48 protein-coding genes (1 of these 48 running past the window's edge) are annotated in these 57,671 nt (G+C 49.1%); 21 read left to right on the top strand and 27 right to left on the bottom strand.

Annotation, left to right across the window (positions count from 1 at the left end):
* The 5 genes from CX664_RS04900 to CX664_RS04880 all read right to left on the bottom strand — a co-directional run.
* A protein-coding gene (locus tag CX664_RS04900; RefSeq protein WP_145999828.1) for a hypothetical protein crosses the window boundary here: on the bottom strand, nt 1-778 show its 5' portion. Its footprint begins 86 nt before the window's first position; the window shows 778 of its 864 coding nt (coding positions 1-778); its start codon is at nt 776-778; its stop codon lies off the left edge, out of view.
* A gap of 173 nt (nt 779-951) precedes the next feature.
* Entirely contained in the window at nt 952-1,488 is a 537-nt protein-coding gene (locus CX664_RS25565) for a hypothetical protein (protein WP_145999827.1), read from the bottom strand.
* Nucleotides 1,489-1,728: 240 nt separating this feature from the next.
* Nucleotides 1,729-2,649: a bZIP transcription factor gene (locus tag CX664_RS25560; protein WP_145999826.1), complete on the bottom strand. Its 921-nt coding sequence runs from the start codon at nt 2,647-2,649 to the stop codon at nt 1,729-1,731.
* A gap of 100 nt (nt 2,650-2,749) precedes the next feature.
* Nucleotides 2,750-3,427, bottom strand: a complete 678-nt coding sequence (locus CX664_RS04885) for a hypothetical protein (RefSeq protein ID WP_101745657.1) — start codon at nt 3,425-3,427, stop codon at nt 2,750-2,752.
* Between the two features lie 159 nt (nt 3,428-3,586).
* Nucleotides 3,587-5,605 carry an NADPH-dependent 2,4-dienoyl-CoA reductase gene (locus tag CX664_RS04880; protein WP_101745656.1) on the bottom strand — a complete coding sequence of 673 codons (2,019 nt, stop codon included), beginning with the start codon at nt 5,603-5,605 and terminating at the stop codon, nt 3,587-3,589.
* Between the two features lie 140 nt (nt 5,606-5,745).
* Here CX664_RS04880 and CX664_RS04875 point away from each other — a divergent pair, with 140 nt between their 5' ends.
* Nucleotides 5,746-6,351 carry a TetR/AcrR family transcriptional regulator gene (locus CX664_RS04875; RefSeq protein WP_101745655.1) on the top strand — a complete coding sequence of 202 codons (606 nt, stop codon included), beginning with the start codon at nt 5,746-5,748 and terminating at the stop codon, nt 6,349-6,351.
* A gap of 117 nt (nt 6,352-6,468) precedes the next feature.
* Here CX664_RS04875 and CX664_RS04870 read toward each other — a convergent pair whose 3' ends face one another.
* A complete protein-coding gene (locus tag CX664_RS04870) occupies nt 6,469-7,086 on the bottom strand; it encodes a GNAT family N-acetyltransferase (RefSeq protein WP_101745654.1) in 618 nt (205 codons plus the stop codon).
* Between the two features lie 343 nt (nt 7,087-7,429).
* On the opposite strand from CX664_RS04870, the gene CX664_RS04860 reads away from it, so the two are divergent.
* Both CX664_RS04860 and CX664_RS04855 read left to right on the top strand, forming a co-directional pair.
* On the top strand, nt 7,430-8,398 hold the full coding sequence (locus CX664_RS04860; protein ID WP_101745652.1) for a hypothetical protein: 969 nt from the start codon (nt 7,430-7,432) through the stop codon (nt 8,396-8,398).
* A 798-nt stretch (nt 8,399-9,196) separates the two neighbouring features.
* Nucleotides 9,197-9,826 carry a hypothetical protein gene (locus CX664_RS04855; protein WP_145999825.1) on the top strand — a complete coding sequence of 210 codons (630 nt, stop codon included), beginning with the start codon at nt 9,197-9,199 and terminating at the stop codon, nt 9,824-9,826.
* 92 nt (nt 9,827-9,918) lie between these two features.
* Here the strand turns inward: CX664_RS04855 and CX664_RS04850 are convergent, their stop codons facing one another.
* Entirely contained in the window at nt 9,919-10,812 is an 894-nt protein-coding gene (locus CX664_RS04850; protein ID WP_101745650.1) for a D-hexose-6-phosphate mutarotase, read from the bottom strand.
* Nucleotides 10,813-10,954: 142 nt separating this feature from the next.
* Nucleotides 10,955-14,092 carry a hypothetical protein gene (locus tag CX664_RS04845; protein ID WP_145999824.1) on the bottom strand — a complete coding sequence of 1,046 codons (3,138 nt, stop codon included), beginning with the start codon at nt 14,090-14,092 and terminating at the stop codon, nt 10,955-10,957.
* Between the two features lie 460 nt (nt 14,093-14,552).
* Here CX664_RS04845 and CX664_RS04840 point away from each other — a divergent pair, with 460 nt between their 5' ends.
* Complete coding sequence (locus CX664_RS04840; RefSeq protein WP_101745648.1) at nt 14,553-16,061, top strand: NTP/NDP exchange transporter; 1,509 nt, start codon at nt 14,553-14,555, stop codon at nt 16,059-16,061.
* 6 nt (nt 16,062-16,067) lie between these two features.
* Here the strand turns inward: CX664_RS04840 and CX664_RS04835 are convergent, their stop codons facing one another.
* Nucleotides 16,068-17,243: an HD domain-containing protein gene (locus tag CX664_RS04835; RefSeq protein ID WP_101745647.1), complete on the bottom strand. Its 1,176-nt coding sequence runs from the start codon at nt 17,241-17,243 to the stop codon at nt 16,068-16,070.
* A gap of 49 nt (nt 17,244-17,292) precedes the next feature.
* The gene (locus tag CX664_RS26205; protein ID WP_180966375.1) at nt 17,293-17,442 is read right to left on the bottom strand and encodes a hypothetical protein; all 150 of its coding nucleotides are present in this window, start codon (nt 17,440-17,442) and stop codon (nt 17,293-17,295) included.
* 449 nt (nt 17,443-17,891) lie between these two features.
* Between CX664_RS26205 and argR the strand changes: the two genes are divergently transcribed.
* Nucleotides 17,892-18,350 (top strand): transcriptional regulator ArgR, encoded by a 459-nt coding sequence (argR, locus tag CX664_RS04830; protein ID WP_101745646.1) that lies wholly within the window; start codon nt 17,892-17,894, stop codon nt 18,348-18,350.
* A 215-nt stretch (nt 18,351-18,565) separates the two neighbouring features.
* Here the strand turns inward: argR and CX664_RS04825 are convergent, their stop codons facing one another.
* Nucleotides 18,566-19,453, bottom strand: coding sequence for a hypothetical protein (locus tag CX664_RS04825; RefSeq protein WP_145999823.1), 888 nt, complete (start codon nt 19,451-19,453; stop codon nt 18,566-18,568).
* Nucleotides 19,454-20,223: 770 nt separating this feature from the next.
* Here CX664_RS04825 and CX664_RS04820 point away from each other — a divergent pair.
* From CX664_RS04820 to CX664_RS04805, 4 genes are all read left to right on the top strand, one after another.
* The gene (locus CX664_RS04820) at nt 20,224-21,342 is read left to right on the top strand and encodes an ABC transporter permease (RefSeq protein ID WP_101745644.1); all 1,119 of its coding nucleotides are present in this window, start codon (nt 20,224-20,226) and stop codon (nt 21,340-21,342) included.
* A 2-nt stretch (nt 21,343-21,344) separates the two neighbouring features.
* A complete protein-coding gene (locus tag CX664_RS04815) occupies nt 21,345-22,124 on the top strand; it encodes an ABC transporter ATP-binding protein (protein ID WP_101745643.1) in 780 nt (259 codons plus the stop codon).
* Nucleotides 22,125-22,474: 350 nt separating this feature from the next.
* Nucleotides 22,475-23,425, top strand: a complete 951-nt coding sequence (locus CX664_RS04810; RefSeq protein WP_101745642.1) for an MlaD family protein — start codon at nt 22,475-22,477, stop codon at nt 23,423-23,425.
* Entirely contained in the window at nt 23,422-24,057 is a 636-nt protein-coding gene (locus CX664_RS04805) for a PqiC family protein (protein ID WP_101745641.1), read from the top strand. Before CX664_RS04810 ends, CX664_RS04805 begins: the two co-directional genes overlap by 4 nt.
* Before the next feature lie 116 nt (nt 24,058-24,173).
* On the opposite strand, the gene CX664_RS26200 is transcribed toward CX664_RS04805, so the two are convergent.
* Entirely contained in the window at nt 24,174-24,812 is a 639-nt protein-coding gene (locus tag CX664_RS26200; protein WP_101745640.1) for an OTU domain-containing protein, read from the bottom strand.
* Between the two features lie 34 nt (nt 24,813-24,846).
* Between CX664_RS26200 and CX664_RS26195 the strand changes: the two genes are divergently transcribed.
* Nucleotides 24,847-25,083 (top strand): hypothetical protein, encoded by a 237-nt coding sequence (locus tag CX664_RS26195; RefSeq protein ID WP_163372442.1) that lies wholly within the window; start codon nt 24,847-24,849, stop codon nt 25,081-25,083.
* Nucleotides 25,084-25,254: 171 nt separating this feature from the next.
* On the opposite strand, the gene udp is transcribed toward CX664_RS26195, so the two are convergent.
* Complete coding sequence (gene udp, locus CX664_RS04790) at nt 25,255-26,022, bottom strand: uridine phosphorylase (RefSeq protein ID WP_101745638.1); 768 nt, start codon at nt 26,020-26,022, stop codon at nt 25,255-25,257.
* Nucleotides 26,023-26,242: 220 nt separating this feature from the next.
* Between udp and CX664_RS04785 the strand changes: the two genes are divergently transcribed.
* On the top strand, nt 26,243-27,586 hold the full coding sequence (locus tag CX664_RS04785; RefSeq protein WP_101745637.1) for a sodium-dependent transporter: 1,344 nt from the start codon (nt 26,243-26,245) through the stop codon (nt 27,584-27,586).
* Here the strand turns inward: CX664_RS04785 and CX664_RS26190 are convergent, their stop codons facing one another.
* The 3 genes from CX664_RS26190 to CX664_RS27730 form a co-directional block, all read right to left on the bottom strand.
* On the bottom strand, nt 27,587-27,760 hold the full coding sequence (locus CX664_RS26190) for a hypothetical protein (protein WP_163372439.1): 174 nt from the start codon (nt 27,758-27,760) through the stop codon (nt 27,587-27,589).
* Between the two features lie 72 nt (nt 27,761-27,832).
* Nucleotides 27,833-28,579, bottom strand: a complete 747-nt coding sequence (gene fkpA, locus CX664_RS04780; protein ID WP_101745636.1) for an FKBP-type peptidyl-prolyl cis-trans isomerase — start codon at nt 28,577-28,579, stop codon at nt 27,833-27,835.
* Between the two features lie 545 nt (nt 28,580-29,124).
* Nucleotides 29,125-29,247, bottom strand: a complete 123-nt coding sequence (locus CX664_RS27730) for a hypothetical protein (protein ID WP_276328471.1) — start codon at nt 29,245-29,247, stop codon at nt 29,125-29,127.
* 37 nt (nt 29,248-29,284) lie between these two features.
* On the opposite strand from CX664_RS27730, the gene CX664_RS04775 reads away from it, so the two are divergent.
* Nucleotides 29,285-30,079, top strand: a complete 795-nt coding sequence (locus CX664_RS04775; RefSeq protein ID WP_180966374.1) for a lytic transglycosylase domain-containing protein — start codon at nt 29,285-29,287, stop codon at nt 30,077-30,079.
* 118 nt (nt 30,080-30,197) lie between these two features.
* Entirely contained in the window at nt 30,198-30,854 is a 657-nt protein-coding gene (locus tag CX664_RS04770; protein WP_101745634.1) for a hypothetical protein, read from the top strand.
* A gap of 147 nt (nt 30,855-31,001) precedes the next feature.
* Here the strand turns inward: CX664_RS04770 and CX664_RS04765 are convergent, their stop codons facing one another.
* From CX664_RS04765 to CX664_RS04730, 8 genes are all read right to left on the bottom strand, one after another.
* Nucleotides 31,002-31,802, bottom strand: a complete 801-nt coding sequence (locus CX664_RS04765) for a hypothetical protein (RefSeq protein WP_101745633.1) — start codon at nt 31,800-31,802, stop codon at nt 31,002-31,004.
* Between the two features lie 449 nt (nt 31,803-32,251).
* A complete protein-coding gene (locus CX664_RS04760; RefSeq protein ID WP_145999821.1) occupies nt 32,252-35,239 on the bottom strand; it encodes a hypothetical protein in 2,988 nt (995 codons plus the stop codon).
* Nucleotides 35,240-35,858: 619 nt separating this feature from the next.
* Nucleotides 35,859-37,640: a BatD family protein gene (locus CX664_RS04755; protein ID WP_101745631.1), complete on the bottom strand. Its 1,782-nt coding sequence runs from the start codon at nt 37,638-37,640 to the stop codon at nt 35,859-35,861.
* Complete coding sequence (locus tag CX664_RS04750; protein ID WP_101745630.1) at nt 37,634-39,571, bottom strand: VWA domain-containing protein; 1,938 nt, start codon at nt 39,569-39,571, stop codon at nt 37,634-37,636. Before CX664_RS04750 ends, CX664_RS04755 begins: the two co-directional genes overlap by 7 nt.
* The gene (locus CX664_RS04745) at nt 39,564-40,601 is read right to left on the bottom strand and encodes a vWA domain-containing protein (RefSeq protein WP_101745629.1); all 1,038 of its coding nucleotides are present in this window, start codon (nt 40,599-40,601) and stop codon (nt 39,564-39,566) included. The genes CX664_RS04750 and CX664_RS04745 overlap by 8 nt, the downstream gene beginning before the upstream one ends.
* Nucleotides 40,594-41,091, bottom strand: a complete 498-nt coding sequence (locus CX664_RS04740; RefSeq protein ID WP_101745628.1) for a DUF4381 domain-containing protein — start codon at nt 41,089-41,091, stop codon at nt 40,594-40,596. Before CX664_RS04740 ends, CX664_RS04745 begins: the two co-directional genes overlap by 8 nt.
* A 58-nt stretch (nt 41,092-41,149) precedes the next feature.
* Complete coding sequence (locus tag CX664_RS04735) at nt 41,150-42,088, bottom strand: DUF58 domain-containing protein (protein WP_101745627.1); 939 nt, start codon at nt 42,086-42,088, stop codon at nt 41,150-41,152.
* 43 nt (nt 42,089-42,131) lie between these two features.
* Nucleotides 42,132-43,103 carry an AAA family ATPase gene (locus CX664_RS04730; RefSeq protein ID WP_101745626.1) on the bottom strand — a complete coding sequence of 324 codons (972 nt, stop codon included), beginning with the start codon at nt 43,101-43,103 and terminating at the stop codon, nt 42,132-42,134.
* 245 nt (nt 43,104-43,348) lie between these two features.
* Between CX664_RS04730 and CX664_RS04725 the strand changes: the two genes are divergently transcribed.
* Entirely contained in the window at nt 43,349-48,196 is a 4,848-nt protein-coding gene (locus CX664_RS04725; RefSeq protein WP_101745625.1) for an NAD-glutamate dehydrogenase, read from the top strand.
* A 21-nt stretch (nt 48,197-48,217) separates the two neighbouring features.
* Here CX664_RS04725 and CX664_RS04720 read toward each other — a convergent pair whose 3' ends face one another.
* The 3 genes from CX664_RS04720 to CX664_RS04710 form a co-directional block, all read right to left on the bottom strand.
* Complete coding sequence (locus CX664_RS04720; RefSeq protein WP_101745624.1) at nt 48,218-49,825, bottom strand: cytochrome P450 family protein; 1,608 nt, start codon at nt 49,823-49,825, stop codon at nt 48,218-48,220.
* A gap of 344 nt (nt 49,826-50,169) precedes the next feature.
* Nucleotides 50,170-50,475 (bottom strand): hypothetical protein, encoded by a 306-nt coding sequence (locus CX664_RS04715; RefSeq protein ID WP_101745623.1) that lies wholly within the window; start codon nt 50,473-50,475, stop codon nt 50,170-50,172.
* 34 nt (nt 50,476-50,509) lie between these two features.
* A complete protein-coding gene (locus CX664_RS04710; RefSeq protein WP_101745622.1) occupies nt 50,510-51,043 on the bottom strand; it encodes a DUF2062 domain-containing protein in 534 nt (177 codons plus the stop codon).
* A 317-nt stretch (nt 51,044-51,360) separates the two neighbouring features.
* Between CX664_RS04710 and CX664_RS04705 the strand changes: the two genes are divergently transcribed.
* The 7 genes from CX664_RS04705 to CX664_RS04675 all read left to right on the top strand — a co-directional run bounded on the left by CX664_RS04705 (nt 51,361) and on the right by CX664_RS04675 (nt 57,527).
* A complete protein-coding gene (locus CX664_RS04705) occupies nt 51,361-53,655 on the top strand; it encodes a DNA internalization-related competence protein ComEC/Rec2 (protein ID WP_145999819.1) in 2,295 nt (764 codons plus the stop codon).
* A gap of 134 nt (nt 53,656-53,789) precedes the next feature.
* Nucleotides 53,790-54,473 carry a MotA/TolQ/ExbB proton channel family protein gene (locus tag CX664_RS04700; protein ID WP_101745620.1) on the top strand — a complete coding sequence of 228 codons (684 nt, stop codon included), beginning with the start codon at nt 53,790-53,792 and terminating at the stop codon, nt 54,471-54,473.
* Nucleotides 54,470-54,898 carry an ExbD/TolR family protein gene (locus CX664_RS04695; protein ID WP_101745619.1) on the top strand — a complete coding sequence of 143 codons (429 nt, stop codon included), beginning with the start codon at nt 54,470-54,472 and terminating at the stop codon, nt 54,896-54,898. The genes CX664_RS04700 and CX664_RS04695 overlap by 4 nt, the downstream gene beginning before the upstream one ends.
* Nucleotides 54,895-55,953, top strand: a complete 1,059-nt coding sequence (gene lpxK, locus CX664_RS04690) for a tetraacyldisaccharide 4'-kinase (RefSeq protein ID WP_101745618.1) — start codon at nt 54,895-54,897, stop codon at nt 55,951-55,953. The genes CX664_RS04695 and lpxK overlap by 4 nt, the downstream gene beginning before the upstream one ends.
* 16 nt (nt 55,954-55,969) lie before the next feature.
* Nucleotides 55,970-56,161: a Trm112 family protein gene (locus CX664_RS04685; RefSeq protein WP_066015636.1), complete on the top strand. Its 192-nt coding sequence runs from the start codon at nt 55,970-55,972 to the stop codon at nt 56,159-56,161.
* The gene (gene kdsB / locus CX664_RS04680) at nt 56,161-57,051 is read left to right on the top strand and encodes a 3-deoxy-manno-octulosonate cytidylyltransferase (RefSeq protein ID WP_101745617.1); all 891 of its coding nucleotides are present in this window, start codon (nt 56,161-56,163) and stop codon (nt 57,049-57,051) included. The genes CX664_RS04685 and kdsB overlap by 1 nt, the downstream gene beginning before the upstream one ends.
* 5 nt (nt 57,052-57,056) lie before the next feature.
* Nucleotides 57,057-57,527: a low molecular weight protein-tyrosine-phosphatase gene (locus CX664_RS04675; protein ID WP_101745616.1), complete on the top strand. Its 471-nt coding sequence runs from the start codon at nt 57,057-57,059 to the stop codon at nt 57,525-57,527.
* Nucleotides 57,528-57,671 lie beyond the last annotated feature (144 nt).

The raw sequence follows: 57,671 nt of genomic DNA, 5'->3' as shown, positions 1-57,671 counted from the left end.
CTCTGGTCTCCTTGCCTTTACGGGATGCTTCGTATTTAGCTCTGGCTCTGGTCTCCTTGCCTTTAGGAGATGCTGCGTACTTGGCTCTGGCCTCCTTGGCTTGAGCGGATCTGTTGTATTGGGCTTTGTATTCCTTTCGCTTAGGGGATGCTTCTAATCTGGCACTGGCCTGCCTGAATTTTTCGGATGCCCTGTATTTAGCTGCAGCCCTGGCTTTGGCCTCCTTGCGTCTATCGGATGCTTCACATTTAGCTCTGGCATCAGACACCTGAAGAGTACTTTCGACCGTGGGAGCACTGGATGAGTTCGTAGCCAGTTGAGGTTGAATAATCATAACTGGTTCTGTTGTATTAAAAATTTCTGCAGGTTGATGAAGATTGTTATACAAACCCTGTGGGTTTTGTGAAGCTGCTTGCTCTAAACCTAAAATAGACTGGATCGAAAAAGGTTGATTGCTAAACTTATATGAGGTACCAGGATGATTGTCATGGCGTTTATTTCTAACGGTTACGTCAGGTTGTCGATCTTTTTTAGTATGGCTGTTAACGATGACTATTGATCTTTTTTCAAACCGTGGATCGTTAAATGGATTGTGAAAAGGCACCATTGCCTGCTGATGGTTGTCTCCAGTGGTTTCATGGCAACGGATAGTACGCAGAACATTGTAAGCTTCTCTAACATCACGGGAATAGATTTGGACTGATGAGCATGGTCCAGGAAAGTTATGAAAGCTACCTGAAACTATACTTGACTGAACGAAATGAGCAGGAATATCCATTAAGTCATTGAATTATTGAATGATAGTTTAAGACCCAAATCACCGGTAAAAGTTCCTCTCTTTAAGCAGGATTATTCTGTTTGCGTTTTTTTTGGCGAACCCTGTCGCACCCGGCAGAAGCAGGATTATTGCCAGGTGTTTTTTTTTGCTCGTTGTGCTCGGCGCAGGTGATCTTATTGTGGTAAAGGTTGAGTGGGTTGTCTGCAGCAGCTGGTTGTATATTTTTGTGGGTTTGAGAGTCCAACAGGAAGATCAGTTAACTGATATTCTGGATTCGAAAGGCTTGCTGGTGTTGACTCCCCGGTCTCAGTCTTGCTTCCTGATGAACAGATCTGCTGAGTCAATGGGGCATTTAATATGGACGATATCGCATCATTATCAGAATGCGAGAGTAGATATTCATCAAGATCTGGCTGTTGTGTCCCGAAAATATCGGATCCGAAAGAGTCTTCTGGATTAGTCGGTGTTAGAGCTGAAATACTATATTTATGCAATAAGTTAAGAGGGTACGCATTACTTTGTTGGTTTTCTGACTGATTATCGTAATTGTAAACAGAAAAAAAGGGGGCCACTGCCTGTATAGACATACCTAAATGTGTTGGCTGTTGTTCGCTATCAAACTGATACGTTTGTTCTGTGGAATTCAATAAGCAGGAGTAGGAATCAGAAAAAACAAAGTTGAATGGAGTGCAGTTATTAGAGTGATTCATTGAATTATTGAGTTATTTAATTATTGAACTTTAACCCTTGGCCTTCTCTCTTTATAAAAGTTCCTTTCTTAAAAGAATTTATCCGATCTTATATCAACTTCGAATAGATATTTGGCGTAGTTATTAACCATGGTAATGTAAAATTCAGCACTTTACAGTTGTGAAAAATGTTGGCCGTCGGGTCGTTGGCAATTAAATCTATGAGGTCATCAGTTCAGCGGATGAAATCAGCCGATTTTTTTAGTCCGGTTTTTGACATTCAGAGGGGTAAGTGGGGTTGGCTTTAGTCGCAGATTCCAATTTTTTTATGTATTCAGATTTGAAAAATCTTGATTTTGTTGAAGAGTATAAATTTCTAGCCTTCTTTTTTAGAAATTTAAATCTATCTAAATCATTTCTATCAATTGAGTTGGTTTTTCTTCTTTTAGTATCAATAATTAAATTAGATAATTTATCAATGCCGTATTTTTTTACTATTTTGTTATTTTTCTGCTTGCGCTCAAGATAGTCTCTAATTGTATCAAGTTCTTTGATATTGTTAACGTTTTTTCTACAAATTGACTTGATTGATGCAATTTGTCGTAAATTCAGCTTTGATTCCATTTCTTGTATATGATTTTCTATATTGTCTCGGCTTCTTTTGGCGGATATTCTATTTAATTTCTTTCTATTATTTATTCTCCAGACTTCATATATGGTCATGTCTGAAATTTTATTTTTGGAAGCCTCTGTATGAGTTAATTGGTTAAGGGGAGTTTGTGGTTTTGCAAATATTAAATTATGAGATAATTGGCTATGATTCAATGATTTTGAATCTTTATTTATCAATCCATCATTGATAGGGTTGTCATCAGAATTAAATAAAAATTGATTGATAGTGCTCTGTGATAATTCAGGGAATAAATCATCGATATCAGGTGAAATATGAGAAATGGAAAATTCAGCTAATGAGTGTTGAGGGGTTAATGTAACCTGGTATGTTGTATCCTTAGTAAGATATAAAGGAATAGTTTTATCAAATACCTGTTTCACGGAATAACAAGATATGCTTGGATCATGAATTGAAGGTGCAGCCGTGCTCAGAGTTAAATCTTCCCGCCATGTCGAATCGCAAGCGCTCGAACAAAAAGAAACATCATTTATGACTGGTGAACTGTGCATTGAGGAATTATAGCATTTAAATATATTTCAAGACCGCTATTTTTTATAGAAGTTCCCAGCCTTTCGCAATCCAGTCATCAGTTAGTTAACTGAAACTAACTTATGATCTTGCATTTTTTATAGACTGGGAAATCCTTTTTTCCCTGGATAAGGCGTACCTGGCCAGTTTTCTGGCCTTGGCCGCCTGGCCCTTTTCGGATGCTTCGTATTTGGCCTGGCTCGCCTTGCGACTATCGGATGCATTGTATCTGGCTATGGTCGCCAGGCCCTTTTCGGATGCATTGTATTTGGCCTTGCTTGCCTTCCCCTGATCGGATGCATTGTATATGGCCCTGACCGCCTTGCCTTTTTTGGATGCGGTGTATTTGGCCTGGCTCACCTTGCAATTATCAGATGCAAGGTACCTGGCTCTATTTGCCTGGCCTTTTTTGGATGCGGCGTATCTGGCCTGGGCCGCCCTATGCTTAGCTTTTGCGATGCATTTGTCTTTGCTTTCCTTGCCTTGAACGGGTGCGGCGTGTTTGGTTTTGCTCGTTTTGTCCAATCCAGAAGTGCAGGTCCCTTCATTGGGAAGGGGCAGAGCTTCACCAAACTCGGAAGATTCCGTTGATTCTGGTCTGACATAAACAGGAAAAGGATATTTCAGTGTCTGGACAGGCATACCTTGATAGGTGGGGTGCAGTTTATTTTTGTCATGCTGGTACGTTTGTTGAACCGAATTCAAATTGAGTCCGGAAAACGCAATATGGAAGGGCGGTAATTTATTATAGTGATCCATTGAATTATCAAATTGAAGAATTACAGCTTAAGACCACTCTTTATTATAGAAGTTCCTCCCCACTACAACCCATTCAATATTTATGCAATTCGGGCCAGGTTTACTTGAGGCCGGAATGATAAAGGGGGGCGAGCCCCCTTTACTGGTTAAGTGGCAGTATCAAATGTCAGCGGCCAGTCGGCAGCCCTGGTTGATTGCCCGCTTGGCATCCAGCTCAGCAGCCACATCCGCTCCGCCAATCAGGTGCACGGTCTTGCCGCTGATGCTATCAGCGAGTTCGCGCATGGGCTCCTGGCCTGCGCAGACAACCACGCTATCCACATCCAGCACCTGAGGCTCCCCGGCAATGGACAGGTGCAGACCCTGATCATCCACCTTATGGTACTCACAGGCTGGTACCATGCGCACCCCCCGGTTAGCCAGTGATGAGCGGTGAATCCAGCCGGTGGTTTTGCCGAGGTTTTTACCGGGCTTGCTCTTTTTCCTCTGCAGCAGAAAGACTTCTCTGGAGGATTTTGGGTGCTCACTTTCGGTCAGCAGGCCACCGCGATTTTCCAGGGTCATATCCACGCCCCACTCTTTCATAAAGGCGGGAATATCAAGGCTGCTGGATGGGCCATCCTGGGTAATCAGTTCGCATAAATCAAAACCGATACCGCCAGCGCCGATAACGGCTACCTTGTTGCCCACAGGTGCTCCCTTGAACACATCCAGATAACTCAATACCTTGGCGTGATCTATACCTTCCAGCTCCAGACTTCTGGGGGTGATACCCGTGGCGACGATGACTTCGTCAAAGTCACTGTTTTCCAGCTCTTCTGCCGTCACTCTGTGGTTGAGCTTCAGCTCGACGCCGGTCAACTCGATCTGTCGTTTGAAGTAGCGCAGGGTCTCTTCAAACTCTTCCTTGCCGGGTACGGTTTTCGCGATATTGAACTGTCCACCAATTTTGTCTGCCGCATCAAACAGTGTGACGTTGTGACCACGATAGGCGGCTGTGGCGGCAAATGCCATTCCGGCAGGACCTGCGCCCACCACGGCCAGCTTCTTGGGTTTACTGGTTGGCAGATAGTTCAGCTCGGTTTCATGGCATGCTCTGGGGTTTACCAGACAGCTGACGGGTTTCATATAAAAGACATGATCAAGACAGGCCTGGTTACAGCCAATGCAGGTATTGATTTCATCGGTTCTGGCTTCCGCCGCCTTGTTCACCCATTCGGCATCTGCCAGCATAGGGCGGGCCATGGACACCATGTCGGCATCACCACGGGCCAGAACTTCTTCTGCGGTTTCCGGCATGTTGATCCGGTTGGAGGTGATGACCGGAATATTGATTTCGTTACGAATTTTTGCCGTTACCCAGGTAAAGGCCGCTCTTGGCACCATTGTCGCGATGGTGGGGACACGGGCCTCGTGCCAGCCAATGCCGGTATTAAGAATGGTGGCACCCGCCTGCTCAATCTCTTTGGCCAGTTCAACAATTTCATCCCAGCTACTGCCGCCTTCAACCAGATCCAGCATGGAGAGGCGGTAAATAATGATGAAGTCCGGGCCTACTCTTTCCCGGGTCTGTCTCACCATGGCTACCGGCAGGCGAATGCGCTGACGGTATCCTCCACCCCATTCGTCCTGTCGCTGATTGGTACGATTAGCAATGAACTGGTTGATGAAGTACCCTTCAGACCCCATGATTTCTACGCCATCATAGCCTGCCTCTTTTGCCAGGGCCGCAGAGTGGACAAAGCTCTCGATCTGCTCATCCACCTCTTCGGAGGTCAGTTCTTTAGGTTTGAAAGGATTGATGGGTGCCTGAATGGCACTGGGAGCAATGCATTTTGGGTGGTAGGCATAACGGCCGGTATGCAGGATCTGCATACAGATTTTTCCGCCAGCCTTATGCACGGCGTCTGTCACCAACTGGTGGTGCTTTACATCATCCATGGTTTCCATGGTGGCAGCACCCGGCATGCCCCCGCTCTCCTGGTTCGGTGCAATACCGCCGGTCACAATGAGTCCCACACCGCCGGCTGCGCGTTCGGCAAAATAAGCCGCCAGTCGTTCAAAACCGTTGGGCCGTTCTTCCAGGCCGGTATGCATGGAGCCCATCAAAACCCGATTTTTCAGTGTAGTGAAACCCAGATCCAGCGGTGCCAGAAGATGTGGGTAGGGGGTAGTCATTTTTATAATCCTTTTTGTGATTCGACGCCTCATCTAGACGCTGTCAAGATAAAATGGTAATTTGACACTGTCAAGATAATTTGTATTGTCTCTGGACTGCACCATTTTGTATCAGACAGCGCACGGGCATTAAACGACATATGACTGGCAGAAAATCCTACCACCACGGTAACCTTCACCAGGAGCTGCTTGAAGAGGCAACCCGTATGATCGGGGAGCAGGGGGTGGATGGCATTTCCATGCGCGCGCTGGCGGAGCGGGTAGGGGTCTCCAGAACGGCGGCTTATCATCATTTTAAAGATAAGAATGCGCTGCTCTGTGCCATCGCCGAGCAGGGGTTTGAGAAGTGGCAGGCACACTTTGCACAACAGATGCATGAGCAGTCAGGGGACATGAATGGCTGGTTAAAGGCTTTTGTCCATGCCTATCTGGATCTTTCCTGGAAGTATCCTGAGGAGTATGACCTGATGTTCGGTCGTCCGGTCTGGAAAAATGGTGAACCAACAGAGAGTCTGAGAGCGGCCTCTTTTGCCTGCTTTCAGCACTATGTTGATCTGATCCGCAGCTGGCAGGGCAAGGGTAAGTTTTCAAAAGATATTGATGGCCTGCGCCTTGCCCAGGTGAGCTGGAGCATGTTGCACGGTATGAGTCGCTTATTGAATGATGGTATTTACCTGGATAGAAACTCCATTGATGCCATGTCGGACAGTGCAGTAGAGATGATACTGGCAGCGGCAGCGGTATAAAAAAGTACATTCCCATGATGCACAAAGAAATGTGCATTATGACGGTTATTCTGGCAGTTGGGATCAAAGTCCGATCTGGCGCAGTATGAGGTGTAAGAAGATCCAGTGTCGGTTTTCTTAAACCTTTTTATATGGAATTAGTGATAATAACTGCTTATCCAGGCAGATCAGATGATAGTGTTCCAGGCTCTTTTGCCGTAAATAATTTCGCACAGGCGTTGCTAATTTCATCAGTGGTTCTGATTCTCCTGTTTTAACTTTTTCAAAGCCAAATTTCTCATAAAATGAAATTGCATCGTTGTCACTATTCAAGACTATGTCAGGGACTTTCCTGGACGCAGCAACTTCAATAATGGATTTCATCAACAACTTTCCAAGTCCATTACCTTGATAGGATTTTTGTACCGATAAAATTTCAATAGATATTGATTCATGATTAAGTTTAAATGACAGATAAGCGGCTGTAGTAGCAGTCCTGATTTCAATAAGTTCAATAACTCTTTTGTTGAAATTTTTAGCTGTATCTATTTTTTTTAATGCTTTCTTCGCACCTTTAATAGGTGAGACTTTTAGATTTTTGGAATGAAAATATTCCCGGATATATGATATGTCGGATACTTTGGGCACAACGCTTATCTTATAGCCTTTAAACCTGGCCTCTAAGATAAGGTTGTATGGTAGTGCGATGTCACTTACAGCTTTTGTGCAGGATGCAAGCTCAATTATAGGGTTCATATATTTAACTCCTGTAGAAGTTTATTTCATAATGAGAGCTTATTTTGGTAGTTGGTCATCTGTTTTTTATAAATCGCTGACCCTGAATCTACTTTTGGGGTCAAAGAGGAACTTTTATCATCCAGGAACAGTCTCAAGCGGTAATTCAATAATTCTATAATGCAATAATCCAATGGACAGATGTAACGCTGGTTCAAACTTCTTTTCTGCTTCTTCCTGTTTACAGAAGCCTTCAGAATCACCTTCAGTACCCTCTGGCTCTTCCAGTTCAAGGCCAGGTGTGACGGGCTGTTCTATCCAGACAGGTCATTCATTACATTATGAATATTTAAGGGAGGGTACGATGAATCAGGGCATGCCATCTTCTCTTCGCTCGCTTGATGATTTTTCAATTTCTCTATTACCATCCCCTGAAAATGAGTCAGTGTTACCTAAACTTTTTCTGGATCTGGAAGACCTTGACCAGGTTTTATCTTGTGATTTTTTCCGTGAACCTGTTTATGACGACTTTGCATTCACAGATTTAACCTTGACAAACGTTCAGCCAATAGTTCAAAAATTTTCCCTGAGCAATTCATTGTTGAGTTTTTCTCAGCCATCATCACGTCCCGTTGCTATGATTGATCCTTTAATTAAGGACACACATGAGCAAATTACAACGAAAACCACTGAGTTTAACGCGCCTGAATCGTCCGGTTCTGTTGAACCTCAGCCTCTCACGCTCTCAGTAGCTCACCAGCAGACCGATGAAATGAAGGCTTCTTTTGCGCCAGGGAAAAGAAGGTCTGCCAAGAAGACTTACCGTGAGACTGAGAAAGGAAGGGCTGCCCAGAAGGCTTACTGTGAGTGCGGGAAAGGCCGGGCGGCCAGAGCCAAAAAAGATGCCAAATACGCCGCAACTGTTAAAGGCAAGGCGACCAGAGCCAAATACCTCGCATCCGATAAAGGCAAGGCGACCAGGGCCAAATACTTTGCATCCGATAAAGGCAAGGCGGTCAGAGCCAAATACCTCGCATCCGATAAAGGCAAGGCGACCAGAGCCAAATACCTCGCATCCGATAAAGGCAAGGCGATCAGAGCCAAATACTTCGCATCCGATATAGGCAAGGCGGTCAGAGCCAAAAACGATGCCAAATACATCGCAACTGTTAAAGGCAAGGTGACCAGGGCCATATCAAATGCCAAGTCAAACGCCTATAGAGTAGCGCTAAAAAAAGGCTTTAGTGAAAAAGAAGCGAGGAAAAAAGGAGAGTCAGCAGCAAATGCAAAAAAAACAGAATTATTATCAATGGGTCTTTGTCCACACCGCTGATCGCCTGCAGGTTTCCAGGATACCTATAATGCCGGAAATCACATAGCACTCAATCCGGGAAATATCCTGAAAGAGATTGCTGACGTTGTTGTTTGTGGTCATAGTAAATGCTTATGAAATATCTTGCAGGAGAAGGCGGCTTAAGTTTTATGTATAGAGTGTTTTTACATCAATAAGACCCTGTTTTCAAAGAGTTATTTAATGGATATTGATTCATGGTTAATTTTAAATCACTGACCCTGAATCTACTTTTGGGGTCAAATAGGAACTTTTATAATCCAGGAGCGGTCTCAAGCGGTAATTCAATAATTCAGTAATCCAATGAACAGATGTAACGCTGGCTCAAATTTTTTTTCTGTTTCTTCCTGTTTACAGAAGCCTTCAGAATCACCTTTAGTGCCCTCTGGCATTCCCAGTTCAAGTCCAGGTGTGACGGGCTGTTCTATCCAGACACCCCATTTATTACATTATGGATATTTAAGGCAGGGTATGATGAATCAGGGCATGTCATCTTCTCTGCGTCCGCTTGATAATTTTTCAATTTCTCAATTACCATCCCCTGAAAATGAGTCAGTGTTACCTCAACTGTCTCCGGAAGACCTGGACCAAATTTTATCTTGTGATTTTTCCCGTGAACCTGTTGATGATGACTTTGTATTCACAGGTTTAACCTTGACAAACGTTCAGCCAATAGTCCGGAAATTACCCCTGATAAATTCATTGTTGAATTTTTCTCAGTCATCATCACGTCCGGTTACTATATTCGATCCTTTAATTAAAGACACACATGAGCAGGTTATGGCGGAAACTACTGAGTTTAACGTGCCTGAATCATCCGGTTCTGTTGAACCTATGCCCCTCACGCTCTCAGTAGCTCACCAGCAAACCGATGAAAAGAAGGCTGCCCTTGTGCGAGAAAGAAGAAGGGCTTTCCAGAAGGCTTGGCGTGAGTCCGAGAGAGGCAAGGCTTTCGAGAAGGCTTACAATGAGTCGTGGAAAAGACGGGCGTCCAGAGCCAAATACGCCGCATCCGAGAAAGGTAAGGCGGCCAAGCGAAGATGCAATGCCAGATATGCCGCATCCAAGAAAGGCAAGGAGACCAGAGCCAAATACGCCGCATCCGAGAAAGGCAAGGCGGTCAGCGCATACTCCGTTTATAAATACGCCGCATCCGCTAAAGGCAAGGCGGCCAGAGCCAAACGCACCTCATCCAGGCAAGGCAAGGCAGCTAAAGCCAAATACGATGCCAAATACGCAGCATCCGCTAAAGGCAAGGTGGTCAGGGCCGTAGCAAATGCCAAGTCAAACGCCTGTAGATCAGCCCTAAAAAAAGGCTTTAGTGAAAAAGAAGCAAAGAAAATAGGAGAGTCAGCAGCTAATGCAAAAAAAGCAGAATTATTATCGGTGGGTCGTTGCCCTGACTCCTGATCGCCTACCGGTTCCCACGATACCGTAATGCCGGAAACCACATAGCGCTCAATCCGGGAAATACTCTGAATAAGGTTTCACTTTTCGGATGGTTATTTATCAGAAGTAACACTGATTTCAGTGCTCAATATATTTTTTTCACCGGGCATCAATAATGCACCCGATGCCTGGTCCTTCGCATAGCGGGTTGCCTCAACGCAAACCATTGTCTCATAACCATCGTCATTCATATCACCCATATTTCTGCTGGTTTCTTTCCATGGGTTCCAGATAACGGCGGAGTTATGACCGGCATTAACAACATGAATAATGCGTTGATTACCCCGGTCATGGATGGCGATGGTGGCATCCGGGGCGGTATAAATCCGGTCAATGGGTTGATTGATGATCAGGGCTTCTGAGGTGTCGCAGGGCAGATCATTTTGCAGGCTATCAAGGTAGGAAGTGCCGACACCGGTAATCCAGGTTTCGGTGGTTGCGGCAATATTGAAGTAGCTGTGCAAAGCACCACTCCATTGCCAGGGGCGCTCACCGGTGTTGATCATTTCCAGGTCTATGCGCAGGGTTGCTCCCAGGGTAAAGGTGAGAACGGCACTGAAATCATGGGGCCAGATCTCTCGGGTCTGTTCGGAGGTACAGAGTTTCAGGCGAATGGTAACAGCCTGTTCATTTTCCCCGTGATCCAGCAACTGCCAGGGGCTGATTCGGGCAAACCCGTGCGAAGGCGCACTGACCGGGCCAAACCAGGGCCAGCAGACAGGAATGCCACCACGTATCGCTTTGCCTTGTGAGAAGATTGCTTTCTTACTGAGCCAGATAACGTCCTGATGCCCGGTCGGTTTGAACTGAAGCAGATGGCCCCCGTGAAGGGATATTGCCGCCTCACATTCACGGCTCTGAATTTTCAGAATGGACAGGCCATTCAGGCTATGTCTGGTAATGTTGGGGCTGAGAGTTGATTCGGTAGACAGATCGCTGGTGAACATTGGGTGAACCATTTTTTTAGTAACAGTGCCGTTTATGGAAAGTGGTAACAACTTACGTTTTTTCGTTGTGGCTTGTCAGGAAAAACCGGGGCTCAAACAAAAAAACGGGTTTACCGCAGGGGCTCCGCAGCAAAACAAGGTGTTATTCAGATGCAATGTCCGGGAAGGTACTCTGCAGAGGCGGCTGAAGCCAGTTATCGATAATCAATATAGCTTTATTCTTACAGTCTTCTATCACGCTTTTGTCATCAACCTTCAGTGAATCAAGGGCTGTTTTTATTTTGGCAATGATTGGCTCACGCATGGCAAGCAGCTCATCTCTGATGGGCAGGGAAAGTATGCTGATCGATTGCAGGATATACAGGTCATCGGCTGCCAGGTCCGGCGCAAACAGAACCAGCCGGAGAACGGTGAGGGTCACCAGATTTTCCACATTATCCAGCGTTTCCTGATCGATCACATTATCAATCTGGCGGTCAGCATCGATCGCTATGATTGCCTGATAATAACTGTTGGCGATAGAGGTAATGATCTGGATCAGTTGCGTCCGCATATCCAGTTCCGGTTTGCCAAAATAGAATTTCTGGCGGCGAAAAGAGTCGGTCATTTCCTGGTTGGCAAAATTGACACCAATCATCTCTTCCTCCGGGTAGAAGGAGACGACATTGAGCATCTTCAGCCGGGACCAGGCGTAAATCTTCTTTCTTAATGAGTCAGTAGTACCATATTCAAAAATATTGACAAAAAAATGCGCCATCGACTGGCTGATCACATCCACCGTTTTTTCGTCATGGACCAGTGCTTTCACCATGGCCTGGGTTGAGAATCCCACGGCGGCCAGCAGGTAATCGCCATAAGATGCCCAGGTGTCCAGCACATCTTGTGATTTGGCTGTCGTCTGTATGTCATGTTTAAGGCCCCAGCCTTGCAGCATTTTCAGGTAGATATTGCTGATGTCCTGTTTGGCAAATGCCGGATCCAGGGCTTTCAGGGCAGCGAAAACCTGTCGGGTAAAGTGCTCAATTTCACCCTGCTTCCTGAGTATCTCAAAGGCTGGCTTCAGTCGTGCTACTGCCAGGGTTTTCATCACCAGGTTGTCTTCCGTAAATTCGGCGTGAAAATAACGCTGGGTATAAGCAGCCAGGGCCAGTGTGGCAGCCGCCCGGGACTGTGGATAATGTTCCGGGTGAGCCAGCAGATGACTGGACAGGCTCCAGTACCGGGTAAGCAGGCCTTCCAGTGTGGCACGGTATGAGCGGCTGGTCTGGGCTTCAATGCTGAGCTTGCGGTTAAGGGCATTGACTTTGTTGGCCAGCTCGTCCTGGATCTGTTTGTCCTCTGACGACAGAATACCTGTAGTGCTGCCAATCCCGTTTTTGATCACCGTTTGCAGGTGCACAATGGCCGGTTCGCCCAGGGAACGCAGGCCAAAATCGAACATGGAGGTCAACAGGTAGTAAGACGCCAGGTTCCAGTAGGGAGGATTGCCAGCCACTAGCCGCCGGACAGTCAGGGGTTCAAGGATGGCCACCAGTATTGAATAGCCCAGGGCAGTACCCTGGATGGTGATCGTGGATATGGTTTCCTTGTCCGGAAGGTAGCTCTGATACCAGGATTTGCTCGGGGTTCGTGGCCGTGGTTTCCCGGAAGGCAGTTGGGGAATCTGGCTGATCCATGGTATATCGGGGAATTCTGGTAGATCCTGTGCTGAACCATCCGGGGAGGAAAGCCTGAACCAGGTGGTCAGTTGCTGCTGATACCAACGCCTCACCTTTGAACTTGTTTTGTATTCAGGTTCCAGCATTTCCAGGGCCCTAACGACTTCAGGGATCAGTTCCTGATGATACAGTGGCCGGAAGGCCAGCAGGGTTGAACGGATCAGGCTGTCATCATTGGTAACTTCAACGTTCTCCCGGTAATGCTGAACCAGCGCTGCGGCCAGCATACCGGCACTGGCCTGGTCGTCATCGACCCTCTGCAGGTTGAAGGCTTCTGCCAGGTTGACCACCAGGGCCTCCAGGGCGCGCTGGGCATTGGAGCGGGCAAAATTGGGCTGTTCAGCCAGAATGGCGGTGGCATTTTTTTGCAGGGTGTTAAAGTAATGGTTGGCGAATTCCCCGGTGGGCGATGTCGAACTGCCTTTGCCGGTGTCAATGGCCCCCCAGTTTTCCAGGCTGCGGCGGGTATTGGAGGAGAACCGTTCAATGTTTGCTTTGGTGGTGGCCATACCGGTTACCCTGGCAAAATGGTCCACCACGGTGTAGATGACTGGTGTCTTCTTTTTGTCCAGGAAATAGAGCAGTACCGCCGGCACAGAGACTCCCATAATGAAAATGGCGTTTCTGATGTAGTGCTCAGGAACCCCCTTGAGGGCGGACTGGATGACCCCGGGCCTGGTTCCCTTTTCGGACATGATGGCCATGCCCTCCAGTTCCCCTATGGCACCGTTTTCAAAGTCGCTGCAGTCCTGATAACTGATCTGCCACTGGTTCAGGAGATCGCAGTAACGCAGGTTAATCAATGTTGAGCGTCGGACCAGTGGATCCATGGTCCGGAGATGGCGCTGGATGTCGTTGCGAAACTCCGGAATATCGGACCAGTCAATATGGTAATTGAAATGGGTCCTGATGCTGTCAGCCCCGTCACTGGCTCTGGCTTCGGGATGAATGTAAACCATGGTCTGTACGGCAAGGGCAATCATGGCACTGGCCCGGTCATAATCGCCATCAGTCAAAGCGAGTCTGGCGGTGGAGGCGATGTTGTCCAGAATGTCCTGCAGACGGAAATAGGTTTTTCTCGCTTTCTGGGCATTCATGCTGAGAATGGAAAAGGTAAACAGAGAACGGAATAGCAGATCGGTTTGCAGATCATCGGTCTGCTTTTTCAGATGTTCGTCCGACAGTGTTTTGTAACTGAAGCTCTCCAGCCGGGCGCTGAGATTGTCGGTCAGATGCTGGCTGGTTGAGCGCCGGATATTACTGCCGTGGATTTTCAGTAAGGTTTGGAGAAAGGTGTAATTATGCTGTTTTAAATAATTTTTGCTGATGTTCAGGGCAATTTCTGAACTTAATGGCACCAGGCCCCAGGCAACCGCCGTTTTCAGCGTGTTCACCAGACGACTGACCTCTCCGTTTTTGCTTTGTTGCGCTTGCTTCTGCCGGTCAGTTTCACCCTGATGAACCGCTGCAAAGACGCTAGTACCGGAATATGGCAGCAAACTTGCCATTAACAGGCATAAAAACATAAGAAGAATACGGTAGTAGCAATAACCTGTTTTCATTGAGATAAGAAACCGGAGTGATAAATATCTACCCAATCAAAATAGGCTGTAATGCGCCTGGTGGTGATAAATATTTGTTATTTATGTTTTGATTTTTTTTATAAGAGATTTTTTTATAAGAGCGAACGATGATTCAGTGGTAGTTTTTTCTCCTGAATTTAGAGTTTTGTTGTTTTGTTTGTCCGAATGTAACAACTTATAAAGTTTTTTATTTCGTTCTTTTTTTGAAACTGGTAATTAAATGAAATAACCATTATTTTTCTATTGTTGTTTCAGGGTTGAACAGAGAGGTCAGGGAGTCAATTCTCTTTGACAACCTCCCCCCGGTAATGGGCTGCATCTGGCTCATGAACAGGTTTTCAGACTGATAGTGGACTTCCGTGTTTGTTTCTTCGGCTTAAGTTAGGTCGTATTGCCGTATTAAAAAAGGGGCGACGTTGTTTGTTTCGGAGGTTTCTGAATGAGTTCTGATCCTGAGTTCAGCAAATGGCGGGAACGGTTCTGGCCGGTTCACAGTCATGAGCTGAAAAAGCTAATCCCCATGATTTTGATGTTCTACCTTATTCTTTTTAACTATACGATTCTCAGGGACACCAAAGATACCCTGGTGGTCACCGGTGCCGGTTCCGGTGCCGAGATTATCCCATTTCTGAAGCTCTGGGTTAATGTCCCTTTTGCTATCGGGTTTACCCTGATTTATTCGCGCATGAGTAACCTGGTCAGAAGGAATACACTTTTTTACCTGGTGATTACTGCATTTATTCTGTTCTTTGTTTTCTTTGCGCTCTGGCTCTATCCCAACCGGGGAACCCTGCACTTTCATGATACATCGGACTATCTGCAAAGTGTTTTACCACCGGGGTTCAAGGGGTTGATTGCGGTGATGCGTAATTGGACCTTCTCCCTGTTTTATGTCATGTCGGAGTTGTGGGGCAGTGTCTGCCTGTCGATGCTGTTCTGGGGATTTGCCAACCATATCAATACCATTGCCGAGTCAAAACGGTTTTATGCCCTGTTTGGCATGATGGGCAATCTGGCGCTGCCCACGGCAGGTTATTTTGTCTATGTTGCCTCCGGAGTCAGGGAGAACCTGCCCGAAGGTGTGGATTGCTGGGGGTATTCCCTTAATCTGATGACCGGGGTTCTGACGCTGGGCGGGGCGTTGATTATTTTGATTTACTGGTGGATGAACCGTTATGTCCTGAGTGATCCCAGCTTATACCATCAGCTGGGTGCCCATGAGCCAGCCAATGAAAAACTGAGTCTGTCCCTGCGCGACAGCCTGAAAATGATTATTAATTCCAGGTACCTCCTGTGCATCGCCCTGCTGGTGATCAGCTACGGGGTGTGCATCAACATGGTGGAGGTTACCTGGAAAAATCAGCTTCGTATGCAGTTTCCGGATCCGAATAATTACAACCAGTTTATGGGACTGTTTTCAACCTGCACCGGGTTGGTGACGATTTTTATGATGCTGTTTCTCACCAATAATGTGATCCGGTATTTCGGCTGGACATTCGCGGCGCTGTGTACGCCGGTCATATTATTGGTCACCGGGTCTCTGTTTTTCTGTTTTGTCCTGTTCCGGGACTGGTTGCCTGAAAGCCTGATACTCTCCCTGGGGATTGCCCCGTTAATGCTGACGGTGATTTTGGGGGCTATTCAGAATATTCTGAGTAAATCGACCAAATACGCCTTGTTCGACCCCACCAAGGAGATGAGTTATATCCCCCTGACGCCGGAACAGAAGGTAAAGGGCAAGGCGGCAGTGGATATTATTGGTAATCCCACCGGAAAATCCACGGGTTCATTGATCCAGCAGATATTGATGGTGATGCTGGGGTCACTGTCTGCCATTGCGCCCTATGTTGCGGTGATTGTTCTCTGTTTCTTCGCGATCTGGATTGCATCTGCCCGGTCGCTGGGCAGGCGGTTCACGGAAATCACTGAGCAGAAGCGTATGGAATAAGCATAATTATGGCTCAACCTCTGCATAAAAAAGCTGGCATCGCTTGAGTTCGGTAAGGTAACGCTCCCTGAATGCCGGGTCGATATCGGAAACACGAAGCCAGCTGGTTACGGTATTGCCGGAACTGATGGTTGCCATTCTTGGGTCAACAATACGACAGCGGACATTTTCAAACGTTATAGTATTTGCCCCGGGATGGGTGACCTCATGCACCTTATGCCAGGCGGTCAACATTTGCCCGGCTAATGTGCGTACACCGGGCAAGGTGCTTTGGTGTATTTTCTGCCAGACCTGATCGTCACCCATGGTAAAAAACAGATCATCGGCCCCGAGTTCTCCTGCCCTGACCAGCTGTTTCAGGGCATCGGCTGTCCAGAGATAGAGAACCCTTCCCCAGGCGGTAACAAAAATATGCCGGTTCAATTCAATACTTGCATCGGCGGTCAGCCGCGCGGATTCCAGGCTTTTGGAATACCAGTGTTGCGATAACGGGTCAAAGAACAGGTCAGCCAGGATGGCTTCGACCTGTTGACTGGAGAGCTTTTTCCGTCTGGCAGCACCCTGCACTATATAATCAAGCCGGTCAGCAGCAAGGTCTGGCAGTGGCCTTTCCAGCCGGGTAAACGAGGGGTTTTTTTTGGGGTGGACGGTTTCAGACGACAGATGATGTCTGTTCAGGATTGGGGTAATGCTGTGCCTGTCCACAAAGTTGGTGAACTGTGAATCGTGATAGTCCGGATTGCCTGCTGAACTGTCAGAAAACAGGTAGTCAGACACATGGCTGAAGGTGCTGTGGGGCAGGTCATGGAGCAGGCCGCTGATCTGTTCCGGGAAGGGAGCACCGAAACGGTTGAGTAAATAGAAGACACCCAGAGAATGGTCGTAACGGGAGTAGGGTTCATTGTTATTGCCCTGTGAGTCCACCATCTGTATGGGGCCATACTGGTTGATATGTTTCAGCCTGTTGACTGCCGGGTGGGCCAGAAGGGAAGAGAGTAGCCTGGATTGATCATTTGCCATTGCCTTTAACGATATGGTTCCGTAAAAGGTGTCGATGCTTTCGATATGGCTTTCAAGATGGTTTTCAATATGACTTTCAATGTCAGTTTGATTGCCATCGGCGGACAGTTCATGGCTGATGATAACGATAAATGGTACCAGACAGCTCAATAGTTTGATCATTGCTCAATTATGTATCCGGTGTGCCTGACTGTTATATAAATGAACGTTATCAGCCAGGCTGTGCGACGTTGCCGTAATGTTTTACCTGCGACACGCCAACCGTGTATTCCCTGGTAAACATGGCCTGGATGACCCCGACAAGTGTAGCCAGCAGGCCGCGATCTGCAACCAGTGATGACAGGGCCAGGCCCATGGGCATCAGTTGCTTTGGCGAAGAGAGCGGTCAGGCCCACAGTTATCTCACCTGTGCAGAGTTGAAATACTTGGCGTGCCGCTGCTGGTAAACACCGCTCTCTCTTACCTGAGTGAGCGCCGTGTTCATTTTTTCACACCAGGGCGTCACCTTTACGGGCCGCGATGCCCATTGCCTGAATCTTCTTATTTCCGGTTGAATTTTATGGTTGAATTGTCCAGTACCGATTGGGTAAAATTAACAAAAAAATGAATAAAAATTCATATTGCAAAGGTAAGGGTCTATAATTGTCGCCAATTTATAACGCTCACCCTTCGAACACATCCAGCAAGTGGAAAATCGAAGGTTGTGCTGGTTTCTGGATATGATTGATTAAAAATACTGCATTACTCAGGATTTTCCGATAACGGATAACCCTGAAAGCAGCATTTTTTCTGGAAGGTTATTTGACGACTATGACTAGCCAAAAACAGGATGCCCTGGTTCGCTCTTTCCGTCAGTTGCTTAAAGAAGAGCGCTGCGGCTCCCAGGGCCAGATGGTGACTCTGCTGCAGGAGCAGGGGTTTGACAATATCAGTCAGTCCAAGGTATCGCGCATGCTCAGCCGTTTTGGTGCGGTCCGGGCGCGCAATGCATTGAATGAGCTGGTTTACTGCCTGCCTCCTGAGCTGGGCAAGATGGATTCCAGTATTGCGGTAAAAGATCTGGTAGAAGATGTTAGCCATAATGAGTCCATGATTGTGATCAAAACCAGCCCGGGTGCCGCCCAGATGATCGCCAGGCTCCTGGACTCTATTGGCGTAAAAGGTGGGATTATGGGGTGTGTGGCGGGGGATGACACCATTCTTGTGGTACCTGCCAGTGTGCAGGAGATTAAAGAGATTACGCTGAGTATTGCCGGGATGTTTAACTGAGTGTTCCTTTTTTGCAGGAACACTCTTTGCCGTGAAAGAAAAATTGCCACGGAGACAAGATAAAGTTTTACCTCTGTGTCTCCGTGGCAAATCTTACATACCAGAGGGTGACGAACAATCGTCATGAGTATTTGTGTCCGGAGCAGTTGGTAGCAATGCCTTACCAGTGATCAGATGAGTGGTTCGGACTGGCGCACGTTTATAAAATATCCGGGTTAAGACGTTGGCGAGTGGGAAGGATCTTCAAAATACAATGTAATGCTGTTGGCAGGAAAAAAAATCTTGTTTTCATCTGGAAGGATGCCGGGATGTGATGAGTGAAGTAATGTTGAATTATTTGATATTTTCGAGAATAACCATTTTGGGTCGTATCTTAATCTGCCACGAATTTTACCCTGTTCCAGGTAAACCGATGGATCTACTCTCTGGTCTATTTCAGTAGCAGGGATTTTAAAGCTGATAAACAGTAATTGGCCGGATTTCAGGTGGCAGCATGCCTGCCCCTGAAGTGTGGATTTCGCTCTGGGTGTACCTTTCAGGCTGACAATATCGGTATCAAGCAGTTTGTTAAAAAGCGACGTAATTGTATTGTAAACTTTCTGCTGACCTTTCGTTAAGATGGGAATATGTAGTAAATGTTTTATCGTTGAATCTTTTTTAAAAATTTTTATGCTGTTTTTAGCAAGATGAATGGGGTGGGGTGGGATATGCTGCAGCGATTCTTTCATAAAGCATCGGGCAGGCATTGAGATAACTCTCTTTACCATCGCGTCGTCATCAAATAACAAATTACCTGATATAGCGTACTTTTTTTGCAGTGTGTGCAGCGGTAATCCGCTGTTTGATAAATCCTTTTTGAAGTGTACCTGAATGCGCAGTCTACTTCCCCCGGGGGAAAAGCTGGCAAAACCTGCGCTAAGTTCTTTATTGATATATCCAAAGTTAGCGGTTATCACTTTTCCGTTCCATGCTCTGAGCGTGTTTATAATGGCATAGTGGTTAACAGAAGGTATCTCAGGTAGTGCTTTGGCTGAAGCTGCCTGATCAACAGTCGTCTTACCAGCAACGATGATACCTGATTTCGATTTTTCCTTTTTGCACAAGGAAGCGGTTTGCGTCAGTGAGCCGTTTTGCCTGCCAGTCCCATTCCCATCAGAGAGCGTGGTGTTTTCAAAGATGGGCTCTCCCCTTAAAGTGCTGGGAGCAGGTGGTTTATCGGTATCTGATGGATCAATATACCTTCTGCCTTCCACTATTTGCAGTAACGCTTCGCATATAGGGTTTTCTTCAGGTCTGGGACTGTAGTCTGGAATGGCAAACGGGTTATGAAAGGCTGCTGTGCCCATTTTTTTTACCTCTGAAGAGGTAGGGGTCCACACTGAAGAGGTGGGGGGAGGCAATGGCAGGGTGGTATCGGGACATAGTTTTGTTTCGAGTGGATCGATACTCCCCGTCTCTCGTCCCAACCATAACAAGCGTGCGGTAGGGATCAGGGGTTGTAGATGTTGTGACCCACATGGGTGAATCACCCTCAATGTCTGGTTCATAATGGCGAACATTACCTGGTTGAGGTTACTTCAAGAATGTAGGAGCTGGGAGGCTGACCGAGAATAGCCTCCTAGGGCAATGTCCTGAAATAGTTTCGACAAGCAAAGCAATTAGGACGAACGTAACTTTGAAACTCAGAAATCTGCAGACTATTTCGGGACAATCCCTCAGTAAGAAAGCATATCTGGTAAATAGTTCCCGCTTTAGCCGTTTTGATAAGTGATAGTGAAAGAACAACTGCCTGGTAAGTATTTTTCACGCTTGCCTGTTGGTGGTGTTTTTCTGTTATTATTGGCCCTTTTTTCATTTCAAGGCATCAACCAGCATGAACCAGGCGACACTGACCTTTGATAAAGTGTCTGACCCAAAGGTTGTGATCACTCTTCAGGGCAGCTGGACGATTAATGGTGTTTTGCCAGCCCTGGATCAGCTTTCTGCTTTACCGGATTATGATCAATTAAAAACCGTTGCCTTTATTAGCGGTGATGACTTCTCGTGGGACTCCAGACTGCTGGCCTGGCTATTGGCCTGCCAGCGCATGCTGGAGCCTTCCCATTGCCAGCTTGATCTCAGTGGCCTGCCTGAGGATGTAAGAGATCTGTGCAGGCTTGCCAATACCGTACCGCCCAATAAGGCCCTGCCGGATAGAAACCCATCCCTGTTGCATCGGCTGGTCGACCGGGTTGCCCGCATGGGTGATGAGGCGATGGAGCTGTTGGCGTTTATTGGCGAACTGGCACTGTCCCTGAGTCGCTGGTTGTCCCGTAAAGGATCCGCCCGCTGGTCAGATATTATCAGCTTTTGCCACCAATCCGGTCCTTCTGCTTTGCCGATTATCACGCTGCAAAGTGTTCTGATCGGGATGATTCTTGCTTATCTGGGTATGGTCCAGCTCCGACAGTTTGGTGCCGAGGTGTATGTCGCCAATCTGGTGGGGGTTGGCATGGTGCGTGAGATGGGAGCATTGATGACGGCGGTGATTATGTCCGGTCGAACCGGTGCCGCCTATGCCGCCCAGCTGGGCACCATGCAGGTTAATGAAGAGATTGATGCATTGACAACTCTGGGCATAAATCCCATGGATTATCTGGTGTTACCCAGAACCCTGGCCCTGATCCTGACCATTCCTCTGCTCTGTCTGTACAGTAATATTCTGGGCATGCTCGGGGGTGGGCTGGTGGCTACCAGTATGGATATTACCTGGTTGATGTACCTGTACCAGCTCCAGGATGCGATTTCTTTTGGTGATATCATGACCGGCGTTGCCAAGAGCTTTCTGTTTGCCCTGATGATTGCCATGGCCGGGTGTCGTGCCGGCCTGGCTTGTGGTCGTTCCTCCGCTGCGGTAGGTCAGGCGACGACCAATGCGGTAGTGACCGCCATTATTTATCTCGTGGTGGCCGATGCCGGGCTGAATATCCTTTTTTATCACCTGGGAATTTGAGCATGGGGCAACTGCAACAGGAAGGTCAGGAGGTGGTGATTGAAGCCCGTGGCTTGACCATGAAGTATGGTAGCAACCTGATTCAGTCCAACCTGCATTTTCAAATCAAAAAAGGTGATGTGTTTGTCATTATGGGGGGCAGTGGCTGCGGTAAAAGCACGCTCCTGAAACATATGATTGGGCTCTACCAGCCGGCAGAGGGCGATATCCTGTTTGGCGGGCAGAGTTACTTTGCCGCATCCCCGGAGCAACAGTTGGCGATGCGTCAACGCTGGGGCGTTACCTATCAGGGGGGCGCGTTGTTCAGTGATAAGACACTGGCCGAGAATGTTGCCCTGCCACTGGCACAGTATACGACACTGTCTAGTAAAGATATTCAGGATATGGTGCGTTATAAACTGGCGCTGGTGGGTTTGGCCGGTTTTGAAGACTTTTACCCATCCCGGATCAGTGGTGGTATGTGTAAGCGTGCAGGGCTGGCCAGGGCCATTGCCCTGGACCCGGATATCCTGTTTTTTGATGAACCCTCGGCTGGACTGGACCCTCTCAGTGCCAGACGACTGGATGACCTGATTCTGCAATTAAGAGATTCCACCGGTGCCACGGTCGTGATTGTCACCCATGAGCTGGCCAGTATTTTTGCCATTGGCAGCAATGGGGTCTATCTCGATGCCAACAGCAAAACCCAGCTGGATACCGGGTCTCCCGACTATATGCTTAACCACAGTAAACACGATCTGGTCAGGTCGTTCCTGTCCAGAGGTGAGTTTAGGGCCTGTTGACGTTTCGTTGCGTGCTCAGCGTATCAGGGCGCTCCTATGACGAGGCGCGGCATTGCAGGAAGGCTGGTTGCCTTTCAAAATGTCGCAACGAAGTCATAGGGGCGCCCTGATACGCCCGAAGGGTGGCTCAGAAAGGCGCCATCTGCTTTGTCAGACTTGCTTGGCGTAGAATAACTACGCGCTGCACAAGTCTTTCGCGCATCTGACGCCTTTCTGAGCCAGACTGCGCGTCCCGCTGAGCACGCAACGAAACGTCAACAGGCCCTAGGGATGGGGGAATTTACAAAGCGACTCAATGAATTAAGACTCAATGAATTAATTAGTGAGGCTCGCTTTTCCGAGAGAAGCCTATGAATAGAAAATCCTTGTCAGTATCCGTTGGCCTTTTTGTCATCCTGATCATTACCATGACGTTTGCCCTGGTGTTGTTTCTTAATGCGGATGGTTTTTCCAGGAAGGCTGTCCAGCGTTATCAGGTTCTGTTTGACAGCTCGATCAAAGGCCTGAATGTTGGTGCTCCCGTGACTCTTCGCGGTGTGAAAATTGGTGAAGTGGTCACCATCAAGACCAAGCTGTATCACAATCATCAGAAGGTCTTGAATGTGGTCACCATTGATATGTACCCGGATGCTATCAGTGAGCATGATAGCAGTGACCATAATGTGCTGGGACAGTTGCTGCAGCAGGGGCTCAGTGCCCAGGTTGGGCTGCAGAGTGTATTGACCGGGATGCTGTATATCGAGGTGGATTTCTTTGACTCTGTGCCGGAAATGCAGCCTGTGGACACCGAGTATCCACAGATCCCCACAGTGCCCAATCACCTGGAAGAGTTTATTGAGCGGTTTGAGAGCATTAATATTGCGGAAATGGCCAGCAGTTTAACGGAAGTTCTGGATAATCTGTCCCGGCTGACCGGAGATGATCGCCTGAACAAACTGATTGATGATGTTGATAAGGCATTTGTCAGTGTGGCAGCGATGTCCGATGAGATGACCTTGAGCATGGCGGGCATTCGCAAAGAATTTGCTGCCATGTCACAGGATTCCGGGGAAGTGACCGCATTGCTGAAAACCCATCTGCCTGCCGCCACGCAGCAGTTGAATGAAACCATGCTGCAGCTTCAGCAGACCATGTCCGCAGCGGAAGAGACATTGGCACCTGACTCACCATTGATGTACCAGCTGACGCAGAGTTCAAAAGACATCAGTCGTGCTTCCAGGGCGGTGGACGATCTGGCGGACCTGCTGCAACGCCAACCCGATTCGATTATCTTTGGTAGACAGTCAGGAGATGTACGGTGAGCCGTTACCTTCGTATATTGAACCTTGTTATGGGTCAGAACGCTGCTGCAAAGGCTTTTTTCCTGATCATATTGCTCTCGGGCTGTTCCGCAAGGAACCCCAACTATCATGATTATACGCTGGTAGCGGCAGCGGTTTCACAAGAGCAGACTGTGCTGCCGGACACCGCTACACTGGGGGTTTTTCCGGTGACTGTTGCCGGTTGGCTGGATAAGAAAACAATTACCTGGAGCGATGGTGGTGTTCGTTTACAGTCCTCTGCGAATGATCACTGGGGGGAGCCCTTACCAGAGCTGCTGACACAGGCTATGGTGCAAAATCTGCGTCAACAGGTTCACTCTGGCACTTGGATAAGCTCCGGCCCCTGGGTCCGCAATAAACGCCCGAAAGTGGTCGCCTTTGTTGATGTTCAGTCCATAGCACTGGTGAACCGGCAGTTACGGATGAGCGTGGCCTGGTCTCTGGAAGGGCAGGATCAGCAGGTCATTGCCCGGCAGGAGAGAGTCTATACACTGCCGCTGGAGAGTGATGTTTCTACACAAGCTCTCGTTCGGACATTAAGTCAGGTCTGGGGAGGGGTTGCCAACGATATGCTTCAGGGTTTTCCCGGGCTTGGAGCCAGTCGGACTTAAGACTGTCCTACTGCGGTTGCGATAAATTGGTCTAAAAATTCCTGCTTCTTCGTCAAATAGCCCCGCTATTCTCCTCAGAAGCAGAAATTTTTATCCTCAATTTCTCGCAATCCTCGCTACGGACGCTTAAGTCCGACAGGCTCCTTGGCAACTAAGGGCGCATGTGAGGCAATCTGTCCGGCAGGTGGTTCGGGGATGGTATCTTCGGTTACCTTCCTGTATTGATCTTCAGGCATGATGTTGCGCTTTCTGCAGCCTCTGAAGTGATTATTGTCAGTGTTCTCAAGTAATACAAAGTCGCCAATCCCATTTAAATCAAAGTTTTTCAGCTGATCGTCAGTTACGGGGAAGTAGAAACCATAAGCATCAACAGCGCTCATAATGGTGCCCTTGTTATTTACTGTAATGACTGGCTTTTGCAACACTCTGGCAACCAGGGGAACGATGACTGTATACATCCATTTGCCATCACATTTGATGGCGTCCATACCGGTCATGCCGTCGTGCTCGGAATCATTCGTTAAATAGAAGTAAAGGTCTTCTTCCGGCACAGAATCCCGCCAGCTTTCGTCTTCATTGAAATGTGAATGATTGTTTTCGTAATCCTGTAGCCATTCTCTTGCTTCTTCATACACCTGTTGACGTAAGCTGTGAGCATCCCGACCGGGGCGTTGCGCGCATGACACAAGGGCAGCATGGAAAAAACAATTGCCATCGCCGGGGACATCGACAACTTCGTACCCCTGGTTGTACACAATGTTGGAGGTGCTTTCAGATATACAGCTGAGTATGTCACTCAGTCTATCGATGCCACGGGAAAATGTAGAAGGATTGGTAGAAAGGGTATTGTTTGGTGAACAGGCATTGATAGCACAGTCCGTAGACATGACGGTAAGCACTCCAAAAACTGCTGCTGCGACGAAGCATCCTGAAGAGATCGCACTCAAGGTAAATGCTGCGGACACAAGGGTAGAAGCCGCTGGGAATATACACACTGCCCAGCGCTTCCAGCTGGCCTGTGGTTGATCTGTCGGAGGCGCATCTCCGGATCGATCCACAGGACCGTTGGATAAAGGTGTTGGTAACGATTGTATCAAAAGAGTCTCACCGGAACGTCGTATCATTCCCAATCTTATTTCCATGCCCATCCGGGGCCTGGTTTAATATTCAGCCAGTGCTGCCACCGCAGTAGGGCAGTCAATTCTCGATCAGCCTCCTGGCTGCTCCGATCACGGTGTTAATCGCGTTGGGCTCAACACTGGCCAGCTTTTCAGTATCTGGCGTTTCATTGCAGGTACGGTTAACAATGACCCCGGCAACGCACCCGGCCTTAAGCCCCATGGCAGAACACATGGTCAGAAGGGTTGCGGACTCCATTTCATAGTTAAGCACTCCCATCGACTGCCACTCAGCCATAGAGCCCTGTAGCTCTTTTCTGACCCGCTGGGTGAAGGTGTCATAACGTTCCTGACCGGGGTAGAAGGTGTCGCTGGAGGCGGTAATACCGGTCCAGTAGTTAAGCCCGTCTTGTTCAGCGTTATCTACCAGTGCCCGGGTACACTGAAAGTCGGCAACGGCAGGATAGTTGATGGGGGCAAAATGTCGGCTGGCACCGTCCAGGCGGACGGAACCGGTGGTGATAATGACATCGCCCACATTGATATGGGGCTGGATGGCACCCGTGGTGCCAACTCTCAGAAAAGTCCGGATCCCCAGTTGTGCCAGCTCTTCTACGGCGATAGATGTGGAAGGTCCACCGATACCGGTTGAACAAACCACAACAGACTGACCCTCCAGCTCCCCTCGCCAGGAGGTGAACTCCCGGAGGCTGGCCAGCTTGATCGGGTTATCCATCAGTTCAGCAATACGTTCGACCCGCTCCGGATCACCGGGGACAATGGCCAGTGTGGCACCATTCAAAACCTTTTGGCTCAGGCCGAGATGAAAAACTTCGCTGCTGCTCATATATGCCTCCGGGAACGTCCCCTGGATCATTGAACTTTACCTCTTAGCATCCATCATAGACGCATCCATGGGGAGTGTTTATCGATCTGGATCAATATTTGATCCGCAGGAGGCCAGATCTGGAATCCTTCAGAGCCCATCCGATGATATAAGTATGCGTTTGCGTCTATGCTGATAATGACCTGTTGGTCAGTACATACCAGTAGAAAATGGACAGTCCATGCCACCTGAAAACAGAATCACTTCCAATCGCGCGTTTATTTTCGCTATTGCCGGGGCTGCCATCGGTTTGGGAAATATCTGGCGTTTCCCTTATGTGGCCGGTGAAAACGGAGGAAGCCTGTTTTTCCTTCTTTATATTATTTTTGTGGTGTTGCTGGGGTTGCCAGTCATGGTTGCCGAGATTGTGGTTGGCCGGGCAGGGCGGTCTTCACCCGCCGGCAGTCTGCGGCAGCTGGCGGTGAATGCTGGCCATACCAGGCACTGGAGTAAGCTGGCCTGGATGGGAACGCTGGCGGCCACAATGATTCTCTCATTCTACAGTGTCGTGTCCGGCTGGGTGCTGCACTTTTTCTTCCAGTCGCTCTCGGGGGAACTTCCAGCCAACAGCATTCAAGCGACTTCGATACATTTTCAACAGCTGCTGGAATCACCCTGGCAAGTGGTTTTATACCACGGTCTGTTTATTGTTATGACCGTGGCCATCAGTGGTCGAGCCATTTCCAAAGGTATTGAACAGCTGAATAACTGGCTGATGCCCCTGATGTACCTGATTCTGGTGGTTCTACTGATATATGCCAGTCAGTTCAGTGGTTTTGCGCCAGCCCTTGATTACCTGTTTGCTTTCAGGTTTGAGGCGGTCAGCGGCGGTGTGGTGCTGGAGGCAATGGGCCATGCCTTTTTCACCCTGGCCATTGGTGCCTGTTGTCTGATGGCCTATGGGGCTTATATGCCGGAGAGGCAGTCGGTGGTTAAGGCGGTATTGGTGGTCGCCTTGCTTGATGTGCTGGTGGCGGTGATGGTCGGTATTGCCACCTTTGCCGTGGTATTCAGTGAAGGACTGTCGGTGGCGGAAGGTCCCGGGCTGATGTTTATCACCCTGCCGGTTGCCCTGGCTCAAATGCCCTTTGGCTCGCTGGTTTTACCCTTATTCTTTCTTCTTCTGGTCATGGCGGTTTGGACATCGGCAGTCAATCTGGCTGAACCGCTGGTGGTGATGATGAGTCGCCTGTGTTCAGGCTTGCGCGCAGCAGGAGCCACCATAGCCGGTGTTATGATATTTCTGGTCGGGTTAATACCCGGGCTCTCTTTCAGTGTCTGGAAGCAGGTTGCTGTTGATGGTAAAACGTTGTTTGACCTTTATACCGCCTTTGCTACCCAGGTTATGCTGCCAGCCGTTGGGCTTCTGGTGCTTTATTTTTGCGGTTATATCATGGAAAGAAAAGTGCTGATTGAGCAGTTGGGAATGCAGGGTAAATCCCTGAAAACCTGGCAGCTCCTGATCCGCTGGGTAAGCCCCGCATTGCTGCTGATGGTCATCATCGGTGAGCTGTTTCAATGTTGATCACATCAGAGATTTGATCAGAGCCGCCACTAACATAACAAAAATTAATACCATGGCGATTTTGGCAAGCCTGCCCTGCTGTTCATTAGTCAGCGGTTTGCCATGGCGCTCCGTCAGCTTAACCACAACAAACAGGGTGATGAACAAAAGTACTAAAATAGAGATCAGGTTCATATTTCACCAAAAATAACGGGCAGTCGTCGTACTGCCCGTTATTGTAACCAGCTTCAAGATTTATTTCGTGGCTTATTCGCTGGCGGCTTCTTCTTTGCCTTCAATGCTGATCAGCTCAACCTCAAATACCAGCACGGAGCCTGCTGGAATGGAGCCAACTTCCTGGTCGCCATAAGCCAGCTCAGCGGGAATCGTCAGGCGATATTCAGAGCCAACAGACATCAGGGCAACACCCTCAGTCCAGCCCTTGATTACGTTTGCCAGGGGGAACGTTGCTGGCTGACCTCTCTGCTTGCTGCTGTCGAAGACAGTGCCGTCAGTCAGCGTACCGGTGTAATGAACGGTAACAGTATCCGCTGCGGTTGGTTTTGGGCCGTCTCCCTGCTTGATAACTTCATATTGCAGACCGGACTCAGTCACGGAAACACCTTCTTTCCCGGCGTTGTCTTCCAGGTATTTGGCACCGGTTTTACGGGTCTCTTCACGCTTTTTGGTAGCGTTCTCCTGAACGACGGTGTTCATCTTCTGCTCATGAGCCCTAAGTGCTGCCCCCATCTCCTCCTCGTTCATTCTGACTTGATCGGCAAGGGCGTCCAGCAAGCCCTGCTGAACCAGCGCACGGTCAAGCACAACACCCAGCTCATCCTGCTGTTTCAGTGTCTGGCTGGCAAAGTTACCGACAGAGGCACCAATGGCATAGGCGGCTTTCTGATCATCCGTGTTTAACTCAACTTCAGGAGTCTGGGCGGTCTTTTCCTGACAGCCTGCTGCCAAGAGTACAGCGGCTGCCAGAGCAGATATTTTAATAACCTTCTTCATATCAGTTTCCGTTGTTTTTGGCCAGAAATGCCGTATTGGCCAGGATGATCTTGCCTGTATCAGGATTAAAGTAAAAACCCTATCATAATGGCACAGCCTTTACGCCAGTTGAACCAAATAACAATAATTTTTCAAAAAAATCACATTATTACCTTACGGTATATCATTACCGGTTTATACAAAATCAATTCTCTCTGAATTTAATGGGGCGACGTTATGCTGGTCTGCTTAAGTTATCAATTGAGGCGTTGATAGAAAGAGCCATCAATTATTGCAGGAAGATGAAAATATCAATTTCACGAATCACGATTCAATTCCATTTGACCAACTATTTACAGGGTATAAAAGGTTGTCTGGGGGGGATTCTGTCGGTCGGTCTTTAACAGCATGCTTCGAATTTCCGGTGTAAAATACGCTATATTTTTACGATCTTTGTCTTTTTGTCCCAGTTTAAATCTCTGGTTTCAATTTATAGAGTTTTTCGTTAGCCATTATTTGCTTTGGAGCCGTCGCTTGGAGTCTGCTGTTAGCACTACCGTTTTTATTCAGTCCGGAAAGCAGCCTGAGATACCTTTGTACAATAAAAATGCAGTAAAAGATGGGCTGTTTTTGGCGGGTTGTCGGACGGGCTGGTATTTTCTGGCGTTGGCAGCTGTTGTTGTCTTCATGGGCTTTTCTCCTGTGCCATGCCATGGACAGGGGGACATGGCAGAGACGGATAAGCGCCAAATGGATAAGCCCTTCCGGCCGGTCTGCATTCATGACCCAAAAGATGGCTGGCAGTCGTTACGCCATGGTTTTCGGTTAATGGCCTACTATCACAATGCGAAGGTCAAAGAGCAGCTGAAAGCATTTCCCCAATATTATTTTAACCGTCTGTCCGAACGAATCCTGGTGTATCAATTTTATTTGAACAGGAAGATTCAGGAAAAAGGTCTGCCGGCAGAGCTGGCCCTGCTACCACTGATCGAAAGCGAGCTTGACCTCAAAGCCCGTTCATCCGCAAGGGCGATGGGGCTCTGGCAGTTGATGCCCGGAACAGCCAGGGCTTACGGACTTAAGGTGTCGAAAACGTGTGATGAAAGAACTGACCTGGAAAAAGCCACTGATGCCGCATTGACCTATATCGAGTACCTCTATAAAAGAACCAGTGACTGGATGTTAACCATTGCTGCTTACAACGCTGGCCTTTATCGGGTGAAACAAAGCATTGCTCAGGCTGAAGCGTCGGGAGAATATTCAGATGCGGGTTTCTGGAGCCTTGATTTGCCAGCTGAGACCCGAAAACATGTGGCCAAGTTTCTGGCCCTCAGCCATGTGGTTCTTCTGCCGGGTAAGTATGGCATCAGGTTGCCAGCCCTTTCTGTTGTCGAGGGTGATGGTTTTTCCAGAGTCAAATCGGGCTATCACTCTCCAGAGTGTGTTATTCCCGGCGCTGGTTGTCTCTATTGTCGCCAGCTGGTGCTTATGGTGCTTTACATTTATTTTCAGGCATTTTAATCAGGCTGAATGACACTATTCCTAACCGTCTTGTTAGTCAATCAAACTGAATACCTTGGTAAATTCCGGTTTTGAAAAAGCATTACCTTAATTTTTATATCAACAAGGAGGTGGTTTAATGAGCTATCCAGGTGTCGCTCCAGTTTCGACTAATGTCAGTCAGACCCAATTTCCTGCTCCTGCCATGGAGGGAAACGGTCGTCGTTCCGTATGGTCAAGTATCGGCAAAGCTGCTGGAAAGGCTTGTGCCATGCCATTTCGCATTGCCTCAACGGTGGTAAATGGCGGTGTTTTTGCTGCCTATTACGTTACCGCTGTGGCTGTTACCGGACTCGCTGCCACCGGAGGTGCTGTCTATGGTATTGGGAAAATGGCCACAGATGCGATCCGTGGAAAACCACACAAAAGCCTGCTGGAATATACCATCAAACCCGCCCGGGAGACTTTCAACTGTATTTCACGCCTGTACTATGAGCTGCCAAGACATGGATCTGAATTGATCTTCTCCGGTGTAGCTGTCGCTGCGGTAACTGTTCTGGCAATCGTGGCAATCGTGGCAGGAGATGGCAATAGCCACGTATGGATACATACCCCCTGCTGTTATCACAATTGTGGCGATGCCGGTGGCGCAGGTCACCAGAAACCTGCGGATGATGACTATAACCCTTCAGGCTTGTCCGCGATACTGCATCCATACAGACCTTCTATTTTACTCGGACGTAAAATCATGGGGACAACTACACAGGCACTGAATAGCGGCCAGAAGGTTGACTGAAAAGGGGAAGAAAATGCGCATATTCATTAGAGAAACATGCCTGCATTCCAATCCAACCATCTCACAGATTTGGTTGAGTAAATAAACTCACATAACGAACAGGGCGTTACATCAGATGCACTTCGCTTCCTGATTGGTAATGCTCCTTCAGTCTGTTGACTGAAAAGTGGGGGGCACTGATGTTAATTCTGCTTTTTTTGCCTCAGCTGCCGACTCTGCTTTTTCCCTCGCCAACTCTTCACTCAAGCCTTGTTTTATAGCCAATCGATAGGTTGTTGTCCTTGTATACCTTATGGCCTGGTCTGCCTTACCTTTATCAGATGCAGCGAATTTGGCCCACCTTCTGGCGCTGGCCTCTTTGTATTTATCGGATGCCATGTATTTAGCCCTGGCCCTGGCTATGGCCTTCCTGCCTTTTTCGGATGCAGCATATTTGGCCCTTGACGTCTTGCGTTTATCAGATGCGGTGTATTTGGCTATGGTCTCTTTGCCTTTATCGGATGCCATGTATTTAGCCGTGGCCCTGGCCATGGTCTCTTTGCCTTTATTGGATGCCAGATATTTAGCTCTGGCCTTCCTGCCTTTTTCTGATGCAGCATATTTGGCCCTTGACGTCTTGCGTTTATCAGATGCGGTGTATTTGGCTATGGACTCTTTGCCTTGATCGGATGCCATGTATTTAGCCGTGGCCCTGGCCGTGGTCTCTTTGCCTTTATTGGATGCCAGATATTTAGCTTTGGCCCTGGCTATGGCCTTCCTGCCTTTTTCGGATGCAGCATATCTGGCTCTGGTCGCGTTGCGTTTATCGGACTCACTCACCTCTTTTAGTGTCTTAAGTGCCTGGGGCAGATCAGGATTGGGGGGCAGAAGTTCGCCGTAACCGGAAGATTCAGTTGCTTTAAACTCAACAGTGTTGGCAGGAGCCTGTTGTTGAGTGTACCTGATCAACGGACTGACTGCCGCAATGGAGCGTGGTGGTGGCTGGGAAAAAGTAATTGTTGAATGTACAGGGGGAGGTAAATGGAACGTTGAAAAAACACTCAGAGCACTTGAAGAACCGGGTGTCTCCTGATTCGGTAATTGTTGTTTTAAATATCCAGAATGGGACTGCTCAAGTATCTGTACAGGATAACCGAACCCTCTGAGTTGTGAGCTTGAAACCTCCGCCAGTAATAGTAAGGGATTTTTTTGCAACTCCTGTAAACAAGGAGATCCATAAAAGATAGTTGAGTCCGGGCTAAACTTGTACATTACATTACTGAACCATTGAATTACACCCTGAGACCACTCCTTCATTATGAAAGTTCAACTCTGATACAGCTCATTTGATATTTACGTCAGCCAATTGTAAAGATTGGCTACAGCTATTAATCCGGATATAGGTTAGTTGAAAAAGACTATTGTACGGCTCCCAGCTGTGTTTTAAGTTCTGTAAAACCTTTAATGACTTGCTCAAGCTGCTGTTCGGCATAATTACGCATATCACAAACTGAGCTGTCAACTTTCCACTCCCTTTTTGATTTCTTCAGCAGTGCTTTATAAACGGTGTTCTTTGCTTCTTTGTTCTGATCTGCTTTGCCACCGTCTGGCACACTGGTAACCTCTTTTGTTTTAAGTGTTTTAAAAAGCTGTTTTCTTGTAGCTAAAAGATTGGATATGTCAGGCACCGGTTGCAGGTCTTTCAGGTACTGCTTTACATCGTTCATTTCTTCAATGATAAACGCTACCCTTTGTTGCAGGTGAAACATTTGCAGATCATTTTCCTCACTTGCCAGGCCGACCATCATATCCTGAGTCAGTTGATGGGCGGCATCTCTGCCTCGATCAAGGGCTGACTGATACAGGGAGGCGCTGGTGAATGCACGTTTGATCAGGACCTGAATCTGCTCTGGATCAGATAACCGGGTAAGGAAATTGATGCTGCTGATGCTAATTGGCTGATTTGGATTTCTATCATATAGCCACTGGGCGTCATACTGCCATGGATGTTGAGCAGCTTCCTGAAGAGCATCATCACAGAAGGCTCTCATTTTGTCGAATTTCTCGACAAAAAGTGTGGCCCGGTTAAATTTATCCGTGCACTTATTGCATAGGTTGTAGGCAAGATCACCATAAACCCAGACAGCCAATACGGGGGATTGCAGTATTTCAGGAAATACAGAATCGACTGTCGTCAGTTCGTTAACATAGTTTTCGCCGTACTCAAGATTTTTATTAAACAGTTGCAATCGCTTACTCATGCTATTAACCAGCTTTGCATGATCTGATTCCGGTTGTTCTTTCTCCTGTGGTTCAGATTTTATTCTGGTGATCTCCTGTTGAAGCTGCTGTTTTCTTTTGTTTCTTATTTCCTGTTTCTGTTTTGCCCGCTCCCTTTTTTTCATATTTTCTCGTAATATGTCATGATTGATGTTTTTCTCACTCTCAAATTCATTAAGATAATCTTGGCGTACCTTGTCAATTTCAGTGAGTCGAATTTTACCCGCTTCATGGAGGGTCTTTATAGAAGCTTCCAGATTTTGTGACTCAGTGTGAACAAGGTTGGATTTCTGAATGACTTTTTGATGCACTTGATTGAGTATCGAGCAGCAACTGTTCAGATTTTGTATAAATTGATTATGTGTCGAAAGGTCATCCGGGAAATTATTAGTCAGTGTTGTTAATAAACTATTAGTAATCTCTGTTGCTACTCTGGCTAATCGAATCATTGATATTTTGTTATTGCCAGCTTGTCCCGTTCGAAATATTTCATGGTCAGATAGCGTTTTAAGGAGGCACATGGTGGTGTTTAACAGACCCGGGTGCTGCAAAGATTTTACCAGAATCATCAGGGTCGTACTTTCCAGTTGTTCTATAGATTTAAGCCAAATGCTTTTAACGTTGCCGGGTCCTTGTGCTTCCTGTTGCACCAGTAAATGCTGAAGCGGGCGACTTTGCAGCAAGAGGCACAGTGACTCAGTAAGCATTATGAACTCATCGGTAAATTTTGAAGAATAGTCAGACAGTGTGTTAATACTCACAAGAAGAGCATCCATTGAGTAGGCAATAGTATCTCCAATGTCCTGTGTATTTTCCTCACCCAATTTAATCATTTTGTAAACAAGATCAGAGGTAAATTGTATATGCCACTGAATGCACTGCCTGGAAAAAGTTTCTGGCACCTTGGCAGGCGTATTGTTATCCGCCTGCTGGTTCAGCTTGATACTTAGGGTTTTTGCTAATGACATGATGGTATTGATAAGGTCTGCTAATTGTTTATCATGGCTTTCATTAATGGCTTGTTGTTTTTCACTGATAGCAAAAAGTTTTTTTCCATGTTGTAACAACGGTTGACTGGACAAACGTGGATGGCAGTATATCGTCTCTGCCGACCTGATGAATGGGGCTTTGAGTGTAAAAACTTTTTGGTCAAAATAGGGGTAGTAGTACATGCTGGTAAAATCCAGATTCCATAGATCATCTGTTTCCAGTTTTTCCACGTACCCTCTTGCCTCTTTGGTTTTGGCCATTTCTTTCAGCTGGTTCATCTCTTTGCCAGAACACTTATAAAATGCCAAATGCGCGGCCAGACTGTTTCTTACTTTTTCTCTCTTAATAAACTTATCCGGGTCTAATGAAGCTGCAGTACGGTTTAACTGACTGCTCAGGGGGTGAATGTCTACATAACTTGTTGGTTTGGTCAAAAGTATATCAGTCGATGGCAGTTTTTTTATTTTATGTAACGGAGGAAGTTTTACCGTGCTGTTATTTTCTCTCAGCTGGTTTTGTAGTGTCTTGTGTTGTTTTTTTAACTCGCTCCTGGAAAGCTTTATTCTGTTCCCCTGTTTATCAAAGCTATTATCGGTGCGCATTTTCTGATGAAAATCGAAGCATTCGAGGTAAAGCAGCCTGAGTGCCCAGGGTGTTTTTCTGGCAGCCCCGGGGTGCCTGAGTTGCAGGACTTGTTGAACTGAAAAATATGTCCCGGGACTATTCGGGTAATCCGGGGCTGATGAAGGCGTTACCTCAGCACTGGCCTCATTAGATTCCGGACCTGCAACCTGCAGGAGTGGGATAGCTCCCACTGGTACTTCATCCTTTGTCGGCAGCTGTTGGGATGGGCATGCTTTTTCATTGCTGATGGCAAAAGCGTTTGCCGACTGTCTGTCATCTCTCCGGGATGCCTGTTCCTGAGAACATTGCAGTGTTTTTGGCAGGAACTCGTTTGCTTCCGGATCCAGATTAACCTTTGTCGTTATTGCTATTTCTCTAGCCGCTTTCACCATGGTTGCCTCAGGCTGAGCAGCCTTGCTCTCAAATCCCTGACGAAGTGCTCTATCATGCGTACGGCTCTCAACCGGGCAGGAAGGTGGCCAGCCTGGCATTTGATCAGCAGGTACTGACATAAAATTCTGCCCGGAAAACGGATGGCATGCTGCAATGTAAGTGTCTGGCTCTATTGGCCATGGCAGTGTGTTCATACTGATCGGCTGTTGTTGCGGCAATGGAATGACAGGCTGATTTCCACAATATACGGCAGCAACCGACTGACCGGTCATTTGAGTTGTTGCCAGAAATTGAACTGGAACTGGTGAAACGGGAAGGATGCCCCTTGCAGAAATATCTGTAGTTTGAAAAGGATATGGATTAGCGCGACAGGGTATCAAAGCTTCGCAATTTGATGGAACCGGGTTTTGTTCATAGCCGCGTTTGGCATGAGGTGTGACAGGCAATCCTGAAACTTTTAGCCCTGGATAATGTACCCTTTGATCAATGTTCATAGGAGGCAATGGCATTCTAAAAGTTCTCTTAATTAATTTATCCCGATTTTTTTACACTGTATTATAGAAAAATTTTCCATTTTAACTGCGATCAGTTTCAGTTGGTCAGGCTGGAGTGACGGCTTTTGTTAAATATGCCTGATTGCAATTTATTGTTAGACGGTTAGGCAGAACGTATTGGGCCAGGGGCAAAATGACATAAAATGAATTTGCTGAGAGGATGCTCCCAGCAAGTTAAGCGGATCTATTCGGGATACAGCTGACCGAGCTGCTGATCTTTTTTCCGACCAGACTTTGTACCTTTGAGCTTTTTGCACACTGCCAGCAATGCGGTCAACTGCTCTTTTTTAGCAGCTGTGGCAGCCCCTCCTGCCTGAGTTTGATAAAGACTGGCGGACAGTTGGTGGCAGATCTCGCTCAGTTCCTGTGAGCCAAGCTGGTTGAGACAGTCGGTCAATGAAGTCAGGTTCTGGATGTTAAGGTTGTTGTTAAGATATATGCGACACCAGTTTTTCAGTTCACTTAGCGTCAACCGAACATCGTTCTGCTGGCAGGCTGCTTCCAGTTGGCGGAATGCTTCTGCTTCAGAGGCGTGTTTCCCGGATTGATGACGACCACCCATGTTAATGATTGGTTGATCTGACTTTGTTGCGGCACTGGATTTGAACCGCCAGAGCCCCAGGGTCAACAGCCATAACAGTGCAAAAAAAGCGGTTAACCACTGCCAGAAGACAGGTGTCTGCCAGATGCTGGCAGGCTCCAGCGGTGTTGTATCGCTGACTCTCGCAGGATCCGGACATTCAGCAGGCTGGTCTGTTGGCAATGTGGTCGGGGAGGCGACGGTTAAGGCATTAGCGTTTGGATCGGCGGATACCTCTATCTCTGTTGCAGGCAGTCTGGAGGTTTTAGTCTTGCCACTTGCTGTATCAAACCAGGTGTATTCAATCGCGGGCAACGTGATTTTTCCGGGGCGGGTTGGAATCATGGCTATGGAATCCGTGCGCTGCCCTTGAACGCCATTGGCCGTTTCCCGGTCTGCTGTCCCGGATTTATCCGGGTAGCTGTTCACTCCCTTTGGCTGAGTCATCAGAATAGGTGGCAGTTGTGCGGCACTGAGACCGTCGGCATTGACGGTAATGGTTCGGGTAATGGCATCACCTACCTGCAAACTGTTCGGTGGCTGACTCCATTGCTCCTGAATCGTTACCTTTCGCGCGGGTAACCATGTGTCACCCGCAGGGTAGTTTTCAGGTCTGGGTTTTACCTCAATTTGCATCTCCCTGGAGCGGGCAAGTACAGGTTTGCCACCACTGGAAAAGAAACTGCCAAATGGATCCCGGGGCTCGGCCGCCACACCGGTAAAGGTCAGTGATGGTATGATTATTTCGCCCACCGATTGGGGGTGAATCGAGTACTTCAACTCAAATCCCCGGTAGCGAATACCCTCAATAATGGTATCCAGTTTCCGTGTTTCCCCCAGCTGCTGAATCAACGCATCGCTGATATCCAGGGCACTCAGCCGGTTATCATCATACAGCTGGACTCTGGAGAGAATGGTCAGGGTGAAGATCAGCTCCTGCTGGACATAAATACTGTTACTGCTGACCTCGGCGTTCATCAGGATTGGGCCGGTATCCGTTGTCGGGTCATCGGGTCGGTTATCGCTGACGGTGATGGTAACCGCTTCAGATTGCCGGTCACCCAATTGGATGGGTGGAATCACCAGCGTTCCCTGCTGTTTCGGAGCCAGGGTAACCACCCAGTCGCGGGTAAACTCCCTTTTACCGTTAATGATACTGGTCTTGTTCTGTTGCCGGGTGCCCAGTATGTCAAAACTCCACTCCAGGGGTTTCAGGTCCGGAGCGTCACTGGAACTTTCATCCGTGCGCAGGGTGAGTTCCAGGGTTTCATGGCTGGCCAGTGATGTTCTGTTAACACTGGCGGTAAATGCGGCATTGGCCACCATGGCAACCGAAAGACTGATCAATGCGGTCAACATCAAATAAAATGACTTTCGATTTACCATGATGCCTCCTCCGTTCTGTTTTGCTGCTGTTGAAACTTTTGCTGAGACTGTTGCTGATGCAGAAACTTTCTGCGTAATAAACCACCCGGGTCATCCGGAATGGTTCTCAGCCAGCTTTCAATAGCCTGCTGTTCGTCTGAAAGTGGCTGTTCATCTACTCCTTCATCCGAAGCACTGGCCGTTGTTTCCGGAGCTTTATCATCAACGTTATTTTTTTCGGCCTGATCGGTCTGTTGCGATGGACTGGTGCTGTCCTTATCTTCAGACGGTTCAGATTGCGCCTGTTGTTGATCTTGCTGCTGGTTCTGATCAACGGGTGGGTGGTTCTGTGGGCGCTGTTGCGATGACGATTCCTGCGTGCTGGTGTTTTCACCGGTCTGGTCATTTTCAGAAGCAGCGTCATCCCGGTTGTTGTTTCTGGGTTGGTTATTATCGCTCCGGGACTGCTGCTGGCTATTTTCACCCTGGCCACCTTCTTGTCGGGTGCTATTTTGCTGACTGTCGTTTCCCTGATTTTGCTGCGATTGATCTGACTGCTGCTGCAATAACTGTTCAACCAGATGACGATTAAACTTGGCATTCTCCATATCGGGTTGTTGGGATATTGCCTGGTCATAAGCGTCAATGGCTTCCTGAAGTTTGCCTGCCCTGGCCAGTGCATTGCCCCGGTTGTAAGCCAATATGGGCTCAATCGTCTGATCATCAGGAGAGTTCAGGGTTGATGCAGATTCCTCAAACTGCTGATTCCGGAACAAGGCTTCCGCTTTCCAGGCCGGATCGTTGAACAGGCTGGCTGCCAGCTCCGGATTCCCCTCCTGAAGCGCTTTTTGCCCTTGCTGATCCCGTGTCTGCCACAGGTCATTCCAGCTCAATGCCATGGCATCCCGGGGGAACGGCAGCAGGGAGACCATGATCAGTACTAACCACCCACGGCGAAAGCCCAACAGGGCAGCAGGTAATAGCAGCCATACCAGCCAGTAACCGGCGTCGTACCACTGATCAAACTCACGCTCAGTTGATATCTGTTCACTGAATAGTGGATTGATGTTGCCTGTTGGCAGTAGGGCTTGCAGGTCGGTAGCAGCAACGGTCATGGTCTGGTATCCACCACCATTGGCTCGAGCCAGTGACTGCAGACGGGACTGCTCCAGCTGAGGGACGACAATGGCTCCCTGTTGATTTTTCAGATAACCGCCATCAGGCAATGGAATCGGTGCGCCCTGTTCCGTTCCGGTACCAAGAATGGATAAACGGATACCGCTGTTCTGTAGCAGGCTGGAAATCTGCTCCGCCTGTGCTGTGGTCATGGAGCCCGTAACTAGCAAAATATCGCCGGACTCACTGCTGCCCTGAGTCAGGAGCTGTTTTGCCAGGCGCACTGCTACTACAGGGTCGTTACCCTGTACGGGCATAATGTCAGGGCCAAGTGCTTTGGTCAGGTTGTTTAATGTACGACTATCGTCTGTCAGTGGCGCTACGGTATGGGCAGAGCCAGCGTAGGCGACCAGGGCAGAGAGTCCTTCACTGCGCTGGTTAAACAAATCCTGCAGCTTGAACCGCACCCGGGTCAGGCGGTTGGGGGAAAGATCCGCCGCGTACATGTGATAGGAAAGATCAACGGTAACCACCCAGGGCTGTTGATGTTTACTGACGGGGACCGGCTCCTTCTGCCAGGCAGGACCGGCAAGGGCCAGAGAGGCGATCACCCAGCCAGTCAATACCAGCATCAGCGGCCAGCGAGCCGGTTTCTGCTGCTCTCCTGCCAATAACCAGGGCAGAAGCGCAGGGGCAATGACTTTAGACCAGCTGCCCCGATCCCGATGTTGCCGCCAGAGCAGGAATACCAGGGTGATGCAGGGCAGTAGCGTCAGCAGCCAGAGTGGTCTGAGAAAATGGAATTGATCTATAAACAAAGAGAAAAATTCAATCATGGTGAGCCTTCCCTTTGTCAGCTTGCCAGTGGTTAAGAGCGCTGGGGAAATTGATATTTATCACTGCCGGGATCAGGCTTAGCAGCAGCGCCAGTCCCAGTGGCCAGAAAAACAGGTTCTTGCTGGGGCGAAACACCTCTTCTTCCTGAACCACAGGTTCAAGCTGATCCAGCAGCGCATAAATCTTATTCAGTTCCTCAATATTACGGGCCCGGAAATACTGACCGCCTGTCAGTTCTGTCATTTCCTGTAAGGTTTGCTCGTCCAGGTCCGCCGATGGATTAACCCGGCGGGAGCCAAAGAAACTGCGCTCCACCATCTCTTCAGCCCCGAGGCCAATAGCGTAGATTTTGATGCCTTCTTCCCGGGCAATCTGGGCAGCCTGCAGCGGGGATATCTCTCCGGCAGTATTGGCACCATCGGTCAGCAAGATAAGCACCCGACTGTCTTCGGGGCGCTTACGAAGATGCTTGACGGTAAGACCCAGGGCATCTCCGATCGCTGTCTTGTTGCCCGCCATCCCGATAGCCGACTCATTCATCAGTGTTCTGACCGTTTCCCGGTCAAAGGTCAGCGGTGTTTGCAGATAGGCCTGGGTACCAAACAGGATAAGCCCAAGCCGGTCGCCACGACGTCGCTGGATAAAGTCATTCATCACCGCTTTGGTGGCGCTCAGCCGATCAACCTGACGGCCATTGAGCACCATATCCTTGATCTCCATGCTGCCTGAGAGGTCAACGGCCATCATCAGGTCACGACCACTGTCTTGTATCTCAACGGGGTCTCCCAGCCAGACCGGTTTGCTGGCCGCAACAAGCAGCAGTAGCCAGATCACACCGGGTAGCATGATTCGTTTGCCAGAAGGCGTTTCCTGTTCTGCCCGTTGCTCTCCCACTATGGACGACAGCTTGCCATAAAAAGGGGTATACAGCGCGGCATCATTATTGCTGCTGGCTGGTTTGACCCATCGATAAACCAGCAGAGGTAAGGGCAGGGCAATCAGTATCCAGGGCCATTCAAGCTCAAGCATGGTGTCTCTTTATCCATTGCCGGGTGAGTTTATACACGTTTGCTGGCATCTCGTCGGGAGTGCCGTGGTTTGGCGTTAGCGGTATCTGCGGGTTATAGCGGTGGTTATTGAAGGCGCTGTGGTTGAGGAAGTCGGGCATATCACCGGTATCCGCCAGAAACTGGCACCAGGAAGTCCCGCTCAGCCCGGCAACCTTGTTTGCAGGAAACGCGTGCAAGGCTACCCGTTTTAACAGTTCATTGGATTCATTGGCCAGTCTGTGCAGCGACTGGTGAACCTGATAGTCAGCGTGAATTTTTCTGGCTTGCAGCAGTGCCTCTGAGCGGTAACGGTTTTTCTGCCAGCAACGCCAGCCATAGACGGTGACCAGAACCATCAGGGCAATACCGATCAACGCCAGAAGCCACCAGCCAATGGCGGGGGGCCATAATCCAACAGGGTCCGGGAGATAGTTCGGGCGGAGTTGGTCCAGAGGATTTTGCAGGTTCATAACTAAGTCCTCTGTGCTGCCGTAAGCTCAAAACAGGCGTTAACCACCAAATATCTCTTCACTGAGCCAGCTCCCTGCTGTTCGTCCTGACACCATACAGCCCCAACAACTGCTGCGCGGAGGGTGTGGCACAATTAATCTCCAGCAGCGGGATACGATACCGTGCCAGCATCTGCGTCAGCTGTTCATGGTGCGTCAGATACTGCTGATGGAACTGCTGGCGCAGCTGAGGGTGGCCGGTGTTCACCGACAGGTTGTGCATGCCATCGGTGATCCGGTATTGATCCGGAGTTGGCAGATGCTGCTCCAGAGGGTCGTTCACTTTGATCGCCATCAGTTCATTGTGCCGGGCCAGCTGAGCCAGATGCTGTTCGGACTCTTTATTAACATGACTGAAATCGCTAATCAGAAATATCTGGGTGCCGGGATGTGCCACTCGCCGGGTGTGCCTGAGGGTTCTGGCCAGCCCATGTTCTGCATCCATACTGGCTATGGAGGCAAGGCGGAGTTTCCGGTTCATCCGTTCCGTCTGGTTAAGCCAGTGCATCAGCGTTTTTCTGGAACGCTTTGGTCGTGTTTCATTCAGCTCATGTTCATTGAAAATAACACCGCCAATCCGGTCACCATGGTTAAGGGTGGCCCAGGCAATCAGAGCGGAGATTTCCGCCGCAGTGACGGATTTGAAGTTCAATTGGCTGCCAAAGAACATGGCATGGCTCTGGTCGAGCAAAATCATCACCGGCCGCTCCCGCTCTTCCCGAAATACTTTGGTGTGCGGCTTCATTCTCCGGGCCGTGACCCGCCAGTCGATGGAACGGATATCATCCCCGAACTGATAGGCCCTGACTTCTTCAAAGTCGATACCACGGCCCTTGAACGGGGAACGGGAGTTACCCAGCATCTGACGCTGGCTGCGTCCCTGGCGAAACAAAGGCAGGTCCCTGGCCGACAACCGCAGATTAACCAGGCTCTGTAATGTACAGTAGGCTCCACTCATGGCTTGTCTCTGATAGCCCTTTTAAATGCATGTGTGAATCAGTTCAGGCGATGGGAACGATGTCTAATAGCTGGTTGATGATCTGGTCTGCATCCTTACCCTCGGCTTCGGCTTCAAAGGTTAGCAGCAGGCGATGGCGCAGCACGTCGTGGGCGATCGACTGAACATCATCAGGGGTGACATAATCACGGCCATCCAGCCAGGCATAAGCGCGGGCACAGCGATCAAGGGCAATGGTACCCCTGGGGCTGGCACCGTAATCCAGCCATCCTGAGAGTTGATCGCTGTAACGTTCCGGGTGGCGGCTGGCATCAATTAACTGAACAATGTATTCCTCAACCGATGGCTCCATATGCACGGCCAGCACTGCCTGGCGGGCCTGCAGAATTTCTTCCTGGGTGAGCGGGGATTGGGGGCGCTCAACCGGTGTCTGCATGGCTTCTCCCCTGGCCAGTTTCAGAATCGCCCGCTCTGCTGCCACATCGGGATAGCCCACCCAGACATGCATGATAAAGCGATCCAGCTGGGCCTCCGGCAATGGGTAAGTGCCTTCCTGTTCAATGGGGTTCTGGGTGGCCATCACCATAAAGACCTCAGGCAATGGGTAGGTTTTCTGGCCAACACTGACCTGCCGCTCGGCCATGGCTTCCAGTAATGAAGACTGAACTTTGGCCGGTGCGCGGTTGATCTCGTCCGCCAGAATCAGGTTGTGAAAAATCGGGCCGGGCTGAAACCGGAAGCTGCCATCTTCCGGCAGATAGATGTCGGTGCCGGTGACATCGGCAGGCAGCAGGTCAGGGGTAAACTGGATTCTGTGGAAATCGGCATCCAGGCCATCGGACAGTGCTTTAACCGCCCTGGTCTTGGCCAGGCCGGGGGCACCTTCAACCAGCAGGTGTCCGTCAGCCAGCAGGGTGATTAACAGGCGGTTAACCAGATGTTCCTGGCCAATGATGGTGCTGGAGAGGTAGTTTTTCAGCTGACTGAATTGGGTAAAACAGTGGCTTGATGACATTTTTTTCAACCTGGCAATCTGTCTGCGTCTTTAAAGAGAGTGCATGGCACCACTTTTCAGTCTGGAAATTCTACAAGTCATTTGCACTATTGATAAGTCCCATCCCTGTGTCTTGTCGAATGCTTTACGGTTAATTACTTAAAGGCCTTATTTTCGACAGCGCCCTTCAATATAGGTTTGCCAAGGCCGATGGTCTAGTACATGGATTTTAAAACAGATATCTATTCAAAATGGAGAGGCCAGGGATGGGGCAGTTAAATAGTCAGGAGCGTGAAGAAACTCTGGATAAACTGATCAGTGATCTGGCTACCCATATTCCGGTAGAGCAGCTGGATAGCTTTCATGAGTTTGTCTATCGGTATTACTCACTGGATACCCATGAGGATCTGGTATCCGGCAACTGGCAGGAACTGCTGGGCGCTACCCACTCATTCTGGAAGTTTATTCAATACCATAATCCGGGCCAGCCGCGCATTGAGGTTATCAATCCGGAATATAACATGCATGGCTGGCACTCAACCCATACGGTCATCCGAATCCTCCATCGGGATATGCCTTTTGTGGTGGACTCGCTCAGGATGAAGCTGAACGATTATGGCTCAACCATTCATTTATTGCGCAATGGCGTCTTCTATTCCCGGCGTGCCGCAGACATGACCTTGCAGTTTGGGGATGAAAGGGGGGATGGGGAGTTTGTCTGCCAGGAGGCCTTTGTTTATCTCGAAATCGACCGTTGTGAGGACCAGAGTCAACTGGACCAGCTGGAGAGCCAATTAAATGCGGTGCTGAGAGATGTCAGTCGTGTTGTCGATGACTTCGATGAAATGACCGGACGGGTGAAAAGGCTGGCGGCTATGGCCGGAGAGCCGGGGGCTATGCCGGGCGGCTTGCTGAAAAAAGACGATGAGGTTCAGGCATTTCTGGAATGGCTGCTGGATGATAATTTCACCTTCCTGGGTTACGAAGAACTGATTGTCACAGAACATGAAGGCAGTCGTCGTCTGAGAAGACCGTCGGAGTCACTGTTTGGGTTGTTGAAACCTGCCAATGAAGGCCAGCCCGGTCAGCTGTCACTGGAACCCTTTATTGAACATGACCTGTTTGAGCTGACCGAGCGGCTCTCGTTCTCCAAAGCTTCTGTCCGCTCCAGTGTTCACCGGCCTGCCTATCCTGACTTTATTACTGTGCGACGCTTTGATGAGCAGGGGCGCATTGTGGGTGAGGCACGTATTGTTGGTCTCTACACCTCTCCGGTGTATCGCAAGACGCCCTATGCCATTCCCTATATCCGTAACAAGGTGTCGGCGATCCTGCAACGCTCTGGCCTGGACCCCAAAAGCCATCATGGCAAAGACCTGGTGCAGATACTGGAGATTTTTCCCAGGGATGAACTGTTTCAGACCAGTCAGGACGAACTTTTTCAGACCGCCATGTCAATCCTGCGAATGCAGGAGCGGAAACAGATAAAAGTCTTTATCCGGCAGGATCCCTACGGGCCATTCTGTTCAGCGCTGGTCTATGTGCCAAGGGATATCTACAGTACCCGCTTCCGTCGGCGGGTGGAAAACATTCTCTGTCACCGACTGGAGGCAGAAGACAGCGAGTTTACCACCTATTTTTCTGAGTCGATCCTGGCCAGAGTTCATTTCGTGTTCAAGTTGAAAGGGCGGATTGATTACAATCTGGATGTGATTACCCGGGAGATCATGCTTGCGGGATCATCCTGGAATGATGACCTCAGGACAGAGGTGCTGGAAACCTTTGGCGAAGTGCGGGGGAATAAACTGCTGGCAAGGTTCTCCGATGGGTTCAGTGCCGCCTATCAGGAAGCGTTCAAGCCCCAGTCAGCGGTGACGGATATTCGCCATTTCGAAAAAATGGACAATGACCGGCCGCTGGCCATGGGGTTTTACCAGTCACTGGACGATGCCGCCGGGCTGGTTCACCTGAAGCTGTACCATTTTATCGAGCCCCTGCCGTTAGCTGACCAGATTCCAATTATTGAAAACCTGGGTCTGCGTGTGCTCGGTGAGTATCCCTATCTGATTAACACCGCTTCCGGTGAGACCATCTGGATTCATGACTTTCAATTAAGTTTCGATGCACGAATTACGATTGATCTGCAAAAAGTGGGTCCCACCTTCCGGGAAGCGTTTGAAAAAATCTGGTTCGGGGAGGCGGAAAATGACCGGTTCAACCGGCTGGTATTATCCGCTGGCCTGAGTTGGCGGCAGGTTGCCATGCTGCGGGCTTATGCACGTTATATGAAGCAGATTCGTGTCGGTTTCAGTCAGACTTATATTGCCGAAACGTTGTGCAATAACATTGAGATTGCCCGATTGTTGGTGGCGTTGTTTGAGGTTCGCTTCAACCCCGGGCTGAAACTGTCCATAACACAGCGCCTTGCCCGTCAGCAGCATATTCAGCAGCAAATTCTCCATGGGCTTGATCAGGTGGAAGTGTTGAGTGAAGACAAGCTTATCCGCTGTTATCAGGATGTGATCAAGGCAACACAGCGAACCAACTTTTATCAGCAGGATGACGAAGGAAGTGCCAAGTCCTATATCTCCCTGAAAATGGCGGCGAGGGAGATACCGGACATTCCCAAACCGGTGCCACTGTATGAAATTTTTGTCTACTCGCCCATTGTCGAAGGTGTTCACCTGAGAGGGGGCAAGGTGGCCCGTGGCGGTTTGCGCTGGTCTGACCGGGTGGAAGATTTCAGAACGGAAATTCTTGGACTGGTCAAGGCCCAGCAGGTGAAAAATGCCCTTATTGTCCCCGTTGGTGCCAAAGGCGGTTTTGTGCCCAAACAGTTACCGGTTGATGGCAGTCGGGAAGCGATAATGGAAGAGGGGATTCGCTGTTATAAAACCTTTATCAGAGGACTGCTGGATATCACCGATAACCTGGTGGAAGGTGACGTGGTTCATCCGGATGGCGTGGTGATGTATGACGACAGTGACAGTTATCTGGTGGTGGCCGCGGATAAAGGCACGGCAACGTTTTCCGATATCGCCAACGGCATTGCACAGGATTACAACTTCTGGCTGGGGGATGCCTTTGCTTCCGGGGGCAGTGTGGGTTATGACCACAAGAAGATGGGGATTACCGCCAGAGGTGCCTGGGTTTCGGTGCAGAGACACTTCCGGGAAAAAGGGATACATGTCCAGCAGGATGTGATCTCTACCATTGGTATTGGCGATATGGGCGGAGATGTTTTTGGCAATGGTATGTTGTGCTCCGAAACCATTGCTTTAATCGGTGCATTCAATCATCTGCATATTTTTGTTGATCCCAACCCGGATGTTTATCAGAGTTTTGCCGAGCGTCGTCGTCTGTTTGAATTGCCTCGTTCCAGCTGGGCAGACTACGACACCAGTCTTATTTCTGAGGGCGGGGGCGTTTTTTCCCGCCAGGCAAAGTCAATCGCCATCAGTCCTGAAATGAAGGAGCGCTTTGGTATTACCGCCAGTCATCTGCCCCCCAATGAGTTGATTCGCTGTATGTTACGGGCCCCGGTTGATCTGTTATGGAATGGCGGTATCGGTACCTATATCAAGTCAATGAACGAAACCCACAGCGACGTGGGGGATAAGGCCAATGACCCACTGAGAATTAATGGTTGTGAAGTTCAGGCCAGTGTGGTCGGGGAAGGGGGGAATCTTGGGCTGAGTCAACTGGGGCGTATGGAATATGCGCTGCAGGGCGGTGGGTTGAATACCGACTTTATCGATAATTCCGGTGGCGTTGACTGTTCTGATCATGAGGTCAATATCAAGATTCTTCTGAATGATATGGTCGCCAATGGCGATATGACCATTAAACAGCGAAACCAGCTGCTGGAAAGCATGACCGATGAAGTGGCCGCCCTGGTATTGACCAATAACTACCGTCAGACCCAGGCGATTTCTGTGGTTGAATCGGATGTTGCCTCAAGAATGGGCGAGTATCGTCGTTTTATGCAGCACCTTGAGGAACGGGGTAAGCTGGACAGAACCATTGAGTTTTTGCCGGATAATGAAGCGATGGCCGAACGGGCCGCTAATGGGCAGGGGTTAACCCGGCCGGAACTGTCGCTGTTGATTTCATACAGTAAAGCTGACCTGAAAGAAGCGTTACTGAACTCGACAGTGATTGATGATCGATATCTTACCCGGGAATTATACAGTGCCTTTCCCCGGATTCTGGTGGACCGCTTTCCGGAGGAGATCAGAAAACATCGTCTGCGCAAGGAGATTATCTCTACCCAGATTGCCAATCATCTGATTGATATGATGGGGATTACGTTTGTTTATCGGCTGCAAATGACCACGGGGGCGTCATCGGCCGAAATCGCCCGTGCCTTCAGTGCCAGTCGTGATGTGTTTAATGTTTCCCGTTACTGGATGATGATTGAGCAATTGGATCATAAGGTTTCCAGTGCATTGCAGTACCGGATGATGGGCGCATTGATCAAGCTGGCGAGGCGGACTACCCGCTGGTTTATCCGCCTGAAGCGTCAGGATCTGATACCGGCCGAGTGTGTTGAACATTATGGGCCCAGGGTGGAGAAATTCCTCTCCTGTTTTACCGAATCCCTTGGTGAAGAAGAAAAGGCAGAGTTGGACAAGGCCGTTGACAGTATGGTTGCACAAGGCGTTCCACAGGCGCTGGCTCTGGTGGTTGCCGGGCAGCGTTATCTGTTGAGTGTGTTGCCCGTGATCAGGGTAGCCGACGAAACCGGGGTTCCCCTGGAGTTGGCCATCAGGACTTTCTTTACCATAGGTTCTCGCCTGGAGCTGACCTGGTATGGTAATGCCCTGTCGCAACTGGAGGTGACTAATCACTGGCAGTCTCTGGCACGGGACAGCGCTAGGGACGAACTGAGCTGGCAACAGCGTAAATTATCCGAAGGGCTCATCACCATGGCGCAGGATGGCGTACCCATTGAGCAAACCATTGATAAATGGATTATGGATAACCATGCCCTGGTAGCCCGCTGGCAGAATATGCTGGCCGATATACGCAGTGCGCCACAGGCCGATCTGGCCATGTTTGCCGTTGCCAACCGTGAGTTAATGGATCTGGCTCAGGTTAGTTTGCATGGATAGTAACTGAGACAGCCTGATAAATTACTGTTCAGTTACATTAAGCGATGGTTCCAGAACTAGTGGAGTAACTTCCAGCTTATTCCAGAACCAGCTTGTACTGTTTGGAATCAGTTTTGGGCGAGCAGCATATCGGGCGTGATAATTCGCAAAAAAATACTGGAGAAACTCAGGAAGAATATAAACACTGTATGGCTTTGATGGGCATTTTCTGGGCTCATAGCCAAAGGCGTGCCCTTTGATGGCGTTGGTAATCAGTATCATATCATCCGGTTGAAAATGTATCTGGTGGTTTTCTGTTTCTGATCTGGTTGTTACCCGAAAGGGGCGGTTCACTTTTCTGGGAAACAGCGTTGCCAGGGCGCGCAGGTTGTGGACTTCATCAGCGAATAGCTGATGCATATCAAGAAGGTGCTGGTTTTGATGATGTTCAGCGATGTGAATAACAAAATTTGTCGCTGTATTACTGATGTTCAATGAATTATCAATCCAGGATAATAAATTGAAAATAATGTTGATGGCTTCCTCTGGTGACACCTCTTCAAGGTCCTGTGTCAGGGAGGGGGCAAATACGGGCAGCACGGCTGCATTATTTTTTCTTAATAGCTCGACTGTTCTTGTTGCCAAAGTTTCTCTGGTGGACTGGTGGGTGCCAGAATGAATGCTCGGCATTAGAGGCTCGTCATATAACCAACAGAGCACTTTGTAAAACTGTTCTAATGTTTGAATATTGGTGTAAGGGTGATCTTTTGCAAATAAGCTGTTGCCATGAATGAAATGATTGGCTTTTAAATCGTATTTTCCGGTATGCACTTCCAGCTGATCGTAAAGACGCTTTATCTGGTAATAATGTTGATTAACCTGCTGCTGAATGTTTCTATTAACGGGGTATTCTGGAGAGACATTGGAAAACAGTATTTGAAAATATATCTGGGTTAACAGATTGCTGATCAGATCGGCAGCTTTCTCGCCATATACGAAGTCTGAGGTTTGCTGGTTTGTTAATAACATAGAGGTATCTGGCAGCTGTTGCAGCCTTTCAAACGCCTGCTGAAAGAGTGCCGCCTGCTTGCTTCCATAGCTATGGTGATGCATATCCCTTGCAGCTACAGGATTGTTTTCCAGCAGAAACCAGTTTTGCGCACTCAGCAGTCTTCTGTGGGTATGAAGGTTGTGCTCTTGTCCTTCAAGAGCGATGATCTGATTGGCGATATCTGCATTAGCGATAAAATAAATTCTCTTGCCTTTGAAGGATAACTCGTAATAACCATGTTTAGTGGTTTTGGCATAATCGTTTAGTGCCTTGATATCCCGGTAAGAGATGATATACAGATTGTTGATTCGAGATGCTGCCTGAAATGCCTGTAGCAGGCTGCTTTTAAACACCCATGACAGCATCGGTGATTGTTCATGAAGCCTCTCAATTGAAAACAGCGTCTCGGTTAATATGGGGACTGCACGCCTGGCAACGGAATATCTCAGACTTTTGTTTTGCGTATGCTCAATGTCACAGTAGGCCATTTTTGTGGTTAAAACGGCAAAGATAATGGCGAGCCTGGCAATCAACTTAATATAACGAGGGCTTGTATGCTTTTGCTTATGGCTGCCTGTGTGATTTCTATTAAATAACATGGTTAATGGTCACTTTTACCGGATATGGTCAACCACAGATTGACTTAAAATATTGTGATTTTTTATTTTTTAAAATTGATATTCCGAAATTGTATATTGTCAGGGATTTGCTGCTGTCAGGTACTCATAAAACACAGTCAATAAACACTTAGTCTGCTTTTGAGTCATATAGTTCCGCGTGTTGCTTAAATTGGTTTCAGTCAACCATTCAAAAGTGGTTTATAGCCCGGAAACCAGCGGCTTGATGCGCCAGAGGTGATACTCAAATTCAGAGTGATTTTGCCGACAGTTACCAGCCGTCCGGACGCAGGGTTTACCCGGTCAGACGGCCCGGCAGGCAGGCTTCAGGGCGTTTCCTGAAGGTATTGGCTTGGGTCAATGTAGAGACCAAGGGAGCGCTTATCAATGCGCTTTTCCTTGTTTTCAGTCTTGCCGACTTCCTGATATCTGAAGACCACCGTATCACCAACGTTGACATCCAGTTGCTTGTCGGCCGACAGGTATTTGTAATCCTCACCAGCAACCGTCAGGGTATGGATGTAGTAATCCGGCATCCCCAGCCAGTCGCTGTGAGGGCCATCGGTGCTGATAGCTTCAAGCAGACCACGACCTTCCAGTTTTGGCTGGCGTTTTTGAAAACTTCTTTGCATGGGGCTGTTATCTCTAGAGACTTTTGAATAGCGGTTAGTTGAAAGGATCGGGTCGGGAGCGACGTTTGTTTCTCTGGCGCCAGTGGCTGACAACATTCCAGCGCCAGGCCGCTCGAATCAGCAGGTAACTGATAAAGCCGAGCACAACGCCTGATACCAGCGATCCCAGATAAAGAGGCTTCCACACACGAGCAAGTCCGGCACCCAGACCTTGTACGGTGAGTTCAAAGGAAGCTGCACTTACCGGTGTCTGAAGGATAAAACAGCCAATTTTGTATGTAAAATAGAATATGGCAGGCATGGTCAATGGGTTGGTTATCCAGACCAGTGCGACAGAAAGAGGCAGATTGCATCGGAAAACAATGGCCAGACATGCCGCCAGAATCATTTGGAACGGCATGGGAATAAACGCAACAAATATGCCGACAAAAAATGCGGCAGCAGCGGAGCGGCGATTCAGTTGCCACAGGTTTGCATCATATAATGCAGAACCCAGAAACCGCAGGTGGCGATGTTCCTTGATGGTTTTTGGTTCCGGCAAATACCTTTTAATCAGTTTTTTCGCCATATCCTTTCACTATCTTACCGCTATCATGACATCAACTCATTATGCTCTGAGCTATGACTTTAGTTCATGGTTTGCAGAGGTTGCCAGTTTTCCAGTATGGAAGTCTTGCCAGCTGCCTTCAATCGATTCGGGATTGGCTTTTCCAGACTGAAATTCATCTATGCTTGCTGATTTTCATCGGCCATGACATGCCACTTTTCAAATAAAGAATGGTTGATTATGCCACAGCACAATTGCGGTCATTCAAGGCAGGGCAGAACAGTGCCTTGAATGAGGTAAAGCCTTGGATTATGCACTGAAATGGTAGGCAAGACTACGTGGATAACACGCACACGACCATAAAACCGGCAAGGGGGTTACTTATCTTCGTACTTGCCAGTGGTTTTGTTTCATTGACATTTGGCATGTCAGTACTGCTGTCGATCAGCCTGCCGCTGTTCATTCTGTTTCTGTGGGGGTTATCGTCAGCCGGAGCTTCCCGGGTCCGCTGGTGGCTGCTGCCTCTGCTGGCGGGTACTCTTGCCAGCTCATGGTATGCAACGCATTACGCTGTCACTCGCCTTGATGGCTGTATACATGGGCGGGATATCAATATCGAAGGAAAGATTGCCAGTCTGCCGGTGATAAACGGCATGGCAGCGCGCTTTGATTTCGCAGTCAGTCATGCAGGGTCTGGTCTGTACGCCAAAAAGGTCAGGCTCAGCTGGTATGAACCGCCGGATTTGCAGGCTGGAGAGACCTGGCAGTTAACGGTCAGGTTGCGACAGCCCCATGGTTTTTCCAGCCCGGGTGCGTTCGATTATGAAGCCTGGGCGCTGCGTCAGGGGATACAGGCCACGGGGTATGTGAAGTCCGGATCACTGCTCGACAATCATGTTACCGGGATATATCGACTTCATCAGGTAAGGGCGCTTTTAAGAGAGTGGTTGTACTCCACGGTATCGGATAACAACAGAGGGATCTTCTCGGCACTGCTGCTGGGTGATAAAACCGCAATCAACACTCAGCAATGGCAGATGTTGAATGAGACGGGAACCACCCATTTGATGGTGATTTCCGGGCTGCATATCGGTCTTATGGCCTGGTTGGGCTTTTCCCTTGCCACCATTGTTGGGCGATTGGGGGGAATTCCACTTCGGAGAGTACCCTTACCCGTGGTCAAGGCGCTGACAGGTATGCTGTTTGCGTTGTTTTATGCCTTGTTGGCCGGGTTCAGTGTGCCGGTGCAACGGGCCCTGGTGATGACATTTGCTGCATTACTGGCACCCTTGCTGGGTATCAGAGCCTCTCCCGCCACACTTTGGTTGTTGGCTTTGGCGGCAGTGCTTGTCATTGACCCTCTGGCCATAACCAGCAATGGATTCTGGTACTCGTTTATTGCCGCAGGCGCACTGCTGTTCGGTATGGTTGGCCGAAAGGAGAGGACCGGCTGGCCGGTAACCCTGTTTAAGCCGCAATGGCTGGTGTTTGCCCTGTTGACGCCTTTGCTGCTGTTTAATGGTCAGCCGGTATCACCACTGTCTCCCCTGGTGAATCTTCTGGCCATCCCATTAATTGGCATTGCCGTCGTTCCCTTACTGCTGTTCAGCGCAATTGTGCAGTTTGTGTTGCCTGAGGCTGCCGGTTTCATCATGGCTGGGCTGGATTATCTGGTGACAGGGTTTCAATGGGGGCTGCAGTGGGTGTCCGGTTTGATGGTGCTTATTCCACCACAGCAGGCCCTGACCTGGGTTGACCTGTTGTTCGCTGTGGCCGGTATGCTGTTGCTGATCGCTCCGGTAACTCTGCGTTTGCGCTGGCTTGCCCCGGTGATGCTGATGCCTTCGTTGTTCCCGAAAACACCTGAGATACCGGCAGGTCAGGCTGAGGTCACTGTTTTGGATGTAGGGCAAGGGTTGTCTGTGTTTATCAGAACACGTCAGCACCTTCTGGTATACGACACCGGTGACCGATTCTCGGAAAAATTGTCAGCGGCAGAGAGCGTGATTCTTCCGGCGCTGTCCAAATCCGGTGTAGCCCAAATTGATCGCATTATCATTTCTCATGGTGACCAGGATCATTCAGGTGGTTTGCCATCACTGCTGTCCAGATACCCGAATGTACCGGTTATCAGTGGTACCAGGCTGCCCGGTTTTGAGCAAGACTGGGTGCAATGCCAATCCGGAGATCATTGGGAGTGGGATGGGGTTTATTTTCAGGTGCTGGCCGGTGGTGAATATCGGCGCAGCAATGATGCATCCTGTGTCCTGAAAGTGACAGCAGGGTCAGACAGTCTGTTACTGCCCGGAGACATTAGTGGACGGGTTGAGAAACGTTTAATAGAGCAGGGTGCTGAGCTTGAATCCAGAGTTCTGGTGGCCGCTCACCATGGTAGCCGGTTTTCCAGTAGTTCTGACTTTCTCTCTGCTGTTCAGCCCGGGGCGGTTATTTTTTCCTCCGGCTTTGCCAATCGCTTCGGTCATCCGGCCGCTGAAACATTGGCCCGTGCGCAAAGCTCGGGGGCGAAAATTTTTAATACTGCTGCGGACGGCTCACTTTCTTTTACGCTCGGTAACGGTGATATGACCGTTTCAGCCTACCGCAAAACACACACCCGCTACTGGTGGCGCTGACGCTCTGCCAAAGCGATCAGTTACTGCTTAAATGGCGCTAATCTCTGTGATACAGTCATACTGGCCGGGAACTGATATGCCTGACATTAACCGGGCCAGATATCATGAATTTGTCATTATAAGGGAAGATTATTGTGTTCGAACTGGTGAAATCCGGTGGTTGGCTGATGGTGCCTATCCTGTTGTCTTCAGTCATTGCCATGGCAATCATCTTCGAGCGGCTCTGGACGTTGAGACCCTCACGCATTGCACCGAAAAATACCCTTTCTCAAGTATGGAGGTGGATCAAAAGTAATGGATTGGACAATCGCAAGCTTGACCAGCTGAAAGCCGGGTCGCCCCTGGGAGAGATTCTGGCCGCTGGTCTGACCAATGCCCGCAGCGGCCGGGAAATCATGAAGGAAAGTATTGAAGAGCAGGCGGGCAAGGTGATCCATGACCTTGAGCGTTATCTCAATACCCTGGGGACCATTGCCGCGATTACTCCGCTGCTGGGTTTGCTGGGAACCGTGATCGGTATGATTGATGTCTTTACTGTGCTGATGGTTGAAGGCACCGGTAATGCCGGTGTTCTTGCTGGCGGGATTTCCAAGGCACTCATTACCACAGCAGCCGGTCTTACCGTAGCTATCCCGGCCCTGATTTTCCATCGCTATTTTACCCGGCGCATTGATGAGCTGGTGGTTGCCATGGAGCAGGATGCCATCAAGCTGGTGGAAGTGCTGCAGGGTGATCGTAAGGGCTCTTCATCCGCTAACGGCCCTTCATCCGCTCTGGGCTCTTCATCCGCTCTGGGCAGTGAGGCCAGGAAAAAATGAACTTCCGACGACAGATAAATCAGGAAGAGGTGTCGATCAACCTGACGCCCCTGATTGATGTGGTATTCCTGCTGCTGATTTTCTTTATGGTCTCAACCACCTTCACCAAGGAGACGCATCTGGCCATTGACTTGCCGGAATCCTCCGCAGAGGTATTACAGCAGCAGCCAAAGCAGATTGAGATCATCATCAGCAAGTCTGGAGATTTTGCCGTTGACGGTCAGGGGCTGGTCAATGGTCAGCTGGATACACTCAAGCGGGCACTGGGGAAAGTAAGCCAGGGAGACAGCAAGATTCCCCTGATTATTACCGCTGACGCCAATACGCCTTATCAGGCGGTTGTTACGGCAATGGATGCTGCCGGGCAGCTGGGTTTTACCAACCTGAGCATGACCACCCGAAAAGATACCGAGTCTGCTCAGTGAAGCTCTGGTCCCGCTTCAGTCAGTCGGTCACAGGCTCCTGGTATGCTCCTTCCGGTGGCTGGACCCGCTTTCTCAAGCCACTTAGCTGGTTATTTTCCTTTCTGGCTGCGAGAAGAAAGCAGCGTTTACTGCAGGCAGCGCGCTGGTCTTCGCCTGTGCCGGTCATTGTGGTGGGTAATATTTCGGTCGGTGGAACCGGTAAAACCCCTTTGGTTGCCGCCCTTGTACGGGAGTTTCAGCGAAGGGGCTACCGGCCGGGGATTATCAGCCGTGGATTTGGAGCAAAAACCGGAGGTATGCCCCTGTCGGTCCGGCCGGATTCTGACCCGGCAAAGGCAGGGGATGAGCCGGTGATGCTCGCCCGACAGCTGCATGTCCCTTTGATTGTTGACGTTGATCGTGTAAAGGCGGCCCGCTATCTCTGTGATCAGACAGACTGCAATCTGATCATCGCAGATGATGGATTGCAGCACTATAATCTGCAACGGCATATTGAAGTATTGGTTCTGGATGGTGACCGGTTGCTTGGCAACCAACTGTGTCTGCCCGCAGGCCCGCTTCGGGAACCACCGGAAAGAATGAGCCAGGTGGATATGATTCTGGTCAACACCAACCATACTTCTGTGTCAGCGAAGGCTGAGGAAGTGGCAAGTTCGCTTGGGCTGACCACGATGGAGCGGGAAAAACTGTACTGTTTTTCCCTTGAACCTTCGGCGCTGGTCAGCATGACGGGTATTTCGCAAGCAATTCCCGATAAAACCAGGGTTCATGGTGTTGCAGGGATTGGTAATCCGGAGCGTTTTTTTAATACACTGCGCTCTTTGGGATACGATGTTATTGGTCATCCTTATCCTGATCACCACTTATTTGCACTGGAAGATATCTGTTTTAACGACGATCTTCCGGTAATTATGACGGCCAAGGATGCCGTTAAATGCAGTGGTTTTGCCGATCACCGACACTGGTATCTGCCGGTGACGACCCGTGTATCGGACTCATGTATTGAGCAGCTGGTGGCAATGATTGAAGCTCGTAAGCCGGTATTTGCTGGCTGATGGCTGAGGAACAATGATGGATAAAACGCTGTTTGAAATTCTGGCCTGCCCACTGTGTAAAGGGGAAGTGCGGCCAAATAAAGAGCGTCAGGAACTGGTTTGCAGACCCTGCGGTCTTGCTTATCCGGTTCGTGACGGTATTCCTGTCATGCTCGAAGGTGAGGCGCGCACATTGACCGTTGATGAACGTTTGGATGAGGCGTCCTGATGGCACAAGGCTTTTTATCGGCTGAGGGCTCTTTATCGGCTGAAGGCTCTCTCCCAGCTGAAGGCTCTTTATCAGCTGAAGGCTCTGACTTCACCGTTGTAATACCTGCCCGATTTGCTTCCAGCCGTTTGCCGGGCAAGCCACTGGCTGATATTGCGGGCAAGCCTATGATGCAGCATGTTTATGAGCGGGCACTGGCCAGTGCCGCCAGGAAGGTCATCATTGCTACGGATGATGAGCGTATTCTGAAGGTGGCTGAAGGTTTTGGCGCAGAGGTATGCATGACGCTGCCGGGACATCCTTCTGGTACTGACCGGTTGCAGGAAGTGGCCAGAATCTATGGTCTGAAGGATGATGAAATCATTGTCAATGTGCAGGGTGATGAACCTCTGATTCCCCCCTCTGTGATCAATCAGGTGGCCAGAAATCTGCAGCTGTCGTCTGAGGCAGGGGCTGCTACGTTATCCAGCCCGTTGACCCGGGTGGAGCAGATTTTCGATCCCGGTATTGTCAAGGTGGTTGCTGATGCCCGGGGGTATGCGCTTTATTTCAGTCGTGCGCCCATTCCCTGGGCGCGGGACGATTTTGCCACGGAGGAAAAGAGAGTGTCGGCAGATGCCTGCTTTCAGCGTCACATTGGCATCTATGCCTATCGGGTTGGACTCCTGAATCATTATGTGACCTGGGGTGTCAGCCCGATTGAGAGCATGGAGTCTCTTGAGCAGCTTCGACTGATGTGGCATGGCTATCGTATTCATGTGGCTGAAGCGGTGGCAACGCCGCCCCATGGTGTCGATACGGAACAGGATCTGCTGGCAGTTCGTGCATTGCTTGCAAGAGAGCAGGAACTGGACAGTCCTGAGCCCAATGAAACCACGGTCAGAGCATAAACAGAATGACAAAAGTACTGTTCGTCTGTCTGGGAAATATCTGTCGGTCACCCACTGCCCATGGTGTGTTTGCCCACCAAGTGGCCGAAGCAGGGTTGTCAGACTGTATCAGAGTTGATTCAGCGGGCACCAGTGGCTGGCATGATGGCGGGTTACCAGACAGCCGTTCCATGCAGCAGGCTGCGGATCACGGTTATGACCTTTCATTTATTCGCTCCCGCAAGGTAATCTCTGCTGATTTTGTTGAGCAGGATTATATTCTGGCTATGGATAGAGAGAACCTGAAGAACCTGCAAAAGATCTGCCCGCAGGAACATGCCTGTAAGCTGAAGCTTTTTCTTGATTTTGCTGACCTGCCAGTCTCTGAAGTCCCGGATCCTTACTACGGTGGTAACGAAGGATTTGAGCGGGTACTTAATCTGGTTGAGCTGGGTGGGGTTGCGTTGCTGGATCATTTGCAGAAAACCCATAAATAAGTAGTTAACAAAATGAAATCGTATTTTCTGACTAAGTGGACAGTCACTCTGCGGCGTTACAACTACGGTCACATAGCTACGGCTATGCTCCCTACGTTGTGCCTTGCATAGTAACTGCCCACTTAGCCAGAAAATACGATTCCA

The organism is Endozoicomonas acroporae, assembly GCF_002864045.1.
Taxonomy (GTDB): Bacteria; Pseudomonadota; Gammaproteobacteria; order Pseudomonadales; family Endozoicomonadaceae; genus Endozoicomonas; species Endozoicomonas acroporae.
This window is presented reverse-complemented; position numbering and strand designations above follow the sequence as displayed.

Bases quoted from the DNA above. Each gene is read 5' to 3' on its own strand.
- CX664_RS04870 (WP_101745654.1), bottom strand. From the start codon at position 7,086: ATGAACCCTATAATTGAGCTTGCATCCTGCACAAAAGCTGTAAGTGAC.
- CX664_RS04840 (WP_101745648.1), top strand. From the start codon at position 14,553: ATGAGTTCTGATCCTGAGTTCAGCAAATGGCGGGAACGGTTCTGGCCG.
- CX664_RS04750 (WP_101745630.1), bottom strand. From the start codon at position 39,571: ATGATTGAATTTTTCTCTTTGTTTATAGATCAATTCCATTTTCTCAGA.
- CX664_RS04815 (WP_101745643.1), top strand. From the start codon at position 21,345: ATGGGGCAACTGCAACAGGAAGGTCAGGAGGTGGTGATTGAAGCCCGT.
- argR (WP_101745646.1), top strand. From the start codon at position 17,892: ATGACTAGCCAAAAACAGGATGCCCTGGTTCGCTCTTTCCGTCAGTTG.
- CX664_RS04810 (WP_101745642.1), top strand. From the start codon at position 22,475: ATGAATAGAAAATCCTTGTCAGTATCCGTTGGCCTTTTTGTCATCCTG.
- CX664_RS04695 (WP_101745619.1), top strand. From the start codon at position 54,470: ATGAACTTCCGACGACAGATAAATCAGGAAGAGGTGTCGATCAACCTG.
- CX664_RS04710 (WP_101745622.1), bottom strand. From the start codon at position 51,043: ATGGCGAAAAAACTGATTAAAAGGTATTTGCCGGAACCAAAAACCATC.
- CX664_RS04770 (WP_101745634.1), top strand. From the start codon at position 30,198: ATGAGCTATCCAGGTGTCGCTCCAGTTTCGACTAATGTCAGTCAGACC.
- CX664_RS27730 (WP_276328471.1), bottom strand. From the start codon at position 29,247: ATGAAGACAACAACAGCTGCCAACGCCAGAAAATACCAGCCCGTCCGA.
- CX664_RS04875 (WP_101745655.1), top strand. From the start codon at position 5,746: ATGACTGGCAGAAAATCCTACCACCACGGTAACCTTCACCAGGAGCTG.
- udp (WP_101745638.1), bottom strand. From the start codon at position 26,022: ATGAGCAGCAGCGAAGTTTTTCATCTCGGCCTGAGCCAAAAGGTTTTG.
- CX664_RS04885 (WP_101745657.1), bottom strand. From the start codon at position 3,427: ATGGATCACTATAATAAATTACCGCCCTTCCATATTGCGTTTTCCGGA.
- CX664_RS04720 (WP_101745624.1), bottom strand. From the start codon at position 49,825: ATGTTATTTAATAGAAATCACACAGGCAGCCATAAGCAAAAGCATACA.
- CX664_RS04755 (WP_101745631.1), bottom strand. From the start codon at position 37,640: ATGGTAAATCGAAAGTCATTTTATTTGATGTTGACCGCATTGATCAGT.
- CX664_RS04880 (WP_101745656.1), bottom strand. From the start codon at position 5,605: ATGACTACCCCCTACCCACATCTTCTGGCACCGCTGGATCTGGGTTTC.
- CX664_RS04740 (WP_101745628.1), bottom strand. From the start codon at position 41,091: ATGAACCTGCAAAATCCTCTGGACCAACTCCGCCCGAACTATCTCCCG.
- CX664_RS26190 (WP_163372439.1), bottom strand. From the start codon at position 27,760: ATGAACCTGATCTCTATTTTAGTACTTTTGTTCATCACCCTGTTTGTT.
- CX664_RS04850 (WP_101745650.1), bottom strand. From the start codon at position 10,812: ATGTTCACCAGCGATCTGTCTACCGAATCAACTCTCAGCCCCAACATT.
- CX664_RS25560 (WP_145999826.1), bottom strand. From the start codon at position 2,649: ATGCACAGTTCACCAGTCATAAATGATGTTTCTTTTTGTTCGAGCGCT.
- CX664_RS04675 (WP_101745616.1), top strand. From the start codon at position 57,057: ATGACAAAAGTACTGTTCGTCTGTCTGGGAAATATCTGTCGGTCACCC.
- CX664_RS04735 (WP_101745627.1), bottom strand. From the start codon at position 42,088: ATGAGTGGAGCCTACTGTACATTACAGAGCCTGGTTAATCTGCGGTTG.
- CX664_RS04685 (WP_066015636.1), top strand. From the start codon at position 55,970: ATGGATAAAACGCTGTTTGAAATTCTGGCCTGCCCACTGTGTAAAGGG.
- CX664_RS25565 (WP_145999827.1), bottom strand. From the start codon at position 1,488: ATGAATCACTCTAATAACTGCACTCCATTCAACTTTGTTTTTTCTGAT.
- CX664_RS04775 (WP_180966374.1), top strand. From the start codon at position 29,285: ATGGCAGAGACGGATAAGCGCCAAATGGATAAGCCCTTCCGGCCGGTC.
- CX664_RS26195 (WP_163372442.1), top strand. From the start codon at position 24,847: ATGTCACTCAGTCTATCGATGCCACGGGAAAATGTAGAAGGATTGGTA.
- CX664_RS04855 (WP_145999825.1), top strand. From the start codon at position 9,197: ATGGCGGAAACTACTGAGTTTAACGTGCCTGAATCATCCGGTTCTGTT.
- CX664_RS04760 (WP_145999821.1), bottom strand. From the start codon at position 35,239: ATGTCAGTACCTGCTGATCAAATGCCAGGCTGGCCACCTTCCTGCCCG.
- CX664_RS04730 (WP_101745626.1), bottom strand. From the start codon at position 43,103: ATGTCATCAAGCCACTGTTTTACCCAATTCAGTCAGCTGAAAAACTAC.
- CX664_RS04785 (WP_101745637.1), top strand. From the start codon at position 26,243: ATGCCACCTGAAAACAGAATCACTTCCAATCGCGCGTTTATTTTCGCT.
- CX664_RS04845 (WP_145999824.1), bottom strand. From the start codon at position 14,092: ATGAAAACAGGTTATTGCTACTACCGTATTCTTCTTATGTTTTTATGC.
- CX664_RS26205 (WP_180966375.1), bottom strand. From the start codon at position 17,442: ATGCCCATGGGCCTGGCCCTGTCATCACTGGTTGCAGATCGCGGCCTG.
- fkpA (WP_101745636.1), bottom strand. From the start codon at position 28,579: ATGAAGAAGGTTATTAAAATATCTGCTCTGGCAGCCGCTGTACTCTTG.
- CX664_RS04725 (WP_101745625.1), top strand. From the start codon at position 43,349: ATGGGGCAGTTAAATAGTCAGGAGCGTGAAGAAACTCTGGATAAACTG.
- CX664_RS04745 (WP_101745629.1), bottom strand. From the start codon at position 40,601: ATGCTTGAGCTTGAATGGCCCTGGATACTGATTGCCCTGCCCTTACCT.
- CX664_RS04715 (WP_101745623.1), bottom strand. From the start codon at position 50,475: ATGCAAAGAAGTTTTCAAAAACGCCAGCCAAAACTGGAAGGTCGTGGT.
- CX664_RS04835 (WP_101745647.1), bottom strand. From the start codon at position 17,243: ATGATCAAACTATTGAGCTGTCTGGTACCATTTATCGTTATCATCAGC.
- CX664_RS04860 (WP_101745652.1), top strand. From the start codon at position 7,430: ATGAATCAGGGCATGCCATCTTCTCTTCGCTCGCTTGATGATTTTTCA.
- kdsB (WP_101745617.1), top strand. From the start codon at position 56,161: ATGGCACAAGGCTTTTTATCGGCTGAGGGCTCTTTATCGGCTGAAGGC.
- CX664_RS04820 (WP_101745644.1), top strand. From the start codon at position 20,224: ATGAACCAGGCGACACTGACCTTTGATAAAGTGTCTGACCCAAAGGTT.